At 64.1% G+C, this 57,671-nt stretch carries 45 protein-coding genes and 1 tRNA gene (1 of these 46 running past the window's edge); 17 read left to right on the forward strand and 29 right to left on the reverse strand.

Annotation, left to right across the window (positions count from 1 at the left end):
* Positions 1-114 precede the first annotated feature (114 nt).
* From ACVOMF_RS02595 to ACVOMF_RS02610, 4 genes are all read right to left on the reverse strand, one after another.
* The gene (locus ACVOMF_RS02595) at positions 115-870 is read right to left on the reverse strand and encodes a tetratricopeptide repeat protein (RefSeq protein ID WP_481507880.1); all 756 of its coding nucleotides are present in this window, start codon (positions 868-870) and stop codon (positions 115-117) included.
* Positions 871-896: 26 nt separating this feature from the next.
* Entirely contained in the window at positions 897-1,856 is a 960-nt protein-coding gene (locus ACVOMF_RS02600) for an acetyl-CoA carboxylase carboxyltransferase subunit alpha (RefSeq protein ID WP_481507881.1), read from the reverse strand.
* A 76-nt stretch (positions 1,857-1,932) separates the two neighbouring features.
* Complete coding sequence (dnaE, locus tag ACVOMF_RS02605; RefSeq protein ID WP_481507882.1) at positions 1,933-5,523, reverse strand: DNA polymerase III subunit alpha; 3,591 nt, start codon at positions 5,521-5,523, stop codon at positions 1,933-1,935.
* Positions 5,524-5,735: 212 nt separating this feature from the next.
* Entirely contained in the window at positions 5,736-6,380 is a 645-nt protein-coding gene (locus tag ACVOMF_RS02610) for a YkvA family protein (protein WP_481507883.1), read from the reverse strand.
* Between the two features lie 144 nt (positions 6,381-6,524).
* On the opposite strand from ACVOMF_RS02610, the gene ACVOMF_RS02615 reads away from it, so the two are divergent.
* Together ACVOMF_RS02615 and ACVOMF_RS02620 are read left to right on the forward strand one after the other, a co-directional pair.
* A complete protein-coding gene (locus tag ACVOMF_RS02615) occupies positions 6,525-8,747 on the forward strand; it encodes a winged helix-turn-helix domain-containing tetratricopeptide repeat protein (RefSeq protein WP_481507884.1) in 2,223 nt (740 codons plus the stop codon).
* Positions 8,748-8,797: 50 nt separating this feature from the next.
* Positions 8,798-9,262: a hypothetical protein gene (locus ACVOMF_RS02620; RefSeq protein WP_481507885.1), complete on the forward strand. Its 465-nt coding sequence runs from the start codon at positions 8,798-8,800 to the stop codon at positions 9,260-9,262.
* 17 nt (positions 9,263-9,279) lie between these two features.
* On the opposite strand, the gene ACVOMF_RS02625 is transcribed toward ACVOMF_RS02620, so the two are convergent.
* The 19 genes from ACVOMF_RS02625 to ACVOMF_RS02715 all read right to left on the reverse strand — a co-directional run bounded on the left by ACVOMF_RS02625 (position 9,280) and on the right by ACVOMF_RS02715 (position 30,436).
* Positions 9,280-9,897: a ribonuclease HII gene (locus ACVOMF_RS02625; RefSeq protein ID WP_481507926.1), complete on the reverse strand. Its 618-nt coding sequence runs from the start codon at positions 9,895-9,897 to the stop codon at positions 9,280-9,282.
* 35 nt (positions 9,898-9,932) lie between these two features.
* Positions 9,933-11,141: a lipid-A-disaccharide synthase gene (gene lpxB, locus ACVOMF_RS02630; RefSeq protein ID WP_481507886.1), complete on the reverse strand. Its 1,209-nt coding sequence runs from the start codon at positions 11,139-11,141 to the stop codon at positions 9,933-9,935.
* Positions 11,138-11,929 carry an acyl-ACP--UDP-N-acetylglucosamine O-acyltransferase gene (lpxA, locus tag ACVOMF_RS02635; protein ID WP_062166472.1) on the reverse strand — a complete coding sequence of 264 codons (792 nt, stop codon included), beginning with the start codon at positions 11,927-11,929 and terminating at the stop codon, positions 11,138-11,140. The genes lpxB and lpxA overlap by 4 nt, the downstream gene beginning before the upstream one ends.
* A gap of 17 nt (positions 11,930-11,946) precedes the next feature.
* Positions 11,947-12,405, reverse strand: coding sequence for a 3-hydroxyacyl-ACP dehydratase FabZ (fabZ, locus tag ACVOMF_RS02640; protein ID WP_481507887.1), 459 nt, complete (start codon positions 12,403-12,405; stop codon positions 11,947-11,949).
* Positions 12,402-13,424 (reverse strand): UDP-3-O-(3-hydroxymyristoyl)glucosamine N-acyltransferase, encoded by a 1,023-nt coding sequence (gene lpxD / locus ACVOMF_RS02645; RefSeq protein ID WP_303746953.1) that lies wholly within the window; start codon positions 13,422-13,424, stop codon positions 12,402-12,404. Before lpxD ends, fabZ begins: the two co-directional genes overlap by 4 nt.
* Before the next feature lie 366 nt (positions 13,425-13,790).
* On the reverse strand, positions 13,791-16,274 hold the full coding sequence (bamA, locus tag ACVOMF_RS02650) for an outer membrane protein assembly factor BamA (RefSeq protein ID WP_481507888.1): 2,484 nt from the start codon (positions 16,272-16,274) through the stop codon (positions 13,791-13,793).
* Positions 16,275-16,345: 71 nt separating this feature from the next.
* Entirely contained in the window at positions 16,346-17,704 is a 1,359-nt protein-coding gene (gene rseP / locus ACVOMF_RS02655) for an RIP metalloprotease RseP (RefSeq protein WP_481507889.1), read from the reverse strand.
* A 26-nt stretch (positions 17,705-17,730) separates the two neighbouring features.
* Complete coding sequence (locus ACVOMF_RS02660) at positions 17,731-18,924, reverse strand: 1-deoxy-D-xylulose-5-phosphate reductoisomerase (RefSeq protein WP_481507890.1); 1,194 nt, start codon at positions 18,922-18,924, stop codon at positions 17,731-17,733.
* A gap of 2 nt (positions 18,925-18,926) precedes the next feature.
* Positions 18,927-19,745 (reverse strand): phosphatidate cytidylyltransferase, encoded by an 819-nt coding sequence (locus ACVOMF_RS02665; protein ID WP_481507891.1) that lies wholly within the window; start codon positions 19,743-19,745, stop codon positions 18,927-18,929.
* The gene (uppS, locus tag ACVOMF_RS02670; protein ID WP_481507892.1) at positions 19,742-20,515 is read right to left on the reverse strand and encodes a polyprenyl diphosphate synthase; all 774 of its coding nucleotides are present in this window, start codon (positions 20,513-20,515) and stop codon (positions 19,742-19,744) included. Before uppS ends, ACVOMF_RS02665 begins: the two co-directional genes overlap by 4 nt.
* 3 nt (positions 20,516-20,518) lie before the next feature.
* On the reverse strand, positions 20,519-21,076 hold the full coding sequence (frr, locus tag ACVOMF_RS02675) for a ribosome recycling factor (RefSeq protein WP_481507893.1): 558 nt from the start codon (positions 21,074-21,076) through the stop codon (positions 20,519-20,521).
* A 75-nt stretch (positions 21,077-21,151) separates the two neighbouring features.
* Positions 21,152-21,880, reverse strand: coding sequence for a UMP kinase (pyrH, locus tag ACVOMF_RS02680; protein ID WP_481507894.1), 729 nt, complete (start codon positions 21,878-21,880; stop codon positions 21,152-21,154).
* Between the two features lie 110 nt (positions 21,881-21,990).
* Complete coding sequence (locus ACVOMF_RS02685) at positions 21,991-23,496, reverse strand: HDOD domain-containing protein (RefSeq protein WP_481507895.1); 1,506 nt, start codon at positions 23,494-23,496, stop codon at positions 21,991-21,993.
* A gap of 160 nt (positions 23,497-23,656) precedes the next feature.
* Positions 23,657-24,535 (reverse strand): translation elongation factor Ts, encoded by an 879-nt coding sequence (tsf, locus tag ACVOMF_RS02690; protein WP_481507896.1) that lies wholly within the window; start codon positions 24,533-24,535, stop codon positions 23,657-23,659.
* A 134-nt stretch (positions 24,536-24,669) separates the two neighbouring features.
* Entirely contained in the window at positions 24,670-25,479 is an 810-nt protein-coding gene (gene rpsB, locus ACVOMF_RS02695; protein WP_282267380.1) for a 30S ribosomal protein S2, read from the reverse strand.
* A gap of 302 nt (positions 25,480-25,781) precedes the next feature.
* Positions 25,782-26,720, reverse strand: coding sequence for a Csu type fimbrial protein (locus tag ACVOMF_RS02700; protein ID WP_481507927.1), 939 nt, complete (start codon positions 26,718-26,720; stop codon positions 25,782-25,784).
* A gap of 62 nt (positions 26,721-26,782) precedes the next feature.
* Entirely contained in the window at positions 26,783-29,113 is a 2,331-nt protein-coding gene (locus tag ACVOMF_RS02705; protein WP_481507897.1) for a fimbria/pilus outer membrane usher protein, read from the reverse strand.
* Positions 29,114-29,126: 13 nt separating this feature from the next.
* On the reverse strand, positions 29,127-29,912 hold the full coding sequence (locus tag ACVOMF_RS02710) for a fimbrial biogenesis chaperone (protein WP_481507898.1): 786 nt from the start codon (positions 29,910-29,912) through the stop codon (positions 29,127-29,129).
* A gap of 11 nt (positions 29,913-29,923) precedes the next feature.
* Positions 29,924-30,436: a Csu type fimbrial protein gene (locus ACVOMF_RS02715; RefSeq protein WP_481507899.1), complete on the reverse strand. Its 513-nt coding sequence runs from the start codon at positions 30,434-30,436 to the stop codon at positions 29,924-29,926.
* Positions 30,437-30,809: 373 nt separating this feature from the next.
* Between ACVOMF_RS02715 and map the strand changes: the two genes are divergently transcribed.
* The 6 genes from map (at position 30,810) to ACVOMF_RS02745 (ending at position 39,930) form a co-directional block, all read left to right on the forward strand.
* Positions 30,810-31,586, forward strand: coding sequence for a type I methionyl aminopeptidase (gene map / locus ACVOMF_RS02720; RefSeq protein WP_481507900.1), 777 nt, complete (start codon positions 30,810-30,812; stop codon positions 31,584-31,586).
* A gap of 20 nt (positions 31,587-31,606) precedes the next feature.
* On the forward strand, positions 31,607-34,222 hold the full coding sequence (locus tag ACVOMF_RS02725) for a [protein-PII] uridylyltransferase (protein ID WP_481507928.1): 2,616 nt from the start codon (positions 31,607-31,609) through the stop codon (positions 34,220-34,222).
* Positions 34,222-35,292: a 2,3,4,5-tetrahydropyridine-2,6-dicarboxylate N-succinyltransferase gene (gene dapD, locus ACVOMF_RS02730; RefSeq protein ID WP_481507901.1), complete on the forward strand. Its 1,071-nt coding sequence runs from the start codon at positions 34,222-34,224 to the stop codon at positions 35,290-35,292. The genes ACVOMF_RS02725 and dapD overlap by 1 nt, the downstream gene beginning before the upstream one ends.
* A gap of 157 nt (positions 35,293-35,449) precedes the next feature.
* Complete coding sequence (locus ACVOMF_RS02735) at positions 35,450-35,806, forward strand: Spx/MgsR family RNA polymerase-binding regulatory protein (protein ID WP_481507902.1); 357 nt, start codon at positions 35,450-35,452, stop codon at positions 35,804-35,806.
* Between the two features lie 62 nt (positions 35,807-35,868).
* A complete protein-coding gene (gene dapE, locus ACVOMF_RS02740) occupies positions 35,869-36,996 on the forward strand; it encodes a succinyl-diaminopimelate desuccinylase (protein WP_481507903.1) in 1,128 nt (375 codons plus the stop codon).
* Positions 36,997-37,053: 57 nt separating this feature from the next.
* Positions 37,054-39,930: a GGDEF domain-containing protein gene (locus ACVOMF_RS02745; protein ID WP_481507904.1), complete on the forward strand. Its 2,877-nt coding sequence runs from the start codon at positions 37,054-37,056 to the stop codon at positions 39,928-39,930.
* A 66-nt stretch (positions 39,931-39,996) separates the two neighbouring features.
* On the opposite strand, the gene ACVOMF_RS02750 is transcribed toward ACVOMF_RS02745, so the two are convergent.
* Positions 39,997-40,683 carry a pentapeptide repeat-containing protein gene (locus ACVOMF_RS02750; RefSeq protein ID WP_481507905.1) on the reverse strand — a complete coding sequence of 229 codons (687 nt, stop codon included), beginning with the start codon at positions 40,681-40,683 and terminating at the stop codon, positions 39,997-39,999.
* A 97-nt stretch (positions 40,684-40,780) separates the two neighbouring features.
* Complete coding sequence (locus tag ACVOMF_RS02755; protein WP_481507906.1) at positions 40,781-41,677, reverse strand: tetratricopeptide repeat protein; 897 nt, start codon at positions 41,675-41,677, stop codon at positions 40,781-40,783.
* A 356-nt stretch (positions 41,678-42,033) separates the two neighbouring features.
* Here ACVOMF_RS02755 and asnB point away from each other — a divergent pair, with 356 nt between their 5' ends.
* The 3 genes from asnB to ACVOMF_RS02770 all read left to right on the forward strand — a co-directional run bounded on the left by asnB (position 42,034) and on the right by ACVOMF_RS02770 (position 45,689).
* Positions 42,034-43,719: an asparagine synthase B gene (gene asnB / locus ACVOMF_RS02760; protein WP_481507907.1), complete on the forward strand. Its 1,686-nt coding sequence runs from the start codon at positions 42,034-42,036 to the stop codon at positions 43,717-43,719.
* Between the two features lie 98 nt (positions 43,720-43,817).
* Positions 43,818-45,203: a cation:proton antiporter gene (locus ACVOMF_RS02765; protein WP_481507908.1), complete on the forward strand. Its 1,386-nt coding sequence runs from the start codon at positions 43,818-43,820 to the stop codon at positions 45,201-45,203.
* A gap of 57 nt (positions 45,204-45,260) precedes the next feature.
* Positions 45,261-45,689, forward strand: a complete 429-nt coding sequence (locus ACVOMF_RS02770; protein WP_481507909.1) for a Rid family hydrolase — start codon at positions 45,261-45,263, stop codon at positions 45,687-45,689.
* 175 nt (positions 45,690-45,864) lie between these two features.
* Here the strand turns inward: ACVOMF_RS02770 and ACVOMF_RS02775 are convergent, their stop codons facing one another.
* On the reverse strand, positions 45,865-48,186 hold the full coding sequence (locus ACVOMF_RS02775) for a penicillin acylase family protein (protein WP_481507910.1): 2,322 nt from the start codon (positions 48,184-48,186) through the stop codon (positions 45,865-45,867).
* A 149-nt stretch (positions 48,187-48,335) separates the two neighbouring features.
* On the opposite strand from ACVOMF_RS02775, the gene ACVOMF_RS02780 reads away from it, so the two are divergent.
* Positions 48,336-48,824 carry a bacterioferritin gene (locus tag ACVOMF_RS02780; RefSeq protein ID WP_481507911.1) on the forward strand — a complete coding sequence of 163 codons (489 nt, stop codon included), beginning with the start codon at positions 48,336-48,338 and terminating at the stop codon, positions 48,822-48,824.
* Positions 48,825-48,892: 68 nt separating this feature from the next.
* Here the strand turns inward: ACVOMF_RS02780 and ACVOMF_RS02785 are convergent, their stop codons facing one another.
* On the reverse strand, positions 48,893-49,549 hold the full coding sequence (locus tag ACVOMF_RS02785; protein WP_481507912.1) for a thiopurine S-methyltransferase: 657 nt from the start codon (positions 49,547-49,549) through the stop codon (positions 48,893-48,895).
* Positions 49,550-49,669: 120 nt separating this feature from the next.
* The gene (gene parC / locus ACVOMF_RS02790) at positions 49,670-51,913 is read right to left on the reverse strand and encodes a DNA topoisomerase IV subunit A (protein ID WP_481507913.1); all 2,244 of its coding nucleotides are present in this window, start codon (positions 51,911-51,913) and stop codon (positions 49,670-49,672) included.
* A 214-nt stretch (positions 51,914-52,127) separates the two neighbouring features.
* Here parC and ACVOMF_RS02795 point away from each other — a divergent pair, with 214 nt between their 5' ends.
* The 4 genes from ACVOMF_RS02795 to ACVOMF_RS02810 are packed head-to-tail and all read left to right on the forward strand — an operon-like array spanning position 52,128 to position 56,805.
* Entirely contained in the window at positions 52,128-52,571 is a 444-nt protein-coding gene (locus ACVOMF_RS02795; protein WP_481507914.1) for a MarR family winged helix-turn-helix transcriptional regulator, read from the forward strand.
* Positions 52,568-54,040 carry an efflux transporter outer membrane subunit gene (locus ACVOMF_RS02800; RefSeq protein WP_481507915.1) on the forward strand — a complete coding sequence of 491 codons (1,473 nt, stop codon included), beginning with the start codon at positions 52,568-52,570 and terminating at the stop codon, positions 54,038-54,040. Before ACVOMF_RS02795 ends, ACVOMF_RS02800 begins: the two co-directional genes overlap by 4 nt.
* Before the next feature lie 13 nt (positions 54,041-54,053).
* The gene (locus ACVOMF_RS02805; RefSeq protein WP_481507916.1) at positions 54,054-55,235 is read left to right on the forward strand and encodes a multidrug transporter; all 1,182 of its coding nucleotides are present in this window, start codon (positions 54,054-54,056) and stop codon (positions 55,233-55,235) included.
* A gap of 7 nt (positions 55,236-55,242) precedes the next feature.
* Positions 55,243-56,805 (forward strand): DHA2 family efflux MFS transporter permease subunit, encoded by a 1,563-nt coding sequence (locus ACVOMF_RS02810; RefSeq protein WP_481507917.1) that lies wholly within the window; start codon positions 55,243-55,245, stop codon positions 56,803-56,805.
* A gap of 267 nt (positions 56,806-57,072) precedes the next feature.
* On the opposite strand, the gene ACVOMF_RS02815 is transcribed toward ACVOMF_RS02810, so the two are convergent.
* A tRNA-Leu gene (locus tag ACVOMF_RS02815) sits at positions 57,073-57,159 on the reverse strand.
* A gap of 115 nt (positions 57,160-57,274) precedes the next feature.
* On the opposite strand from ACVOMF_RS02815, the gene rnr reads away from it, so the two are divergent.
* Positions 57,275-57,671, forward strand: partial view of a ribonuclease R gene (rnr, locus tag ACVOMF_RS02820; RefSeq protein WP_481507918.1) — the 5' portion only. Its footprint extends 2,141 nt past the window's final position; only the first 397 of its 2,538 coding nucleotides appear in the window; the start codon lies at positions 57,275-57,277; the stop codon falls past the right edge of the window.

The following is a 57,671-nucleotide window of genomic DNA, read 5'->3' on the forward strand; positions in this document are numbered from 1 at the left end:
GCGGGGCGCCCCACGCCCCTCCCGCCCAACCTACATAAATCATAGCCGCTCCGGGGTGGTGTGGTGTGGCCGGCCCGCCGCCGCCCCCCGCTCCCACAAAAAAAACAGGCGAACTCAGCCTGCCGGCGTCAGCTGCCGCAGTTCCTTGCGTGCGGCATCGATCCACGCACGCTGTGCCTGCTGGTAGTAGCGCGGTGATGTCTCGGCGCGGTCGAGGATGTTCTGCAGTTGCCTGGCAGCATCGTCCTCGCGCCCCGCACGTTTGAGCAGCAAGGCATAGCGCAGCCGTGCTTCCTCGCCCGGGTAGCCGCCGATCATCGCCTCGTACTCGTGCAGGGCGGCAGGGATGTCCGCGCTGTCCTCCACGGTACGGGCATACAGCAGGTGGCCGTCATGCGAGCGGAAGTTGGGGTTGGCCGCGATCAAGGCTTCCAGCGTCTTGCGCGCCTGTGCCGGCTGCTGCAGGCCGTACTGGGCCTTGGCCAGGCCCAGCATCAGGTCCGGGTCCTCGCTGTGCAGTCCGCGCAGCGCACCTTCGTACAGCGTCGCCGCTTCGGCATATTCGCCGCGGTCCAGGTGTTCCTGGGCCAGGCGTCTGCGGTTGTCGGCGGTGTCGGAAACCCGCAGGCGCTGGTCGGCTTGGCGCTTGCCGCGCTGCGGGTCGATCTGGTCGCGGACCTGACGCAGGCCGCGGCGCGCGGACGGGCTGTTGCGCAGGTCCGGCAGTACTTCGGCGATCACGTAGATCAACACTGCCAGGTAGGAGAAGAACAGCAGGATGAAGATCCAGTACAGCGGTCGCCCGGTGCGCACCACGTGTACGCAGCAGGCGACCTGCAGGATCAGCGAAAGCAGAATGATCGGACTCATCCGTGTGTCCCTGTGGCGGAAGCGGCTCAGGCCGCTTCGTAGGCACCGTAGCTGCGCAGGCGCTTGTAGCGACGATCAAGCAACTCATCGAGCGGCAGTTTTTCAAGCGCGTCCAACTCATTGAGCAGCACGGCCTTCAGGCGCTTGCCCATCTGCGTGGGATTGCGGTGGGCGCCGCCGATCGGCTCGCGGATCATCTTGTCGATCAGGCCCAGGCTCTTCAGACGCGGGGCGGTCATGCCCAACTGCTCGGCGGCGTCCTTGGCCTTGCCGGCGTCCTTCCACAGGATGGAGGCGCAGCCTTCTGGGCTGATGGTTGAGTAGACGCTGTATTCCAGCATCAGGGTGCGGTCGCCCACGCCCAGTGCCAGCGCGCCGCCGGAGCCGCCTTCGCCGATCACGGTGCAGATCACCGGCACCTTGAGCTCGGCCATTTCCATCAGGTTGCGGGCGATGGCTTCGGACTGACCGCGTTCTTCAGCATCGATGCCCGGCCAAGCGCCAGCGGTGTCGATCAGGGTCAGCACCGGCAGGCCGAAACGCTCGGCCATCTTCATCAGGCGCAGGGCCTTGCGATAGCCCTCGGGCTTGGGCATGCCGAAGTTGCGGCGCACCTTTTCCTTGGTGTCGCGGCCCTTCTGGTGGCCGATCAGCATCACCGAGCGGCCGCCGATGCGGGCCAGGCCGCCAACGATGGCCTTGTCGTCGGCAAAGGCGCGGTCGCCGGCCAGTTCCTGGAACTCATCGCAGAAGATGCGGATGTAGTCGAGCGGGTACGGGCGCGACGGGTGGCGGGCCACCTGCAGCACCTGCCACGAGGACAGGTTGCGGAAGATCTGGGCAGTACGCAGGCGCAGCTTGTCTTCCAGCGCCTTGACCTCAGCATCGACATTGACCGCCGGCCCGGCGCTGGCATTGCGCAGGTCCTTGATCTTGGATTCCAGATCGGCGATGGGTTGCTCGAAATCGAGGTAGTTCGGATTCATCGGAAACCGTCAGCAATGAAAGGGGGGAAGTGTAGCCGAACGCGCCGTATCAACCCGTACGCGTCCGTCCGGACAATCAATTGGCCCAGGGCGGGCTGTACTTGACCTTGACCCGGCGCACGGCGGGGTCCTCGCGCAGGGCATCGAGCAGCTTGGGCGTGACCCGCACCGAGCCGCTGCTGCCGAGGTCGAGCATGCCGGCAATGCTGCCGGGCTTGCCGTTGAGCAGCAGGTCCAGGCGCAGGGGGGTACGGCCCGGGCGGGCGGTGGCAAGCAGGGCATCGATGCGCTGCCAGATCGGGCCGCCACGGCCATCCACGCGCATCGATACGCGCAGGGCGTGGTCGGCGCAGAGCTGCTCGTAGTCCCAGCACTGGCGGATGCGCAGCGCATAGCCGCCGTTGAACTCGTCTTCGCGCAGGCCGCCCTTGACCACCAAGATGCGGTCCTTGGTCATGAGATGACCGAACTCGGCCAGGCCATCGGAGAATGCGCTGCATTCGACCCGGCCTTTGCCGTCTTCCAGGGTCACGAAGACCTGGCTGTCGCCCTTGCGGCGTACACCAATGACCATACCGGCCAGGATCACCGGGGATTCCTGGCGCCAGGCGCGCTTCTCGCCGTCCTTGGAGGGGAAGGCCGGTGCAATCAGTTTGTCGAGTCCGCCAAGGTCGGTGCCGACCAGTTCCTTGACGTCATCGGCATACGGGTCGAACGGATGGCCGCTGAGGAAGAAGCCCAGCGTCTCGCGCTCGCCATTGAGCAGCTGTGCCAGCGGCCATTCCTTGCTCTCGGGCAGGTCGAGCTGGCTGGCGGTGCTGACCGGGTCGGGTGCACCGAACAGCGAGTTCTGCCCGGAGGCCTTCTCGCGCGCCATCTGCTCGGTGGCCTTGATCACCTCCGGCAGCTGCAGGGCCAGGGTCGCGCGGTTCTTGCCGATGCCGTCGAAGGCACCGCAGTTGATCATTGCTTCCAGCGTGCGGCGGTTGAGCTTGCCCGATTCCACGCGTGCGCAGAAATCCAGCAGCGAGGCGTATTCGCCGCCGCGTTCGCGTTGTTCGACTACCGCTTCGCAGGCACCTTGGCCGACGCCCTTGATCGCACCGAGGCCATAACGGATGGTGTCGGCGTTGGCCGCCTCGAACATATAAGCCGAATCGTTGACGCGCGGTGGCAGCACGGTCAGGCCAAGGTTCTTCACCTCGGCCAGGAAGCCGACCACCTTGTCGGTGTTGTCCATGTCAGAGGACAGCGTCGCGGCCATGAACTCGGCCGGGTAGTGACGCTTGAGCCAAGCGGTCTGGTAACTGACCAATGCGTACGCAGCAGCGTGCGATTTATTGAAGCCGTAGCCGGCGAACTTCTCCATCAAGTCGAAGATTTCGTCGGCCTTGGGGCCGTCAACGCCGCCGGTGGCTGCACCTTCGCGGAAGATCTCGCGGTGCTTGGCCATTTCCGCCGGCACCTTCTTGCCCATCGCACGGCGCAACAGATCGGCGCCGCCCAGCGAGTAATTGCCGACGATCTGCGCCATCTGCATCACCTGCTCCTGGTACACCATGATGCCGTAGGTGTCTTTCAGGATGACTTCGGTACGCGGATCGGGATAGATGATTTCTTCCTGGCCGTGCTTACGCGCGTTGAAGGAGGGAATCAGGTCCATCGGGCCGGGGCGGTACAGCGACACCAGTGCGATCAGGTCTTCGAACCGGTCGGGGCGCGCGTCCTTCAGCAGGCGGCGCATGCCTGAGGATTCGAACTGGAACACCGCGCCGGTATTGCCGTTGGCGAAGATGTCCTTGTAGGTCGGTGCGTCGTCGAGCGGGATATGGGCGATATCGACCGGCGGAATGCCGGCGCGCTCGTGGCGCTTGTTGATCGCCTTCACCGCCCAATCAATGATGGTCAGCGTGCGCAGGCCGAGGAAGTCGAACTTCACCAGGCCGACTTCTTCAACGTCGTTCTTGTCGAACTGGGTGACCGGGTTCTTGCCGATGCCGCCATCGTCATGTTCGGCGTACAGCGGGCAGAACTCGCTCAGCGGCTCCGGTCCGATCACCACGCCGCCGGCATGCTTGCCGGCGTTGCGGGTCAGGTCTTCCAGCTGCAAGGCCAGATCGATCAGGTCGCGGACGTCGTCTTCGGATTCGTAGCGTTGGATCAGCTCGGCCGAGGCCATTTCCGAACTCGTGCCTTCCTTGCCCTTGCCCAGCGCATCCTTCAGGTGGATGCCGAGGATGTTGGGGATCAGCTTGGAAACGCCGTCGACCAGACCATACGGGAAGCCGAGCACGCGGCCGGTATCACGCACCACCGCCTTGGCCGCCATGGTGCCGTAGGTGATGATCTGGCTGACGCGCTCGCGGCCGTACTTGCGTGCAACGTAGTCGATCACCTCGTCGCGGCGATCCATGCAGAAGTCGATGTCGAAGTCGGGCATCGACACGCGTTCCGGGTTGAGGAAGCGCTCGAACAGCAGGTTGTAGGGCAGCGGATCCAGATCGGTGATCTTCAACGCCCAGGCCACCAGCGAACCGGCACCGGAACCACGGCCCGGACCGATCGGAATGCCCTGGTTCTTACCCCACTGGATGAAGTCGGCCACGATCAGGAAGTAGCCGGGGAAGCCCATCTTGATGATGGTGTTGAGCTCGAACTCCAGCCGCGCGTCATAGTCCTCGCGGGTCATGCCGGCAGCAATTGGATGCACCTGCAGGCGCTCTTCCAGGCCGTCGCGCGAGATCTTCTGGATCCAGCTGTCCAGGGTCTGGTCGTCGGGCACCGGATAGTTGGGCAGGAAGTAGGTGCCCAGCCGCATTTCGACGTTGCAGCGCTCGGCCAGTGCCAGGGTATTGTCGATCGCGTCGGGGATGTCGGCGAACAGCTCGCACATCTGTTCCGGCGTTTTCAGGTACTGCTCCGCGCTGTACTCACGCGGACGCTTGGGGTCGTCGAGCACGCGGCCGGTGGAAATACAGACGCGCGCTTCATGCGCGTAGAAATCATCCGGCGACAGGAAGCGCACATCGTTGGTCGCCACCACCGGCAGGCCGCGTTGGCCGGCAGCCTGCAGTGCGAACTGGTTGAAGGCTTCCTCGCCATCGCGACCGGTGCGGGTCAGTTCCAGGTGCAGGCCGTCGCCAAACACGCGCTGCCAGTCGGCGAGCTGCTGCTCGGCCAGATCGTGGCGGCCATCATTGGCCAGACGCCCGGCCAGGCTGTGGCGGCCGGCCAGCGCGAACAGATTCTTGCAGCCGTCCTTCAGCCACTGTGGATGCACGGCGACGCCGCCCTCGTTGCGATGGCCTTCCATCCACGCACGGGTCAGCAGCCTTGACAGGCTCAGGTAGCCCTCGCGGTCGCGGCACAGCAAGGTCATGCGCCAGGGGTCCTGGCCGTCCTCGGTGATCAGCAGGTCGGCGCCGGCGATGGGCTTGATGCCCACGCCTTCGGCAGCCTTGTAGAACTTCACCAGCGCGAACATGTTGTTCAGGTCGGTGACGGCCAATGCCGGCGCTTTCATTTCGACCGAGCGGCTCAGCAGGTTGGCCTGCTTGGCCTTCTTGGGGTCGGCCTGATCGGGTTTGGCGGGTACGCGAATGGTGGAGTCCACCATCGAGAATTCGGTGTGGACGTGGAGATGGACGAAGCGGGAAGAAGTAGACATGCGGAGCCAGAAGTATGCCGGTGCAGGGTAGCGACGGGGGCGGGGTGGGGCAAGGCTTGACATGCCTGCCACCCGCGCCGGCCCGGGCCATTGGCCCGCACGTGCACACTATCAGGACGGGCGCAGGCCTGACGGCAATGCTCGTCAGGCCCGGTCCGCTGGGCTCCAGCAGAATCTGGGTGGTTCTGGCTGGCGCCCTGTTGGTGTCGCTGTCAGTGGATACGGAAGTAGCTGAGCGGTTCAGGTGCGTAGCTGCTTTCACGCACCCGCCGCTGGTGTTCATGCAGGCGGGCTTCGATCTCACGCAGTTCCAGCCAGCTGCGGCGGTTGAAGGCGATGTCATGGTAGCCACGGCCCTGGCGCTCGGCTTCCAGCTGGCGCAGACGCTGGTAGTCGAGGAAGTTGGCGACTTCGCCGGCCAGTTTCGGCCAGGCGGTGTCGATCACGATGGCCTGATCCAGCTGGCCGACGCCGGGGATCGAGTCAGGGATCAGCTGGTGGCTGGCGTGCAGATAGGCAATGACCATATGCAGCTCGCAGCTCACCTCGGCAGCGGGCTCCCAGTCGCTCTCCTGCAGTAGCTGTTCCAGCAGGTGGGCGTGGCGCATCCGTTGCTCGATACAGGGCGAGGCGCTGTCGTCTCGGGCGGCGTTGTTCAGGTTACGGGCCGCGGTGGCCAACTGGTCGGTCTGCAGCGGCGGCTGGGTGCGGCCAAGACGGACCAGCAGGCCGTTGAAATGTTCAACTTCACGCGGAACCAACAGATAGTCATTCACGTGGCTGCGACGGTGCGGGGTGCTGCTCGAGTACTGGTCCAGAACCTGCGGCAGCGGAAGACGGGGGTCGATGGCGTACATGGTGGTGCTCCTGCGGGTGGGGGGCGTCCGGGAGGGGAGAACGCAGCGCCAGCATCCGCTTGGGCGTAGCATTGGTCATGATGGCGGGCGGAGCCTTCAGACAGTCATTGCGCTGGTTTCTGAGGAATTCATGAGGGCTTGCCGATGGGTGCGGTCGAAGACCCTGGTGACACAGGTCAAGCGGTCGAACGCTACCGTTTCGACGGCATCGTGGTGGACGCGCTGGCGCATACGCTCAGCCGTGACGGCCAGTATCAATCGCTGGAGCCAAAAGCATTCGCCGTGCTGTTGATGCTGCTCCGGCATGCCGATGAATTGCTGGTGCGCGACCAGTTGCTGGATGCTGTCTGGGGCCATCGGCATGTGACGCCGGGGGTGCTGACCCGTGCCATCGCGCAGTTACGTTCGGTGCTGGACGACCATTCGCATGAGCCGCGTTACATCCAGACCCAGCACGGCCTTGGTTACCGCTTCATTGGCAAGTTGTTGCCGCCAGAGGCCACTGCTTCATCCGCTTCGGTCGTTGAACCGATTATCACTTCTACGACGGCGGAGTTGCCTGTTGCAGTTGCTGAACCCGCTGAGCACATGGCTGCGGATAGTGATCCGCATGCCGAGCCACCGTCACCGCCAGAGCGGCGATTGTCGCGCTGGTGGCGGGAGGCACCGAAGATGTCGCTACCAGCGTGGATGCGTTCACGCGCGTTCCTGATCGGCTGCGCGCTGTTGTTGCTGCTGTTGGCTGCCGGTTACTGGTGGTGGAGCCGCACGCCGGTTGTAGCTGGTGCTTCGATCGCGGTGATGCCATTCAGCAGCCTCAGCGACGATGCTGCCGATCGTTACTTTGCCGATGGTCTGGCGGTGGAGATGCACGATGCCCTGACCAATGTTCCTGGCCTGAAAGTGGCCGCGCGACAACTCGCGGTTCCCGCCAGCAGCGATGCCGACGATGACGATGTGCGCCGGATCGGGCGCCGTCTGGGAGTGGCCACGTTGCTGGATGCCAGTGTGCGTCGCGAGGGCGGGCGGGTGCGCATCAGTGCGCGGCTGTCCGATACCAATACCGGTTTCACTTTGTGGGCGGAAACCTATGATCGTGAGATCAGTGATGTGTTCGCATTGCAGGGCGAGATAGCCAGCAAGGTCGTGCATGCCTTGCTCGGTCATCTGCCCGGAAAGACATCCGGAGTTGCGCAGCGCTTGAGCCCGACCAGCGACGTCAACGCCTATGATGCCTATCTGCGCGGTCTGGCGCTGCTGCAACGGCCAATCGGCGAGGCCGGGAATGAGCGCGCGATGGCGGCGTTTGCACAGGCGCTGGCGATTGATCCGCACTTCGCGCGGGCCCAGGCCGGCATCTGCCGCGCGCAGATCGCGCGGCTGGAGGGCGTGAGTGACGCAGGCGCGTTTGAGCGCGCCCGCCAGGCCTGTGCACGCGCGCAGGCGATGGACCCCGGCTTGCGCGAAGTAAGTCTGGCAATGGCGGAGATCGCCCGCGTCAGTGGCCAGAACGAACAAGCGCTGAAGCTGTACCAGCAGGTCATCGATGATCCGGCGCTGCGCGCCGACGGTCTGGTTGGGCAGGCACGCACTTATGCTGCGCTCGGCAAGGAGGAGCAGGCACTGCAGTCATTCCAGCAGGCCATCGCGGCGCGGCCCAGTGATGCGCAGATCTATCGACTGCTGGGCTACCATCATTGGCTGCGCGGCGATGTGCCCAAGGCGATCGATGCGTTTGTGACCGCCACCGTTTTGCAACCGGAAGATAGTCGCCTATGGGGCAGCCTGGGCGGCCTGTATCTGGCCCAGGGCGACACGGCACAGGCCGGGCATGCGTTCAACATGTCCTTGTCGATCGAGCCCAATGCCGGTGCATTGACCAATCTGGGCACGATGAAATTCGATCATGGCGAATACGCGCTTGCTGCGGAATTGTTCCAACAGGCGACGGTGCTGGAGCCGGAGGACTATCTGCACTGGGGCAATCTGGCTGATGCCCTGGCCGCGGCGCCCGCAACCGCAGCACAGGCGCAGGGGCCGTATCTGCGCGCGGCGCATCTGGCACAGCAATACGTCGATGTGCGGCGCGATGATGCCTACGCCTTGGCTTTGCTGTCCTGGTACCGCGCCAACCTGGGCGAGCGTGCCCGCGCGTTGCAGGATCTACAGGCGGCACGCGCGCTGGGCACGCAGGCGGCCGAGGTCGCGCTGTGGTGCGCGCAGACCTTGACCCTGCTAGGTGACAAGGCGGGTGCGCACAACTGCGTTGAAAGCGCATTGAAGCAGGGCATTCCGCAGCAGCGCATCGATGCCTTGCTGTCGCTGCAGCGTTACACGCTGGTCGGCAACGGCGTGCGTAGGGAGTAAGTACCGGCTTTTCCGTCCGTGGCGGCGGACCTCAGCGAGGAGTGGTCGTCATGAACCATAGCGTGTGGCTCTATCTTGTCGTCTCCACCGGAACGGTTGCAGGCATTGCTGCCTGCGCCACCCAACCACCGCTTCCGGGTGAAGTGTTGCAATGCACGGAGAACCTACCGCCGCGTATCGTCAAACTGGTCTACGTCGATGTGGCGTCTGGTCCAGATGGGCCGGTAATCACTCCGGATGTGTGCACGGTGCGTAGTGGTACGCAGGTGCTCTGGCGCACCGCAGAAGATGTACAGGACCCGTTCGCATTGGCGTTTGCCGAATCCCCCGGTGCGGCCGCGTACTACCGCAGTGCGGGCAGCACAGGGCAGAAGGACTTCAATTCGCAGCGCATGGGCAGGCGGCAGGAAGTGCTGATCGTTGCAAAAATCGTGAGCAGCGAGAACAACATCAAGTACGACGTGCGCATCGGCTCAACCCACCTCGACCCTGGGATCAAGATCATGCCGCGCTGACGCGCGCGGCGCGTGGCTCAGGATGCATCCAGGCTCGCACGCACCGGTGCAAAGCTGCGCCGGTGCTGCGAGCAGGGGCCATGTGCGCGCAGCGCGGCCATATGGAAGGGTGTGCCATAACCCTTGTGCTGATCGAAGCCGTACTCGGGGTGCTGTTGGTGCAGCTCCAGCATGAAGCGGTCGCGGCTGACCTTGGCCAGGATTGAGGCGGCCATGATGCTGCGGTCGATCGCGTCACCACCGATCAGCGCTTCGGCCGGGCAGGGCAGACCCTTGGGAATCTTGTTACCGTCGATGCGGGCGAACTGGGCCACATGTGCCACGCCTTCCACCGCCAGGCGCATGCCCTGCATGGTGGCCTGGAAGATATTGAGGCTGTCGATCTCGGCTACGTCGACCATCACGATCTTGTAAGCCAACGCACGTTCGATGATGCGGTCGTAGAGTTGATCGCGGCGGAGTGCGGTCAATGCCTTGGAGTCATCCAGGCCGTTGATGCGGGGGCGTTCGGGATCGAATACGACGGCCGCTACCGCGACCGGGCCGGCCAGCGGGCCGCGCCCGGCCTCGTCGACGCCAGCAACCAGGCGCGGGGCCTGCCGTGCCAGCAAGGCGGCATCGTCAAACAAGGACAGCGAGACATCCGCTGCCTTGGGAGTGCGCTTGGCGGTCACGGCTGGCCTTGCTTGCGTGGCGCCTGCAGCAGCCCGGCGACAGCGTCGGCGGCGCTTGCCGAGGCATCCTGGCGCAGTTGCTGGTGCAACTGCTGGTAGTCGTCCTGCAGGCCGCTGACGCAGTCGGGGTGCTCAAACCAATTGCGTACTGCGGTGGCCAGATTGTCGGGCGTGCATTCGTGCTGGATCAGCTCCGGTGCCAGGTCCTTGCCGGCCAGTACATTGGGCAGGGCAAAGCGATTTACCTTGATCAGACCCAGTGCCTTGACGATGCGATACGTGAGTTCGGCCACGCGGTAGCCCACCACCATCGGCCGTTTGACCAGCATGGTTTCCAGGGTGGCGGTGCCGGAGGCCAGCATCACCACGTCGGCGGCGGTCATTGCTTCACGTGCCTTGCCATCGAGCAGGTGCAGGCGCGCGCTGGGAAGCGCTGCGCTGCGGATCTGCTCGGTGATCATCGCCTTGCACTTGGCGTTGGCCGCCGGTACGACAATATGCAGGCTGCGGTCTTGTTCGCACAGCTGCCAGGCGGCGGCAAAGAAGGGCGGGCCGAGCCGGCTCACTTCGCCCAGACGGCTGCCAGGCAGCACCGCAAGCAGCTTTGCATGCTCGGGAATACCCAGTGCTTCTCGTGCGGCTACGCGATCACCGTGCAGCGGAATTTCATCAGCCATCGGGTGGCCGACGAAGCGCGCGTCAATGCCGTGGCGGGCATAGATCGGCGGTTCCATCGGAAACAGGCACAGCACTAGGTCAGCGCTGGCACCAATTTTCTCCGCGCGCTTCTCACGCCAGGCCCAGACCGAGGGGCTGACGTAGTGCACGGTGCGCAGGCCACGTTGCTTGAGCCACTTTTCCACGCCCAGATTGAAATCCGGTGCGTCGATGCCGATGAATACATCCGGCCGCCAGTCGAGCACGCGCTGGCGGAATTCCTTGCGCAGCTTCAGCAGCCGCGGCAAATGGCGCAGGATTTCTGCCAGCCCCATCAACGCAAGCTCGCTGGCATCAAACCAGGTCTCGCAGTCGGCGTGGCGCATTGCATCTCCGCCGATGCCGGCAAATTCGGCATCGGGGTAACGGACGCGCAGGGCATTGATCAGGCCGGCGCCGAGCAGATCGCCCGACGCCTCACCGGCAACCAGCGCGATGCGCGGCTTGTGGCCAAGCGCCAATCGGGAGTCCTGGATTACAGCGCTCATCGCTGTAGCGGACGCTCGCCGTGCTCGATGAAGTCCAGCATCTGCTTGACGTCATCACTGCTCTGCGCCTGCTCGGCCAGCGCCAGCTTGGCCTCGGCCAACGGCACACCGGCCACGTAGATGGTGCGGTAAGCGCGCTTGATCGCACTGATGCGCTCTGCGTCGAAGCCACGCCGCTTCAGGCCTTCGCTGTTGATGCCGCGCGGACGGCCATGACCATCGATGCCGACCATGGTGAACGGCGGGATGTCGCCGGTGACCAGTGCACCCATGCCGAGGAAGGCGTGGTCGCCGATGCGACAGAACTGGTGGGCACCAGCGAAGCCGCTGATGATCACCCAGTTGCCGACCGAGACATGACCGGCCAGCGTGGTGTTGTTGGAGAACACGCAGTGGTCGGCGACATGGCAGTCATGGGCGACATGCACGTAGGCCAGCATCCAGTTGTCGTTGCCGATGCTGGTCACGCCACCGCCGCCGGCGGTGCCGCGGCTGAGGGTGACGAACTCGCGGAACACATTGCGGTCGCCGATCACCAGCTCGGTGCGCTCTCCGGCGAACTTCTTGTCCTGCGGTTCGCCGCCGACCGCGACGTGGCCGATGAAGCGATTGTCGCGACCGATCCGGGTCGGACCGTGGATGCTGCAATGCGGCCCCACTTCGGTGCCATCGCCAATCTCGACGTCGGCACCGATCAGGGTGAACGCACCCACGCGCACACCCTGGCCGAGCTTGGCCGAAGGATCAATGACCGCGGTCGGGTGAATCAGGGGGGCGCTATCGCTCATCGTTTACTCCGGGCAGATTATTCGCGGGTGCCGGCGCACAGCACTTCGGCGTGTGCGACCACTTCACCATCCACCTTGGCTTCGCCGTAGTAGACCGCCATGTTGCGGATCATGCGCTTGACCTGGACATGCAGTTCCAGCACATCACCTGGCACTACCTGCTTCATGAAACGCACATTGTCGACCTTGACCAGGTAGAACAGCTTGGACTGCGCGTCACGGCCAAGGCTGAGCTGGGTCAGCACGCCACCGGCCTGGGCCAGTGCTTCGATGATCAGCACGCCGGGCATGATCGGCTGGCCCGGGAAGTGACCCTGGAAGTAGGGCTCGTTGATGGTTACGTTCTTGTGCGCGACGATGCGCTTGGCTTCCACATCCAGTTCGACAACCTTGTCGACCAGCAGGAACGGGTAGCGGTGCGGGATCAACGTCTGGATCGTGTTGACGTCGATGGGCATCTGCAGTGGTGCGTTCATTCTTTCTCCTTGCTCACAGCCAGGATGCGCCGTGCCAGCGTATCGAGCTGCTTGAAGCGCGCGGCGTTTTTGCGCCACGTGCGGTTGTCGGTCAAAGGGGTACCCGACGAGTATTCGCCAGGTTCGGTAATCGAGTTGCGCACCACCGACTTGCCGGTGATGACGACGTGGTCGCAGATTTCCAGGTGGCCAACCACGCCGACGGCGCCGCCGAGCAGGCAGTAGCGGCCGATCTTGGCGCTGCCGGCAATGCCGGTGGAGCCTGCGATGGCGCTGTGCGCGCCGATCTGTACGTTGTGGGCGATCTGCACCAGGTTGTCCACGCGCACGTCTTCGTCCAGCGTGGTGTCTTCCAGTGCGCCGCGGTCGATGCAGGTGTTGGCGCCGATCTCGCAATCGTCGCCGATGCGCACACCCCCCAGTTGCGGGACCTTGATCCAGTGGCCGTTGTCCATTGCCAGGCCGAAGCCCTCGGCACCGAGCACGGCGCCCGGATGGATGCGCACGCGCTTGCCCAGCTTGACCCGCGCAACCAGGGTGACGCGGGCCAGCAGTTCCGTGCCGGCCTCGACCACGCAGTCGTCACCGATGATGCTGCCGACGCCGATGATGCAGCTCTCGCCGATCACGCTGCGTGCGCCGATGCAGACGTGCGGACCGATATGGGCGCTGGCGGCCACCGTCGCGCTGGGGTCGATGACCGCGCTGGGGTGGATGCCGGGCTCGCGCACCGGTACGGTCTCGAACAGCGCACCGATCTTGGCGAAGGTGGTGTACGGGTCCTTGGCGACCAGTGCTGCACCAGGTGCTGCCTCGGCGTCATCGGCGCGCAGCAGCACGATCGACGCCTTGCTGTCAGCCAGTTGAGCCCGGTAGCGCGGATTGGCCAGGAAGGTCAGCTGTCCGGGGCCGGCATGCGCCAATGTGGCAACACCATGGATGGCAACCGACGGGTCACCGTGCACCTGCAGGCCGAAACGGTCGGCAAGTTCCTGAGCGGTATAGGTAGGAGTATTCACGCAGCAAGTTTACCGTGTGCGCCGATGGCGGTCATGCGAACGGACGTTATCACCCTTGCAGGGCAAGGGCAGCGGAAGGGCGGGTCATCCGCAAGTACGGATGTTTTGGCCGGGGGCGAAGTGTGGCCGCCGTGGCTGGGAGGCCGTTCCACAACCTGCACGTGCAAAGCCCTTAAAAGCAAACCCCGGGACTGTATCGCTTCCCGGGGCAGCTTGAGGTAGTAATTCTGGTGTGGAGCCCCCTTTGGTAAAGGGGGCGCGCCGACAGGCGCGGGGAATCGGAAGACCAGAGCGCGCCCGAAGATTGCGCCATTGCGCAATCTTCGGTACCCGGGGCTACGCCCCGGGTCAGCGGGTCAGTTCTATTTAGAACTGACCACCAAAGGTGAACTGCAGGCGCTCGATCTCGTCACCATCTTCCTTCTTCAACGGGAAGGCGTAGCTGATCGAGATCGGGCCGACCGGGGCGCGCCACAACAGGGCGACACCGGCCGAAGCACGCAGTTCGTTGGCCTTGAAGTTGCTGGTGCCGTTGTAGACGTTACCGAAGTCGAAGAACGCCGAGACGCGCGCCGACGGGCTGTCAAACAGCTTCGGGAAGTAGGCCTCGATCGAGCCGACCGTCTTCACCGAGCCACCCAGCGGCTGGCCGTTGTAGTAGCCGCCGATGATTTCCGAGCGCGGGCCCAGGGTGTTGTCTTCGAAGCCACGCACCGAGTTGGTGCCGCCGGCGTAGAAGTTCTCGAAGAATGGCAGGCCGCTGGCCTTGACCTGACGGTGGTTCGCAGTCGGGTTGCTGCCGCAGTCCACCACCTGTGTGGTGCCCGCGGTGCCGGGGACGGCCGGAATCGCCGGAGTAGTCGGGGTGGCTGGGGTGCCTGGGGTGCCTGGAGTGCCCGGGATATCGTTCCAGCAGATATCACGGACCTTGTCCTTGCCGTAGGAGTCGCCGTAGCCCAGTTCCAGACGGGTGTTGATCACCAGTGACGGGATGATCGGCCAGTACTTGGAGAACTGGTAGCTGAGCTTGTAGTACTCCACGGTCGAACCCGGCAGCGTGGTCTCCAGGCCGAGGCGCTGGTAGGTGCCGCGGGTCGGCATGAAGTAATCGTTTCGGGTGTCGCGTGCCCAGCCCAGCTCCGAACGCCAGGAATGGAAGGTGCGCGTACCAACCGCATCGATGTAATCGATGATCGCCTTCGGGGTGTAACCCTGGTAGGTGGTGATCTGGTTGCTATCGATGCCGAACATCAGCGAGAACGCATCGTTTTCGGTGATCGGAATGCCGAACACCACCTGCGCCGAACCGTTGGTGCTGTTGTACTGGGCGGTGTTGAAGTCGGAGTAGTCGAGCTCGCGCCAGGACAGGTTGTAGCCCAGCGAGACGCCGTCGTCGGTGAAGTAGGGGTTGGTGTAGCTGAAGCCGTAGCGCTGCAGGTAGCTGCTGCGCGATGCTTCAACGGACACGCGGTTGCCGCCACCGAGGAAGTTGTTCTGCGACAGCTGCACGGAGGTGGTCATGCCGTAGGACTGCGAATAGCCCAGGCCGAACACGAAGCTGCCCGACGTGGTTTCCTTGACGTTGTAGACCACGTCGACCTGGTCGTTGCTGCCGGTGACCGGCTGCGTCTCGACGTCGACCGACTCGAAGTAGCCCAGGCGCTGCAGGCGGATTTTGGAACGGTCGATCGCCGCCTGCGAGTACCAGCTGTTCTCGAACTGGCGCATTTCACGGCGCAAGACTTCGTCGCTGGTACGCGAGTTGCCCTTGAACACGATGCGGCGCACGGCGACGCGCGGGCCCGGCACTACCTGCATGTTCACCGCCACGGTACGGTCGGCGCGGTTGCTGGTCGGGATCGGGTTGACCTTGGCGAAGGCATAGCCAACGTTGGACAGGCTGTTGGTGATGCCGTCGGCGCTGAACTCCAGCAGGGCGCGCGAGAAAGTATCGCCACTCTTCTGGATGACCATCTTCTCCACATCTTCCTGCGGCAGGATGGTGTCGCCGGTGACCTTGATGTCGGAAATCTTGTACTGCTCACCCTCGGTCACGCCGGCGGTGATGAACATGTCGCGCTTGTCCGGGCTGATCGAGACCTGGGTGGAGTCGATGCTGAAGTCGACATAGCCACGGTCAAGGTACCAGGAGTTGAGCTTTTCCAGGTCGCCGGACAGCTTTTCCTTGGAGTACTGGTCATCGCGGCGGTACCACGAGGCCCAGTTGTGCTCCTTGGACTCCCAGATGTCCATGATGTCTTCGGCCGGGAACTTCTCGGTACCGATCAGGTTGACGTGGCGGATCTTGGCCGCCTTGCCTTCCTTGACGGCAATGGCAACGTCGACGCGGTTACGGTCCAGCGGGCTCACCGTCGGGGTGATTTCCACGTTGTATTTGCCGCGGTCGTTGTACTGCCGGCGCAGTTCCTGGGTCACCCGGTCCAGGCTCAGGCGGTCAAAGGTGCCGCCTTCGCTCAGGCCGATGTCGCTCAGGCCCTTGAGCAGCTGCTCGCTCTTGATGTCCTTGTTGCCGGTGACGGTCAACTTGTTGATCGCCGGGCGTTCCTTGACGGTGACAACCAGGATGTCGCCCTGGCGGTCCAGTTGCACGTCTTCGAAGAAGCCGGTCTTGTACAGGGCGCGGATGGTGTCGCCGATCTTGGCGTCATCCACCGTGTCGCCGCGTTCCACCGGCAGGTAGGTGAACACGGTGCCGGAGGAAATGCGCTGCAGGCCGTCCACGCGGATGTCGCTGGCGGTAAAGGGCTCGGCTGCCTGTGCGAGCACAGGCAGGGCCAGACCAGCAGCTAGTGCGAGGGCCAGCAAGCGGCGATTGGGAAGTCGCGTCATATCACGTCCGGTTGGAGTCGATTTCGATAATGCGTGAGTGCCGGCGTAAGACGACGACAACGGGAAAAAGTTCATCGCGGGACCAGGCTGAGGATGTCGTTGTAGAACGCCAGTCCCATCAACCCCGCCAACAGCGCCAGACCGATGTATTGGCCGGCAGCCATGGCGCGCTCGCTAAGCGGGCTGCCCTTGACCAACTCAATAAGGTAATACAGCAGGTGGCCGCCGTCCAAGATGGGGATGGGCAGCAGGTTGATGATGCACAAGCTCAGCGACAGCAAAGCCAGGAAATACAGGAACCAATCCAGCCCGCGTTCAGCCGAGGCATTGGCCACGCGGGCGATGGTGATCGGGCCGGAAATGTTCTTTACCGAGGCATGGCCGGTCAGCATGCGCCGCATCATGCCCAGCGAGTCTGTTGCCAATTTGCCGGTTTCGCGCACGGCAGCAGGCAGTGCGGCGAGCACGCCGTACTGCTGGCGGGCGTCGTAGGCGGGGGCTTGGTTGGTGGCAAAACCAACCCCGATCAGCCAGCGCGGCTTGCCGTCCGGGCCTTGACCAGCCTGCGGGGTCAGTTCCAGTGCCAGTCGTTCTCCGTTGCGCTCGACCTCGACCATGCCGGGGCCGCCGCGCTGGCCGAGTTGCTGGATCAGTGGGGTGACCTGGTCGGCGCTGTCCACGCGCTGGCCGTCCACGGCCAGGATCAGATCGCCGGTCTGCAGCAGCCCAGTGGCGGCCGAATCGGCAGAAACCGAGTCGACCCGCGCTGGCTGCAACCAGAATTGCCAGGTGAAGCCCGCCTGTACCGGGACCTGCCGTTCATCGAAACCCGCTGGCAACTGCGACAGCGGCAGTACCCGGGTGCGCTCGTTGTCGAGTACGTCGCGCACGCGAACATGCGCATCCTGGCGGTCCATTGCAGCGGTGGTGAAGGCCATGCTGGCCTCGGCCCAGGTATCGACGCTGCGGTCTTCCACTGCAAGGATACGGTCGCCGGTGACAAAGCCGGCCTGTGCGGCCATGCCAGAGGTGCGGCCGATGGTGGCCGAATAGTCCTGGCGGCCGATCACGAACATCGCCCACAGCAGGGCGATGCACAGGATCAGGTTGGCGGCAGGGCCGGCGGCGACGATGGCGATGCGTTGCCAGACGGTTTTGTTGTTGAAGGCGACAGCGCGTTCACCGGCCGGGACCTCGACCTCGCGTTCGTCAAGCATCTTGACGTAGCCGCCGAGCGGAATCGCGGCGATGGCGAACTCGGTGCCGTTGCGGTTGCGACGGCTCCACAGTGGTTTGCCGAAGCCCACCGAGAAGCGCAGTACCTTTACCCCGCAGCGGCGGGCTACCCAGTAGTGGCCGAATTCATGAAAGGTCACCAGCACGCCAAGGCTGACGATCATCCACCACACAGACCCCAGGAAATCAGCCATGGGCACAGCTCGGTTGTAAGGTCGAATCAGACATTCGGCAGGCGGGCAATGGCGGTTTCGGTGATATGGCGGGCCTGGGTATCAGCTGCCAACAGGAGGTCCAGTGTATCGGCCGCCACGTAAGGCAGGGTAGAGAGCGTGTGCTCCACCAGTGCCGGGATCGACAGGAAGCCTATGCGCTCCTGAAGAAACGCTGAAACGGCGACTTCGTTGGCTGCGTTCAGGATCGCCGGGGCGGTGCCGCCGGCTTCCATCGCCTGCCAAGCCAGGCGCAGGCAGGGGAAGGCGTCCATGTCCGGCGCCTCGAAATCCAGCCGGCCGTGGGTCAGTAAATCCAGACCGCTGACGCCCGACTCGATGCGCTGCGGCCAGCCCAGCCCGACGGCGAGGGTAGTGCGCATGTCTGGCAGGCCAAGCTGGGCCAGAGTCGAGCCGTCGATGAATTCGACCAGCGAATGCACCAGGCTCTGCGGATGCACCAGCACGTCGATGCGCGAGCCGGGCACGTTGAACAGATGGTGGGCCTCGATGACTTCGAGCCCTTTATTCATCAACGTCGCCGAATCGACCGAGATCTTCGGGCCCATCGACCACTTCGGGTGGGCAACGGCCTGTGCCACGGTCACCTTTTCCAGCTCGGCGCGGCTGCGCCCCCGGAACGGGCCGCCGGACGCGGTCAGGATGATGCGGCGGACGCCGGCTTCCAGCCGCGCATCGCGCGAGCGCAGGCATTGGAAGATGGCGTTGTGCTCGCTGTCGATCGGGATGATCTCGGCGCAGGCGTTGGCGGCCTCGCGGGTCAGCAGCTCACCGGCCAGGACCAGCGATTCCTTGTTTGCCAACAGCAGGCGCTTGCCGGCGCGGGCTGCGGCGAGCGTGGACGACAGGCCGGCGGCACCAACGATGGCGGCAACGACGGTGTCGCAGCAGTCGCTGGCGGCCAGTGCATCGATGGCTTGATGACCGGCATGTGCCTCGGTTGCCAGTCCGGCGTCTTTCAGGCCGTCACGCAGGCGCGTGAACAACGCCGGGTCGGCAATCGCGGCGTGATCCGGGCGGTGCTGTCGGCACAGTGTGATCAGCGTATCCACGCTGCTGCCCGCAGCCAGCACGCTGGCGCGCATCTGCTGCGGGTGGCGGGCCATCACATCCAGCGCCGAGGTGCCGATGGAGCCGGTGGCGCCAAGGATGGCGACCTGACGTATAGAAGAGGTGGACATGCTTAGAAGCCGAAGATTTCCTTGCCCAGCGCAAACACCGGCAGCGCGGCGAGGACGCCGTCGATGCGGTCCAGTACGCCGCCATGGCCGGGAATGATATGCCCCGAATCCTTGGCGCCGGCATGGCGCTTGAGCAGGCTTTCAAACAGATCGCCGAGCACCGATGCCAGCACCGCCACCGCAGTAACCAGCATCAGCCAGCCGAACTGTGAGGTCTGCACGCCGGCAAACCAGCCAAATACGCCTGCGATAACCAGGCCAGCGACCAGTCCGCCAAGCAGGCCTTCAATGGTCTTGTTGGGGCTGATACGCGGGGCCAACTTGTGTTTGCCGAAGGCGCGGCCAGCGAAATAGGCGCCGGAGTCGGCCGCCCAGACCAGCGAAAGCGCGGTCAACAGCCACAGGTGGCCGTTGCTTCCGGCATGAATCAATACCAGCGAGGCCCAGGCCGGGATGATGGCCAGGCTGCTGGCGGCGAGCTTCAGCATGCGCGCGCTGCTTTCGTCGTGCGCGCCAAAATCGAAGAAACGCAGCCACAGCAAGGCCAGCAGCCAGAAGCCGACGCCGACCAGCGCCGCCAGCTGGAACAGCACCATGCTACCGTCCGAGGCCCAGACCAGCAGCACCATCAGCAGCAGGTTCAGCACCACCAGCACGGTGCGTGGCAGGCCAATAACACCGGTGAGCTTGAGCCACTCCCACAGGCCGATCAGGAACACCAGCGCGGCAGCGGCAGCCAGCCATTGGCTGGGCAGGAACAGGATTGCGCAGATCGCCACCGGGGCCATGATCAGCGCTGCAATCACACGTGTTTTGGTCATGAATGTGCGCTCGTTGCCGCAGTGGCGGCGATCTGGGCGCTGGTCAGACCAAAGCGGCGCTCGCGCCTAGCGTAGTCATCCAGTGCCAGTTGAAGGACGGCCGCATCGACATCCGGCCACAGCACGTCAGTGAACCACAGCTCGCTATAGGCCAGCTGCCACAGCAGGAAGTTGCTGATGCGGGTATCGCCGCCGGTGCGGATGAACAGGTCTGGTGGTGGCATGTCGGCCAACGCCACGTACCGACCCAGGGTCTGCTCGTCGATCTGCTCGGGGCGCAGGGTGCCGGCGGCGACCTGTTCGGCCAGGGCGCGGGCAGCCATGGCGATATCCTGGCGGCCACCATAGCTGGCGGCAATGCTCAGGGTCATCGCAGTATTGCCGATGGTCCGCTGTTCGGCCTTGTCCATGCGCTGGACGATGCTGCCGGCAAATCGGCTGCGGTCACCGATGAAGCGCACGCGCACGCCACGGCGGTGGAGTTCATCCACTTCGCGGTCCAATGCGCCGAGGAACAGCTTCATCAGTGAATCGACTTCTTCCTGTGGACGCCCCCAGTTTTCACTGGAAAACGCGAACAGGGTCAGTGCGCCGATGCCGCGTTCAAGGCAGAAGTCGATGCTGCGGTTGACCGCGCGCGCACCGGCACGGTGGCCGATCATGCGCGGCCGCCGGCGTTGCTGCGCCCAACGGCCATTGCCATCCATGATGATGGCAATGTGCCCCGGCAATGCCGGGGCAGCGGTGTCGTCGTGCAGGACGGAGGACACGCCTCAGACCGCCATCAGTTCCTGTTCTTTGAGCTTGACCACTTCGTCGACGTCCTTGATCGCCTTGTCGGTCAGCTTCTGGATGTCTTCCTGGCTGCGACGGTCGTCATCCTCGGTGATCGCCTTGTCCTTGAGCAGCTTGGCCACTTCCTGGTTGGCGTCACGGCGGATGTTGCGGATGGCGATCTTGGTTTCTTCGCCTTCCTTGCTCACCGACTTGGCCAGTTCCTTGCGGCGCTCTTCGGTGAGCGGCGGCAGGTTCAGGCGGATCACGGTGCCCATGGTGGTGGGGGTGATGCCGATGTCGGAGGCGTAAATGGCTTTTTCCACTTCCTTGATCATGTTCTTGTCGAACAGGGTGATGACCAGCGAGCGCCCTTCGGACACGCTGATGCTGGCCACCTGATTCAAGGGGGTGTCGGTGCCGTAGGCCTTGACCTTGATGCCGTCCAGCAGGGCCGGCGAAGCGCGACCGGTGCGGATGGTGGTAAGGGTATGGCGCAGAGCGTCAATGCTCTTGGTCATGCGCGCCTGCGCATCTTGCTTGATATCGTTGATCATCGGCCGAATCCTGGATGTTTCTAGAACCGGCCGATTATAGGCGATTACCCCTGCCCACCGCGCCGGCGGCGTGGGTTAGTGTGCGTCGCGGCCGTGGACCAGGGTGCCGATGTGCTCGCCGTGCAGGATTTTCAGCAGTTCGCCGGGCTGGCTCATGTCGAAAACGCGCAGCGGCAGGTCGCTGTCACGGGCCAGCGCAAAGGCGGCCGTGTCCATGACTTCCAGGCCCTGGCTGATGACCTGATCGTAGCTCAGGCTCTCATAGCGGACCGCATCGGCGTGCTTGTTCGGGTCCTTGTCGTAGACGCCGTCGACCTTGGTGGCCTTGAGCAGCAGATCGGCACCGATCTCGATCGCGCGCAGTGCAGCGCCCGAATCGGTGGTGAAGAACGGGTTGCCGGTGCCGGCGGCGAAGATCACCAGGCGGCCCTTTTCCAGATGACGGATGGCGCGGCGACGGATGTAGTCCTCGCACACGTCGTTGATCTTGATCGCGCTCATCACGCGGGCCTTGCCGCCGGCTTTCTCAAGCGCGTCCTGCATGGCGAGGGCGTTGATGACGGTCGCCAGCATGCCCATGTGGTCGCCGGTGACGCGGTCCATGCCGCCTGCGGCCAGGCCGGCACCGCGGAAGATGTTGCCGCCGCCAACCACCAGCGCGATCTCAACGCCCGCGTTCTGGGCCTCGATGACTTCGTGGGCCAGGCGATTGATGACCTTGGGGTCGATGCCGTAGTCCTCATCCCCCATCAGCGCCTCCCCGGAAAGTTTCAACAGGATGCGACGGTAGGCGAGCTTGGACATGGTGACCTCAGATGGCTGGAAAACGCGGGGGATTCTAACGGATGCCGCAGTTTCAGGTGACATCTATTGTTGCAATGCAGCGACAAAACGTCGGTCAATCGCAATCTGGTTCAGCAGGCGGTGGGGTGGGGGTCCGGTGCGCGGGCAATGACCCGGTTGCGGCCAAGGTTCTTGGAGCGGTACAGCACGTCGTCGGCGGCCTTGAGCAGGTCGCGCATATCGGTGAAACGCTCATATGCGCCATGGGTGGCGACGCCGGCCGAGAAGGTCACATGCAGCGGCATGTCGGCCACGGTGACGATCGGGGTCTGGGTGATGGCGCCAAGCACGCGGCGGATCACTTCCAATGCGGTCTGCTCGTTGGTGCCGGGGAACAGCACCACGAATTCCTCGCCGCCGAAGCGGGCAACGGTATCGCTGCCGCGCAGCTGGCCCTGCAACTGGCTGGCGAACGCCTGCAGGACCTGGTCGCCGACCAGATGGCCATGCTGGTCGTTGATTTTCTTGAAGTCGTCCAGGTCGATGAAGGCTACCGACAATGGTCGATCAGCGCGGCCGGCGCGGTCGAATTCCTGTGCCAGCACCACTTCCAGCTGGCGTCGGTTCAACAGGCCGGTGAGTGCGTCCAGGTGCGCCTGCTCGGTCAGCCGGCGTGCTTGTTGTTCGAAGTCATCGGCGCGTCGTTTGGCGGCGCCAGCGTCCTGCAGCTCGCGCAGGTTGCGCAGGGCCATCAATTCGGCGGCGTGATCGAGCAGGTAGGTGATGCGCGCGGGTGACGGTACCGGCACGTCGAACAATGCGCTGATCTCCGGCAGCATCTGGCTGACCTGTTGTAGCACCAGTTCGAACTGGCTGCTGTCCATTTCCAGCTGTGCATGCACCAGACGCAGGGCGGTGTCGCGGGCCTGGTCGGTGTCCTTGCTCAGCCAGATCTCCGCAATGCTGCCTGACAGGGCAACGCAGCGGCCGAACAGGTCGGCCGGTTCGGCCGGCGCTTCGCTGTGCCTGATGGCGTCGACCAGGTAGGACGGCAGGCCCCATTGCTCGCACAGCTCGGCGCCGACGTCGGCATGGCTGCACTCCAGAATGGTGCGTTCATGGGCCAGGAGTTCTTCATTGCTGTTGGCGCCGGCAAGCAGGGCCGGGTAGTTGTCGCTACGCAGCTGCAACAGGGCAAGGATGCCGATGTCCTGCAGCAGGCCGGCCAGCATCAACTCTTCCACCCGGCGCACATTGCGCGCCAGGCCCAGGTAGCGGGCGGCCAGGGCGCTGAGGATGCTGCGGCGCCAGACCGCTTGCAGTAGTTGAGCGTGGTCCTCGTCCTCGCGCAGGGCGCGCGACAGGCTGAAACCCAGCGCCAGCTGCAAGGTGGCGTTGAGGCCGAGCATGGTCAATGCCTGGCCGAGGTTTTCAATGCGGCGTCGGCTGGCGTATAGCGGCGAATTGGCGATGCGCATCATGCGTGCGCTCAAGCCCATATCCAGTGCTATCACGTCAGCGGCGCTGGCGATGTCGGTTTCCGGATCCTGCGCAAGCTCGATCAAACGGACAGCGATGGCCGGTGGCGAGGGCAGGTTGCGGCAGAGGGACAGGGCTGCAGTAAGCTCGGGGGACATGTCGAAGAAGCAGGCGGCAGTGGTTCAAGCATACAGGATGGCTTAAGCAAAGACGGGGTATTGCGGTCCAGTGCCGGGAGTGTGGTGTCGCAGGTACTTTGCGGCAAAGAAAAAGCCGCGGAAATTCGCGGCTTTTTCAGATGTTGCGGGCAGCGGGTGCTTAGACCTGCATCGCCTTGGCAACTTCGGCGGCGTAGTCTTCCACCACCTTCTCGATGCCTTCGCCAACAGCCAGGCGCTGGAAGCCGACGACGTCGCCGCCAGCGGCCTTGACGGCCTGCTCGACGGTCTTGTCGCTGTCCAGCACGTAGCTCTGGCCGTACAGGGTCACTTCGCTGATGATCTTGTTGATCTTGCCGCTGATGATCTTTTCCAGGATGTCGGCCGGCTTGGCCTTGTCCTTGTCGGTCATCTTGGCCAGCTCGATTTCCTTTTCCTTTGCAACGAAGTCGGCCGGAACGTCGGCTGCCTTGTTGTGCGGCGGGTTCATCGCGGCAACGTGCATTGCCAGGCCCGAGGCCAGCTCGGCGTTGCCACCGGCCAGTTCGACCAGTACGCCGATCTTGCCGTTGCTGTGCACGTAGGTGCCAACGGTGTTGTCGCCGCTGATCTTGACCAGACGACGGATCTGGATGTTTTCACCCAGCTTCTGGATCGCGATGGCGCGGGTTTCTTCGACGGTTTCGCCGCTGGCCAGCTTGACCGACTTCAGGGCTTCAACGTCGGCGACGCCGGATGCCAGGGCGGCAGCGGCAACGGCATCAACGAAAGCCTTGAAGTTGACGTCGTTGGCAACGAAGTCGGTTTCCGAGTTCACTTCGACCAGGACGGCGTTGCCGCCGTTGCTGGCAACGCCCACGCGGCCTTCGGCGGTGACGCGATCAGCCTTCTTGTCGGCCTTGGCAGCGCCGGACTTGCGCAGGGCTTCCGCCGCTGCGTCGATGTCGCCGTTGGTCTCGGACAGAGCCTTCTTGCACTCCATCATGCCGGCGCCGGTGCGCTCGCGCAGTTCCTTGACCAGGGAAGCAGTGATTTCCATGGAATTACCTCATCAATAGAAAGGGGTAGGCCGGCCATGATGGCCGGCCGTTGTTACGCAGCCCTGTCAGTGCTCGGTACCATTGGTGCCGGCACAGGGGAAGCGGGCGCAATGGCTGCGCCCGCCGGTGGGGATCAGGCCGAAGCCTCGTCACCCTTCTTGGCCGGAGCCTTCTTGGCCGGAGCGCGGCGGGCCGGCTTGGCTTCTTCGCCAGCAGCGGCTTCGCTGAACTCTTCTTCGCGCACGGTGGCGGCGTTCGGAGCAGCAGCCTTGCCTTCCAGCACGGCGTCAGCGGCGGCGCGAGCGTACAGCTGCACGGCACGGATGGCGTCGTCGTTGCCCGGGATGGCGTAATCGACCAGTTCCGGGTTGTAGTTGGTGTCAACCACGGCGATCACCGGGATGCCGAGCTTCTTGGCTTCCTTGATGGCGATGTCTTCGTGACCGATGTCGATGACGAAGATGGCGTCGGGCAGGCGGTTCATTTCCTTGATGCCGCCCAGCGAGGCTTCCAGCTTGTCGCGCTCACGGCGCAGGCCCAGCACTTCGTGCTTGACCAGCTTGTCGAAGCTGCCGTCGGTTTCACCGGCTTCCAGTTCCTTCAGGCGGGCAACCGACTTCTTCACTGTGGCGAAGTTGGTCAGGGTGCCGCCCAGCCAGCGCTGGTTCATGAACGGCATGCCGCAACGCTCTGCTTCTTCCTTGATGGATTCGCGTGCGCTGCGCTTGGTGCCCAGGAACAGGATGGTGCCGCGCTTCTGGGCAACCGAGGAGATGAAGTTCATCGCATCGTTGAACAGCGGGACGGTCTTTTCCAGGTTGATGATGTGGATCTTGCCGCGGGCGCCAAAGATGTACTGGCCCATCTTCGGGTTCCAGTAACGGGTCTGGTGGCCGAAGTGGACGCCGGCTTCCAACATCTGACGCATGGTGATCTGGGGCATTGCAAAACTCCTGATGGTGGAACTGACACCGCGCGCGACCGGTTTGTTGGAGTCGTGCTGCGATGCGCGGCTCGTTATATGGAGCGCGCAAACAGTTCCGGGGTTGGGCTTCCCTGGCGCCTCCGTGGCCGAACCCTGAAGGACAGGGCACCCCGGCACGGATGGGGGCGACAGGTGAGGATTCACCGGTTGACGCCCGGTGTCAGCGCGCTCCAGCGGGTATGTGCCCGAAAAAGCCGGCGAAGTATAGCCCTTGGCTGGGCTGGGCGCAATTTTCGGGTCGGCGGGCGATTCTGGCCGGCCTAATAGGTAAGCGTCACCGTGATCGTGTCGCTGTAGCTGCCTGGCATGGGAGCCGACTGTGGGAATACCCTGCCATAGACGGGGTAAAAGACGTCTTCGTTTTCACCGACATCACTGGCGCCGGTGGCCTCTGAGTTGCCCCAGGGGATGAGCAGCGCCGGGTCGAGGTACAGCTCGTAGGGCAGGAAGTTGCCGTTTGACGCCATCCGGCGCTGCCCATTGGCAGGGTTGCTGCCGTTGCTCAGGGTCATGGTCCATACCGTGCCGGTGGCGCAGCGCAGACGGATCAGCGAGCTCTGGTCGCGGGGGGCGTCGAGGCGGCTGGCGCTGCCGAAGTCCAGGTCGGTGGCGATGCTGATCAGGCAGGCGCTGGGCACTTGTGCGGTGACCGTGCCGAAAAGGAACTGCGATTGACCGGCACCGCCGAGCAGAGGGAAGGTGCCGTCGCGACAGTTCTCCGCGGTTGGGGGCGCGAGTAGTGGTGGGCCATAGCTGTAACGGAGGATGGAGGTGCCTGGGTTGCCCTGATATCGGTAGGCTGCTGGCAATGTCTGCCCGCCCGGGACGCGGGCATAGATGTTGAACGGGATCTGTTGTGGGCTCAGGGCTCCTGCCTGGATCGAGATCGCGTAAACGGGCTGGCTGCCGCCAAATGCGCCGAGCAGCTGTGTCTGCGCCGGGTTCGCATAGAGGTCGTAGTTCATCAGGGCGCCTGCGTCATTTGTCATGCGGCGTGGCGCCACCCCCCCGGGAACGCCTTCGCCAGGGAAGATGCAGGCGGTGATCTGGTTGCCGAATGGTGCAAGGCCCTGGCAGCTCACGACGACGGTGGTCGCTGTGTCGGTGCTGGTGCCACGGATTTCGCCGAAATCGATGTTCGGGCTGCGGATCACCTGACAGCTTTGTGCCGAAGCGGAGAACGGGGGCCATGCCAGCACCAGCAGCAAGCTGAGCTGTACTGCATGGGCCCGGCTTCGCAGCGGTGGCCTGGCAGTGTCGCTCATGGTGGGCACTGCAGTGTTGTGATGTCGGCTGGGTCGGCGCCTTGCACGGTGATGGGCAGGGGGATAACGCAGTCGTGGCTGTCGTTGCCAGGGATGCGCAGCGCCGCGTCGGCAGGCAGGTCCTGCAAATACACCTCACCGTCATGGCCGGTGACGGTGGTTGCGACGGTCTGGCCTGCCAGTTCCACGGCGATCGTGCTGCCGATGCCCAGCCATTGGCCATCCGCAGCGCGAACCCTCAGGCGCAGCGGGCGGCTTGGTTGCAGTTTGAAAACCACGCTTGCGACGCTGCCCGATGCGGGCACCACCAGTTGCTGTGGGGCATCCAGCAACAAGTCCATTGGCAAGCCCAGGGTATCGATGCTGATCAGGTTGCGCTGCCAGGCACGCAGCGGTGCAACCAGCAGCTGTCCATGCGCATCGGTGCTGCCGATCAAACGGTTTTCCAGTCGCACCGGGACCTGCGCCACGCCATTGGTCGAGACCATGGCAAACGCGTCGTCAACCTGGCGCAGCGCACGGATGCTGCGGCCGAACCATACGATGCTGCCGTTGGCATCGGCGTACCCGGTGGTGCCTGTAGCGGTGTCGTAGTCCATGCCGATACGCCACTGGCCGGCGTCGTCCAGGTGGCTCAGTTCGGCGTTGGCGCTGCGGCGTGTGCCGAGGTTCGCCTGCGCGCGCCAGCCCCAGCCGCCTGCATCCATCGGCGCACTGCGGCTTGCCTGCAGGGCAAGCGCGTTGCCGTCGCTGCCGTGGCGTACCGAGCTGCTGAGCTGGGTAAGCCGCCCCAGTGGTAGTGAGAGATACAGGTTGGCGCTGTCCGTGCGCCGGTTGTCCAGGTCGTGCTGGAGCTGCACGCTGAGCCACGCATTGCCGCGCAGGTTGCGTGACCAGCCCAGTCCGGTCAGGCGGGTGGGGGGGCTGTCTGGGTAGTGCTGGGACACATAGCTGAGGCTGAACTGACCACTGTGGACATTACCCAGGCCCACAAAGAACTGGTCAGTACGGCGGGGCAGGCGTGCATTGGCAAGAAACGCCGGGGCATCACGGAAGTCGCTGCTGCTGCGCTGGGTGCGGGCCGAGACGCTGAAGCCGTGCGTGCTCCATTGATAACCAAGCGTGTGTTGATGTCCGGGCAAGTTGCCGGCACGACTTCTGCTGAAGGAACCACTCAGTACCCCGCCGCGTCTTCCCAGCAGGGCCACTGCGCCCATGCCAGCCAGCTGCAGGTCCGTGCTGAGCTCGGTATGCGCTTCGATGGTCAGTCGTTGGTGCGCGCCGTAGCGCAGGCTGGCGCTGGCCATTGGCCTGTCACCGTAGGCAAAGGAGCGCAGCCCGTAGTCCTCACGCAACACGCCTATATCCAGTGACCAGTCGCTCAGGCCGGCCTGCAGCAGGGTGGGCGTGCCGTACAACGCAAACTCCAGCACCCGCTGCTGCCCAGTGATGTCGGTCACCAGCAGCTGCGCCTGGCCACTGCCGTTGAGCGTGGGGACGGCATCCATTTGGAATCGCCCAGGTTGCACGGTGCGGCTGGCCTGGCGAATGCCATTGATGTACAGGTCGACCGTGGACGGCAGCAAGGCATCGCCGGTGAAAGAAGCCAGTGGCGTGGTCACCCGATACGGTTGCAGGGCGAAATCGCGCGACAGGTGTATGCCGGCGATGCGGGTGGGACGCGACCATTCGAGCGTACCGGTTACGCTGTCGCCAATGCCCAGGCTGAGCATCGGGCAGGGCAGGTCCAATTGCCAGCGACTGTCCAGGCGTGTGTACCGGCTCTGCCAACGGCCTCGGCTACTGTTCAGGCTGGTGTTCTGGGTTGTGGACCAGATGCCTGCTCCTACGCCGAACAGGCGTAGCTCGCTGAAGGCGCTGGCGCTGCGGAATCGGCGTTGCTGTTGTGCATGCAGGTCGTAGTTGAGCAGGAGGCCGGGGCTGCTGTCGCTTGCCGCGAGTACTGTGGGGGGCGTTTCCAGACTCAGTTGAGTGGGTGGGCGATCCAGTCCAGTCAGCGGCAGCTGCAGTGCGAGGCGTTGGTTGCGGGCGTCGTAACTGATCCTGATATCCGGCAACTGGGCAAGATCAACCGATTGCTGGTTGGGCTCGACACCCACAGGCAGGCGCAGGCCCAGTTCCTGCAATGTTGCCGCACTGGCGGACAGCTGTTGTCCGGTAACGATGAAGCGCGCCAACTGGGTGCTGCTGCCCTGGTTGATCCTGACGTCCAGATAGAGCTCCTGTGGCAGCTGTTCGCCTAGACCGGCGAGTGACGTATCCGGGCGGGCAGGTGGCGCGGCAGGCAGGGGGGAGCTACTGGCCATGAGCAATGCCAGATCAATGGTCAGCAGAGCGCAGCGGCTGCGGGATGGCGGCATCGTTCAGCCTGGCCTGCAAAGTGCCGGTGAGGGGGAAGGGGCTTGGTAGCGGCAGCGTCCACTGCATGTGTTGGCCCGCCAGTACATAGCCGAGCAGGCCGGGTGTCAGTTCGATCGGTGGGCCGTTCTCGGGCAGCCAGCGCAACTGGCTCAGGCGCACGTGCTGTGCGCCCGTGTTGTGTACGGTCAGGGTCAGCAGGCCTGGGTCTACCTGCCAGCTGGCGTGCAGTCCGGTTGTGTCGGCAGGAGCTTTGCCTCCCAGCTCGCGTGGGCTCGCACCAGCAGGTAGTACGAACGCCGGGATCGAGTAGCGCAGCAGAAAATTCAAGCCCTGGTTGGGGTGGGCGTGGATGGCGGGCAGCTCATCCACCAGCAGGCGATAGGCTTGCTCCTGCATGCCAGCTGCTGGCAAAGGAGCAGGCCGCAGCACGCGTACCAATTGCCGTTGGCCGGGGCCGATCTGGACGATGGCAGGGCGTGCCAACAGCATCTGCGATGGCTCAAGCACGTCTGCTGCGTTGCTCTGGGTCCAGCGTTGTATGCGCACCTGTGCATGCAGTGGCTGATCGCCGTTGTTCTCCAGCCACAATGCCTGCGCCGGCACGCCATCGCTGAATTCCAGCAGGATCGGTGCAACCTGCAGATTGCCGGCGCTCGCCAATGGGGCCATCAATAGCAGGCCCGATTGCGCGCGCAGCAGGGCGCGTAGAGCGGTGTTGCGGACGCGTGAGCTGGGTGGCTGCATCTGGCCTGGACTCAATAGGTGATCGTGGCAATCACCGTGTCGCCGTAGCTGCCGGCTGGCGCATCGGTGGAAGGCACGCGGCCATAGACCGGAATGGTCTGCGCGGTGGCGGTGCCGGTGCCAGCCAGGGTATCGGTGCCGATCACCTCGCCCCAGAAATTCTGTCGGCCGGCATCACGGTAAAGCCCATAGGCGACGAAGTTGCTGGCGCCATCGCTCATGCGCCGGTTGGCGGCGGCGGCGGTGGTGCTGGTGGCATTGGCACCGGGATTCATGCCGATGGTGTAGGGGGTGCCGTTGGTGCAGTTCACCTCCAGCGTGCCTTGCGCGTCGAGCGGAGTGCCGGTGGCGCGGGCTACGCTGCCAAAGTCGATGTCACTTGCGGCGACGGCCTGGATATCGCAGGACTCGGTGATGACGATGCGGACCTGGAACTGTGCGGTCTGGGTTGCTGCCTGAGTGAGGTCTGCAATTCCAGTCAATGCGATGCTGGCTGTGGTGATCAAGAGCGTGCGCGTGAGCATGTCGATTCTCCCGGCGGTTGGCGGCAGCGACGAGACCATGGGGCATGGTGTCGGGGTGCGCGCAGAGCAAAACACGGCAGCGCAGCGCTGACACGTGTTCACGCAGGCAGTTTCGCCTGAACGGGGGATCTTGCTAAGTTCGGTCAATCGGGACGTCGCGCTGACCGGTTGCGGTTTCCTGCTGGCTCGGAACACTCGCGCGAACGCTGCGACCAGGTGCTTGTTTGGGGTGATTCGCATGGCGCGGAAGGGTGGCCGCCAGTCGGGCCGTCCGGTCGCAAAGCTGGTGGTCGGATCGGGGGGTGATGCCTGACTCCGCGTTCATTAATGTGAAATACTTAGCGAAAAAGCCCAAATGGGGGATAATCGGCGCATGGCAATCCAACTGAAAACCCCCGAAGAAATCGAGAAGATGCGCATCGCCGGCCGTCTGGCGGCTGAGGTGCTCGACATCATTACCCCGCACGTCAAGCCCGGTGTCACCACCGAAGAGCTGGATCGCATCTGCAACGACCACATCATCAATGTGCAGGGCACCATCCCGGCCAATGTGGGCTACCGCGGGTTCCCCAAGACGGTATGCACCTCGGTCAACAACGTCATCTGCCATGGCATTCCCAGCGAAGCCAAGGTGCTCAAGGATGGTGACATCATCAATATCGATGTGACCGTCATCAAGGATGGCTGGCACGGTGATACCAGCCGCATGTACTACGTCGGCACGCCGTCGGTGATGGCCAAGCGCCTGGTGGAAACCACCAAGGAAGCGATGTGGCGCGGTATCCGTGCGGTCAAGCCGGGCGCGACCCTGGGCGATGTGGGCCACGCGATCCAGGAGTTCGCCGAAGGCGAGCGCTTCAGCGTGGTGCGTGAGTACTGCGGCCATGGCATCGGCAAGGTCTACCACGACGAGCCGCAGGTGCTGCACTACGGTCGTCCGGGGCAGGGCCTGGTACTCAAGGCTGGCATGACCTTCACCATCGAGCCGATGATCAATGAAGGCACCCGTTACACCAAGGTGCTGCCGGATGGTTGGACCGTGGTCACCAAAGACCGCAAGCTCTCGGCACAGTGGGAACACACCATTGTGGTGACCGAGGATGGCGTTGAGGTATTGACGCTGTCGCCGGCGGAAACCGCGCAGGCATGACCTCACTGCCGGCGGGCCCGATTCTGGACACGCCGGCAGATACTGCCGGTGACGTGCAATGGGCTGCAGATGCACGGCAGTCGCTTGCCCACACCGATGCCCGCCTGGGCAAACGCTTCGAGCAGACCGACAATGTCGAACGTCTGCCCGGCCTGCGCGCGCGCGCGGTCGATCAACTGATCATCGAAGCTTGGCAGCGCTGCATTCCGGCGACTGCAGGTTTGGCCCTGTTCGCGGTTGGCGGCTACGGTCGTGGCGAGCTGTTCCCGCGCTCTGACATCGACCTGCTGGTATTGGCCGAGACCGACGTGCAGCAACGCCACGAAGCCGCACTGGCACGCTTGTTCGCCTTGCTGTGGGATGCCGGCTTGCCGGCCAGCCACGCGGTGCGCTCGGCAACGCAATGTGTACACGCCGCCGCTGACCAGACGGTGTTGACCGCCTTGATCGAGGCGCGCCCGCTGGTCGCTGATGCAACCGCCCAGCACGGTCTGGCGCGGGCGATAGCGCCGAGCCTGGTATGGCCACCGCGTGAGTACTTCCTGGCCAAACGCGAAGAGCTGCTTGCACGTCACCAGCGTTTTGGTGACACCGCCGACAACCTCGAGCCGGACATCAAGGATGGCCCTGGCGGTCTGCGCGATCTCAATACACTGGGCTGGATGGCACTGCGCGCCTTCGGCGTCAGCAATATCGATGCGCTGGTCGGTCTGGGCCATCTGGGCCTGGACGAGGCCGCCGCGCTGAAGCGCGAACGCCAGGTGTTGGCGCGGCTGCGTTTCGGCCTGCACCTGGTCGCACAGCGGCCGGAAGAGCGCCTGCGTTTCGATTACCAGAAGACCTTGGCCGCGTGCATGGGGTTTGGCGATGACGCCGAAAGCCTGGGCGTGGAAAAAATGATGCAGGGCTTCTATCGCAGTGCGACGGTGATCCGTCGCATCAGCGACCGCCTGCTGCAACGTTTTGAAGAACAGTTTGACGGCGAGGCGACACCGCAGCCGGTAGACGAGGGTTTCTCGCTGCGCCGCGGTTATCTGTCCGCCGACGATCCGTTCTGGCCACATGGCGACATCCGCAGCATATTTGCGCTGTTTGCCTGCTGGGCTCGCACCGCCGATGTGCGTGGCCTGCACTCGATGACCGCACGCGGTCTGGCCGAAATGCTGGACGAAATCCCTGCCTATACCGCTGTGGACGAGGCCATCCGCGAGCAGTTCATGGCCTTGCTGCGCGGACCGCGCGCGGTCGATACGCTGACGCGGATGGCGCGTCTTGGCGTGCTCGGCCAGTGGATTCCCGCATTCGCGGCGGTGTCCGGGCGCATGCAGTTCGATCTGTTCCATGTCTATACGGTGGACCAGCACACCTTGATGGTGCTACGGAACATGGCCTTGTTTGCCAGCGGCCGCGCCGATGAGCGCTTCTCCATCGCGCATGAAGTCTGGCCGCGTCTGCGCAAGCCGGAATTGCTGCTGCTGGCCGGCCTGTTCCACGACATCGCCAAGGGCCGTGGTGGCGATCACTCCGAACTGGGCGCGGTGGATGCGTGCGAATTCTGCAGCGCACATGGTTTGAGCAGCTCTGATACAGAGCTGGTGGCGTGGCTGGTCGAGCAGCACCTGCGCATGTCGGTGACCGCGCAGAAGCAGGACATCACCGACCCGGAAGTGATCCACCGTTTTGCCGGCCTGGTCGGCGACCGTGATCGCCTCGATTACCTGTACCTGCTTACCTGCGCCGATATCGCTGGTACCAGTCCCAAGATGTGGAATGCATGGAAGGACAGGCTGCTGGCCGACCTGTATTTCGCCACCCGTCGCGCGCTGCGTGAGGGTTTGGAGCATCCCCTGCCGGAGGCCGAGCGGGTGCAGGAAGCCCGCGATAGCGTGCGCGAGCAGATGCGTCTGCTTGGGCATGAAGATGCGGTGATCGATCGCCAGTTCGCTGCCATGCCGGATGAGAGTTTTGTGCGTTTCCGTCCCGAGCAATTGGTCTGGCAGGCCGCGTCCCTGGTGGAAATCCACAAGGGTGGCACCTTGGTCAAGGTGCGGCGGATCACGCCTGAGAGTGATGCGCTGGAAGTGTTCGTGCACTCGCCCGATCGCGACGGCATGTTTGCCGCCATTGTCATGACTTTGGACCGTGCCGGCTACGGTATCCACCGCGCGCGCGTGCTCGACGGCCCCGACGACACCATCTTCGATACCTTTGAAGTGACGCCAGCAGGTAGCTTCGCCGACGGCGACGCCGCGCGTCTGGAATCCGTGCTGCGCAAGGCGCTGGCCGGGAATATCCTGACCCTGCGCCCCTCGCGGCGGGTAATGCCGCGCCAGCTCAAGCACTTCCGCTTCGCCCCGCGCATCGAGTTTCTCGACGCCAGTCATGAAGGCCGGACTGTCTTGAATCTGGTCGCACCGGATCGCCCCGGCCTGCTCGCCGACGTCGCACATGTGCTGCGTGACCAGCGCCTGCGTGTGCAGGATGCGCGTATTGCCACCTTTGGCGAACGCGCCGAGGATCAGTTCCAACTTACCGATCGTCACGATCACCCCCTTACCGAAACCTCCATGCAGGCCTTGCGTGATGCATTGCTTGCCTGCCTGGATCCCGACAACAAGCCAGGAGACCCCCACTGATGGCAAGCAAGCCCGCAACCAAGAAGACCGCCAACAAGGCTGCGCCTGCAAAGGCCGCGCCGAGCAAGGCCGCTGCGCCTAAGAAAAAGGCCGCAGCAACGACCAAACCGGTCGCCAAGCCTGTTGCGAAGACGGTCAAGGCACCGGTCAAGAAGGTTGCTGCTGCCAAGCCGAAGTCGACCAAGCCGGTGACGCCGTCGGTAGGTCCGCGCAGCCTGCGCAAGCCGCCGGCACCGGGCGTGGCCGAGTTGAAGTTCAGCATTGAAAGCGCATTCGAGCGCCGCAGCATGCTGACCATGGACGAGATTGAAGGATCGACCCGAGCGCTGGTCAACCGCGTGATCGACGGCTTGGAGTCCGGCGAATTCCGCGTTGCCGAACCCGATGGCAACGGCGGCTGGAAGGTCAACGAGTGGTTGAAGAAGGCTGTGCTGCTGTACTTCCGCGTCAACGACATGGCAGTGATGGACGGCGCCCCGGCGCCGTTCTGGGACAAGGTCGAGTCGCGCTTTGAAGGCTACGACGAAGCTGCCTTCCGCCAGGCCGGTGTGCGCGTGGTGCCGGGCGCGATTGCCCGCCGCGGCACGCACTTCGGCAAGGACGTGGTGCTGATGCCGAGCTTCACCAATATCGGTGCCCATGTGGGCGAGGGCACCATGGTCGATACCTGGGCCACAGTGGGTTCCTGCGCGCAGATCGGCAAGCATTGCCACCTGTCCGGTGGTGCCGGCATCGGTGGTGTACTGGAGCCGTTGCAGGCCAGCCCGACCATCATCGAAGACCATTGCTTCATCGGCGCGCGCTCGGAAGTGGTGGAAGGCGTGGTTGTTGGCCATCACAGCGTGATCGGCATGGGCGTGTTCCTGAGCCAGAGCACCCGCATCTACAACCGTGCCACAGGCGAAGTGACGTATGGCTATGTACCGCCGTACAGCGTGGTGGTCAGCGGCTCGCTGCCGTCCAAGGACGGTACCCATTCGCTGTACTGCGCAGTGATCGTCAAGCAGGTGGACGCCAAGACCCGCAGCAAGACCAGCGTCAATGACCTGCTGCGTGGGTTGGCGGATTGACCTCATCCTTCTCCCTTCGGGAGAAGGTGCCCCGAAGGGGCGGATGAGGGTTGGCGCGAGGCGCTGCAGTGCCCAGCCTGCGCGAGGCTTCGCCCTTACCCTCACCCCAACCCCTCTCCCGAAGGGAGAGGGGCTACACCACCGCGAGCTTTGAACCATGACCACGATCTACGGACTCAAGAACTGCGACACCTGCAAGAAGGCCACCAAGTGGCTTGACCGCTTCAACGTCGCCTACACCTTCGTCGATTACCGCGACAGCAAGCCCAGCCCGGAAACCCTGCTCGAATGGGCCGGCAAGGCCGGTGGATTCGCAGCGATGATCAACAAATCCTCGACCACCTGGCGCCAGCTGCCGGACAACCGCAAGTCGCCCGAGTCCGATGCCGAGTGGAAGCTGCTGCTGCGCGAATACCCGCAGCTGATCAAGCGCCCGCTGGTGATCACCGACGACGGCAGCCTGAGCCAGGGCTTCAGCGACAACGGATTCAAGGCCCGCTTCAACATCGCCTGATCCGCCCTCCAATAACTGTGGGAGCGGCGTAAGCCGCGAAGCCACTGATCCAAAAGGCCGCCATGAACGACGTACTAGCCCTGACCTGCGAGCTGATCGCCCGCCCGTCGGTAACTCCGGAGGACGCCGGCTGCCAGCAATTGATCGCAGGCCGTCTCGACGCTGCGGGCTTCAACTGCGAGCACCTGCGCCTGGGCGAAGTCGACAACCTCTGGGCGACCCATGGCAGCGGCGCACCGGTGTTGGTGCTGCTCGGCCACACCGACGTGGTGCCGACCGGGCCGGTCGAGGCCTGGAGCAGCGACCCGTTCAAGCCGGAGGTGCGCGATGGCGTGCTGTACGGGCGCGGCACTGCCGACATGAAGGGCAGCGTTGCCGCCTTCGTGGTGGCCGCTGAGCAGTTTGTTGCCGCGCATCCGAACCATCCCGGTACGCTGGCGGTGCTGCTGACCAGTGACGAGGAAGGGGATGCCATTGATGGCGTGCGCCACGTTGCCAAACTTTTTGTCGAGCGCGGGCAGGGCATCGACTGGTGCATTACCGGCGAGCCCTCGTCCACCGCCAAGCTAGGTGACCTGCTGCGCGTTGGTCGCCGCGGCAGTCTTTCGGCCAAGCTGCGTATCAAGGGCGTGCAGGGCCATGTCGCCTATCCGGACAAGGCACGCAACCCCATCCATCTGGCCGCAGCGGCGTTGGCTGAGCTGACTGCCCGTCATTGGGACGATGGCTACGAAAGCTTCCCGTCCACCAGCCTGCAGATCTCGAACATCAACGCCGGCACCGGCGCCAACAACGTGATCCCGGGCGAGCTGCAGGTGATGTTCAACCTGCGCTACAACCCACATTGGAATGCGGACAAGCTGGAAACCGAGATTGGTGCGCTGCTGGACCGTCATGGCCTGGACTACGACCTGTACTGGCACCGCAGCGGCGAGCCGTTCTACACGCCCGAAGGCCGCCTACGCAGCGTTGCCCGTGAAGTACTGGCCGAGTTCGCCGGTGCCGCGCCCGAAGAAAGCACTGGCGGTGGTACCTCCGATGCCCGCTTCATCGCGCCGTTGGGCGCACAATGCATCGAGGTGGGACCGGTGAATGCCAGCATCCACCAGGTCGATGAGAACGTGCGCGTCGCCGATCTGGAAGCGCTGCCTGACCTGTACCGGAAGCTGATCGAAAGACTGCTGGACTGAACTGTTACGGTGCACGTGCACAATCTTGCCGGGGGGGGCGAGATGGACAGTGTTCAAATGCGGTTCCGTAAAGGGCTGATGGCCTTTGTGCTGGTTTGCGTGCTGCCATTCGCGCACGCCAGCGCCACGATGCATGGCCTGCCATTGCTGAGGCAGTTCGCCGCAAGCCAGCTGCCTGCGTCGCCAACCTATCCCGGCGTGGTTGTTGACCACGCAGGCAACCTGTACGCCGCCAGTGGCGAAGGGGTGATGATCTTCCGCAGCGGCGTGTGGGAGCTGTTGGAGGTGTCTGGCGAAGCACCGGTGTACTCGATCATGCTGGTGCGCGATGGCAGCATCCATGTCGCCGGCGCGGGGGTTTTCGGACGCTTGCTGCGGCAGCCTGATGGCACCCACAAATTCGTTGACCTGCTGCCACGCTTGGCCAGTGCGGGTCTGGTGCTAGGGCCGGTCGAGGTCTTCTCGTTGGGGGAAACCTCGCGTGGCGTGCACGCGGTAAGCGCTGGCGCCTTGTTCGTGCTTGAAAAGGACGGCAGCACCACACGCATGCAGCTTCCCGCTGGCGCACGTACGCGTCCGCTGGTGGCCGGTGACGAGGTCTTCTTCCGGGTTCCGGGGCAGGGGCTTTACCGTGTCGACAAGACGGCGATGGTGCTGGTCGAAGGCATGGGGTCGCTCGCCAAGCTGCGTGTTCCCGCGGCATGGCCGTACCGGGGCGGCTTGCTGTTTGCCGCGGCCGATGGCTTCCATTTCAGCGACGGCACGCGCGTGCGCAAGCTCGACACGGAGGCCGATGCGGCCTTCCGTCTGCACGAGCCGTACACCGGCATTGCCCTTGCCGACGGTGGCTTTGCGATTGGCAGCTTCGACGGCACGATCATGCGTTTCTCCCCCGATCTGCACATGCTCGACAGCTTTGCGGCGTGTGCGGGTGAGATGCAAGACCTGGTGGAGGATCGCGAGGGCGCGGTTTGGATCTCGGGCGAGAACGGCATCGCGCGCCTGCGTTGGTCGCTGCCATGGACGCGCTATGGGCGCCTGCATGGCCTCAAGGGGCGCATCTTCGACAGCACCTGGTATGACGGCCGTCTGTGGGTGGCAAGCATGGGCGTTTGGAGCGCGCAGCCCGCTGCGGCGGGCACGCCAATGTTCTCGCTCTCGCAATGGCCGCGACGTGATCTGGAGACCTTTGCGTTGGAGGGAACAAACGCCGGTCTCCTGATCGGAGATCGCTATGGACTGGCGGTGCTCGATCCCGGGCAAACGCAACCACGACGGCTGCTGCCGCCGGCGCTGGGTGACAGTGTCAGCAGGCTTATGCCCTCGGCGTTCGACGCCAGGCGCATGTTCGCGTTGACCAACACCAAGATCATCGTGCTCGGTCAACACGACGGGCGCTGGCAGCTGCAGGCGCAGTGGCCGATCGGCAGCGCTGCGGTTGGGGTGTATGAAGGTGTCGCAGGCGAGTTGTGGGCCGGCGATGCAGGCGGTGGCGCGAGGCGCTGGCGCTTCGCTACGGATACTGGCCAATTGCTCGCTGAGCAGCGTTTTGGGTCGAAGCAGGGCTTGCCTGTGGCAGCAGGGAAGGGCACTCGTTTGTTCCGGAGTGATCGCGTGCTGTACGCGATATCCGGGCAGCAGGTACATCGTTTGCAGGGTGAACGGTTTGTTGCCGCGGTTTTGCCCGTGCTGCCGGGGCTGCAGGCTCCCATGGAGCTGGAAGGCGAGGACAACGCCAAGGGCAGCTTCGCCTGGACGGCACGGCAGCTGTGGTGGCGCAAGCCAGGTGCGACCATGTTCCAACTGCAGCAGGTCAGTGATAGCCGCGTGCCGGGCTTCATGACGGTGGGGCTGCACGGTGATGGACAACTGCGCGTGGCTACCCGTGACAGCGTGTTGCAGTTGGATCCCGCTGCGGTCGAATCCATCGCGACACCGCCGCAGGCGCGACTGGATCGCATCGAGCTGCAAGGTCCGAATCATCCGCCCGTACTGTTGCCGCTGTTGCCAAAAACAACGCCGCACTTGCCAGCCGGGGCGGGCTTGGCCCTGCGCTTCGGCGTGCAGAGCATGGAGCCGGAAGTCGAGTTCCGTTACCGGATGCCGGGCTATCACGACGAATGGTCGCCATGGACGGCTGGGCGCGAACTGACCTACCAGCGCTTGCCGGCGGGTGCCTACACCTTTCAGCTGCAGGCGAGGGTGCTGGGCGGCGCACCCACCGAAATGATGAGCTACCCGCTGCAGGTTGCACCGTTCTGGTACCAGCGGCCCTGGGTTCGGGTGGGCTTTGGCGTGGCGGGTCTATTGTTCGTGGTCGCGGTGGTGCGGCTACGAACGCGTGCCATCAATGCTCAAAACCGCCTGCTTGAGCAGAAGATCAACGAGCGCACGGCCGAGCTGCGAGGCGCCAATTCCAGGCTCTCTGCGCTGGCGGTGACCGACGGACTCACTGGCATCGCCAACCGCCACGCGATGGAGAAGGCCTTGCCACGGGCATGGCAGCGCTGCGTCGAACAACAGGAGCCACTGGCGGTGATGATGATCGACGTAGACCACTTCAAACAGTTCAACGACACCCACGGGCATCACATTGGTGACCTGCAGTTGCGCCGCGTTGCGCAGACCCTGGACGCGCAAGTCACCGGTGCCGAAGAGCTGGTCGCACGCTATGGCGGCGAGGAATTCGTGCTGATCCTGCCGGGTTGCGGCGCGCAGATGGCGATGGCGCTTGGGGAGCGTCTGCGCAGTGCGGTGGAACTGGTGACCGGTGCGGCAGGTCAGCGGGTGACCATCAGTGTCGGGGTGGCGGTTTGCACTCCGGTGCCTGGGGAAGACCCAATGGCGCTCGTACGCTGTGCCGACCTGGCGCTCTATCGCGGCAAGCACGAGGGGCGGAACCGGGTTGAGATCGCAACGCTCGATGCGGAGTGACCGGGAGGGGCATGACCTGGGCCAGCGGGAAGCCCGTATTGGCGCATATCCGAAGCACCTGTTTTCCTAGGCGACGATCAACCCAAATGCCGCCAGCGCCGCCGCTGCCTGCCGCTGCGAAATCACTGCTTTCTTGAAGTGCTTGGCATCCATCAGGTTGAGCCCGCTGATATCGGTATCGCGCAGGTCGGCACCTTCGAAGCGGGTCAGGCGGGTCTGTGTGTTGCGCAGGCTGCCGCCACTGAAAACGGCATCGCGGAAATCGCAGCCTGAGAGGTCGGCATCGGAGAAGTCCATGCCTTCCAGCTGCGCTTTGCGGAATGACATGCCGCGCAGGTCGGCGCTGACCAGCAGGCAGTCGCGGAACTCCAGTGCCCAGCCGCTGACTTCTTGCAGGTGGGCACCGGTCAGCTTGCAGTCCTTGAACTGTACCGACGAGAGCGTGGCGCGTCGCCAGAAGCTGTTGTTGAGGTCGCAGTGATCGAAGCGCGAATCACTTAGCTGCGCGGAACTGAAGTCGCAGTGGCTGCCGCGGCATTTCTGCCACTGGCTTTCCTCCAGTGATGCGGCCAGCCAATTTGTTTTGGTGAGGGAGCACTGCTTGAACTGGTAGCCATCCATGTCCAGGCGCGAGAAATCGCCCTCGTCCAGCGTGCAGGATTCGAACACCGCTGCACGCGGGTGCGCGCGGATGATCTGCTGCATGCGCGCGCGGTCGATGGTTTCTTCGTGGAAAACCGGAGTGTTCGTCATGTCCAACTCTGCAGGTGCTTGCGCGTCATTCTGCGCGACATCGCTCTGCTGATGCAGTCTTGTTGCGGCGGACGTTGTGTGTACAGACCTGCTCGATCTATTCGAAGATGAAGAACGGCGGCGCGATGGCCCGGCGCCAGTACGACTCCTCGGCCAGATAGAACTCCTGCGCCTGGGCGCGCGCGAACCATGCCGCCGCTGCAGTCTCATCTTTCGGCAGGCCTTTGCTGCCGCGACCGAGCGCCAAGCCGCTGAAGTACTGGCCGTAGACATTGCCCTGTTCGCCGGCGCGCTGATACCAGCGCAGTGCCTCGCGCATGTCCGTTGGCATGCCGATGCCCGCTTCGTGCAAGGCGCCAAGATCGACCTGGGCCTCGGCATCGCCGCGTGCGGCACGCCGCTGGATGCGGGCGATGGTCGCATTGGTGGAGGGCTGGTCGGGGGCAAGGCGCGCAGCTTCGGTTGAGGCATGGGTTGCCTTGCGCAGTGCGTCCAGCTTGTACAACTCACGCATGTACACCGCCGAGCGCAGGCGCCAGCGCAGTGCGCCTGCCATGTCGCCCTCGCGTTCGTACCAACGTGCCAGATCGGACATGGCATACGGCGAGCCGTGGTAGGCGGCACTCTGGTACCAGCGCAATGCCTTGCGTGGCGATGGCTTGAAGCGCACATCCTCCGGCTTCTGCGGTTCGTCACTGCTGTCCAGGCGGCCGCGCTCAAGGATCCTGCCCAATTGCTCCTCGGCGCCGGTGCTGCGGTGGGTGCGCGGTGTTGTCGCTGCTGCGCGCGCGTACCAATCCAGTGCACGTGGGTCGTTCCAGGCCTGGTACATCCTGGCGACCCGCAGGGCCGAATCGAACTGGCCATCAGCGGCTGCGGAGAGCGCATTGCGCTCGGTGTCGCTGGCAGGGCGGGTGCTGGGCCTTGTCGCGCAACCGAGCAGGATGAACAGGGGCAGGGCGTACAGCAGCACGCGGGGAGTGGGACGGGGCATCCAGCAGGTCCAGGCAACGGGGCGGGGATTATCGCGGAGCGCGCCGACCCGGCCGCTGAATCGGTTGCCAAAGCAACAGTTGCGCGGGCGCCGAAAGCGGGATACGGTCAGCGCCATGTCCTCGTTCCTGGCCACCGCCGTCAACAATAACAACCGCAATAATCTGCGCGCGAATAATCGTGCGCGGCCACTGCGGGACTGCGACCAGAGCTAGAACAGGCAACACGCTCAGGACACCAGAAAACCCGCATCGGCCGATGCGGGTTTTTTTGTGGCCGGGCGGGAACACCGAGCGGCTGCAGGTCTTCAAGCCGTTGCTTCCAATGTTTGTCCCCACACAACCCAGGAGCTTTCCCATGTGTTCCATCTTCGGCATTTTTGGCCTGCAATCCGGTGACGACCTGCAGGCGCTGCGTCGGCAGGCGCTTGAACAATCCCAGCGCCAGCGGCATCGCGGCCCGGACTGGAGCGGCGTCTACGTGGACGACGGCGCCATCCTGGTGCACGAGAGGCTGGCCATCGTCGACCCCGCCGGTGGCTCGCAGCCGCTGTTGTCCGACGACGGTCAACTGGCGCTGGCAGTGAACGGTGAGATCTACAACCACCAGGAGCTGAAGAAGGAACTGACCCAGCCTTACGCCTTCCAGACCGGCTCGGATTGCGAAGTAATCAACGCGCTGTACCGTGAGGACGCGCCAGCGTCCTACTTGAACAGGCTCAACGGCATCTTCGCCTTCGCGCTGTGGGACCGTGCCAAGCAGCGCGTGATCATCGCCCGCGATCCTATCGGTGTGGTGCCGCTGTACTGGGGTCACGACAAGCAGGGCCGACTCTGCGTTGCCTCGGAAATGAAGTCGCTGGCGGATACCTGCGCCGACGTGGCCCAGTTCCCGCCCGGCCACTGGTATGACAGCAGCACCGATACGCTGAGCAAGTACTACGAACGTCCGTGGCGCGAGTACGAGGCGGTGGAAGGTGTGGATGTATCGCTGACCGAACTGCGCGAGGCCTTCGAGCGCGCCGTGCACCGCCAACTGATGACCGACGTGCCGTATGGCGTGCTGCTGTCCGGTGGCCTGGATTCTTCGCTGGTCGCCGCGGTTGCGGCGCGCTATGCGCGCAATCGCATCGAAGACGGCGGTCAGAGCGAGGCCTGGTGGCCGCGCCTGCACAGCTTCGCCATTGGCCTGAAGGGTTCGCCCGACCTGGCCGCGGCCAAGGTGGCGGCGGAAATGCTGGGCACCGTGCACCACGGCTTCGAGTACACCTTCGAAGAAGGCCTCGATGCAGTGCCGGAGGTGATCCGTCACGTCGAGACTTACGACGTCACCACCATCCGTGCATCCACGCCGATGTTCCTGCTGGCGCGACGGATCAAGGCAATGGGCGTGAAGATGGTGCTGTCCGGCGAAGGCAGTGACGAGATCTTTGGCGGCTACCTGTACTTCCACAAGGCACCGAACGCGCGTGAGTTCCACGAGGAGCTGGTGCGCAAGCTCGATGCGCTGAACAACTACGACTGCCTGCGCGCGAACAAGTCGATGATGGCCTGGGGCGTGGAGCCGCGCGTGCCGTTCCTGGACCGCGAGTTCCTTGATGTGGCGATGAAGATGGATGCGCGCCACAAGATGGTCGACAAGGCCGCCGGCCGCATCGAGAAGGCGGTGTTGCGAGAGGCCTTTGAGGGTTACCTGCCCAAGGAAATCCTGTGGCGGCAGAAGGAGCAGTTCAGTGACGGCGTCGGCTACGGTTGGATCGACGGTCTGAAGGCGCATGCCGAAGCACAGGTCAGCGACCGCGTGCTGGCCGCCGCCGACAAGCGCTTCCCGCACAACCCGCCGCAGACCAAGGAGGCGTACTACTATCGCCACGTCTTCGAGCAGTTCTTCCCCAGCCATGCGGCATCGGAAACCGTGCCGGGCGGCAAGTCGATTGCCTGTTCGTCACCAGCGGCGATTGCCTGGGATGCCAGCTTCGCCAGCATGGCCGATCCGTCCGGCCGCGCCGTGGCTGGTGTGCATGAGCAGGCGCTGGCTGGCTGAGTGATGACGCACGGCCCGTAGTCTTACGGGCCGTGCGTTTGCAGCTGCCGCAGTGCAGCCGTGGGCCGTATCATCGCCGGCTTACGCAAGGGAAGATCATGGACGCAGGAACGCATCACCCCGGCTCGCGGGTGCATTGGGGCTGGCTCTACCTGCTTTGGGCCGCATTGCCGCTGGTGGCCGCGCTGCTATTGGCCCGTTACGTCGGAATGGACGTGCCGGCACCAGTGCAACAGGCCGTCAAGGTCGGCTCGGCGGCGCTGCATTCGAGCTCACCCTTGGGTCTGTTCCTGCTGCAGTTGCTGGTATTGCTGCTGGTGGCCAAGGGCGCCGGACGGCTGTTGCGCTGGTTTGGCCAGCCGGCTGTGATCGGTGAGATGGCCGCCGGCTTGATGATGGGGCCGCTGCTGTTTGGCAGCGTTTTTCCGCAACTGCAGGCCACGCTGTTTCCGGCAAGTTCGCTGGGCCCGCTTGGTCTGGTCAGCCAGCTGGGCGTGTTGATGTTCCTGCTGGTCGCCGGCGCGGAGCTGGATCTGGGGCGGCTGCAAGGGCGCCGGCGCTTTGCGATTGCAGTGAGTCACGCCGGTATCGCAGTGCCCTTCTTGTGTGGCGTGTTGCTGGCGATCTGGTTGTATCCGGCGCACGGCCCGGCCGGCGTCGGCTTCACCTCGTTTGCGCTATTCATCGGTATCTCGCTTAGCATCACCGCCTTCCCGGTGCTGCTGCGCATTCTTGCTGATCGCGGCATGACCAACAGTCCTTTGGGGCAGACGGCGATTGCCTGTGCGGCACTGGGCGACGCTACGGCCTGGTGCATGCTCGCACTGATTGTTGCGGCCACGCAGGCAGCAGGATGGGGGGCTGCGGGCTTCAGTCTGGCCTGTGTGACGGTTTTCATCGGGCTGATGTTGGGCGTGGTGCGGCCATGGTTTGCGCGGCAGCAGATTGCCGCCGGACGCGAAGGGGCATGGTTGCTGGGAATGCTGTTGCTGACCCTTGCCAGCGCCTTGTTGACCGAGTCCTTGGGCATCCACGCACTGTTCGGTGCGTTTGCCGCCGGTGTCGCCGCAAATTCCAATACGCAGCTGCGCGAGATGATCATCAACAAGGTCGAGCCGCTGGCGGTGACTTTGTTGTTGCCGCTGTTCTTCGCGATGACCGGATTGCGCCTGCGTGCTGATGCCTTGCAGGTCAGTGATCTTTGGCTGTGTCTGCTGGTGATAGCGGTGGCGAGCATCGGCAAGTTGCTTGGCACGTTTGCCGCTGCGCGTACCGCGGGCATGCCGGTTCAAGACTCGTTGCGCCTGGGGGTGTTGATGAACACCCGCGGCTTGATGGAGCTGATCGTGCTGAATCTTGGTTATGAACTTGGCTTGCTGGGCGACCGCCTGTTCGCGGTATTGGTGATCATGGCCTTGGTGACCACCGCGATGACCGGCCCCTTGCTGAGCTGGAGTGCGCGCGGCAAGGGCAGGGCGGGCTGAGTGCTTTCGTAGACATGCTTCGTTGGTGTTGTTCCTCTCAATTCAAAAGGATTTCCGATGCGCGTATTGCCGTTGTTGATGCTGGGGTTGTTGAGTAGTCCAATTGTCGCGACCGCGAGCGAGGTGCCGCTGGAACGGCATCAACTGGGAGGCTGGGAGGCAGATATCGGCTACACCGGCGTGGTCCGCGATGGCGATACCTTGCATGTTTCAGGCGTGCCTTGCAGGGGCGCGGACATGCAGGCCGCAGTGCGTGATTGTTACGGCAAGCTGACGAAGATCCTGCAGCAGTTCGATGCCGACAGCAGCCAGGTGGTGAAAGAAACCGTGTTCACCACCGACATTGACGGCTTGATCAAGGCGATTCCCGATCGCAAGACCTTCTTCGCCGACGGCAAGTATCCGGCCGCGAGCTGGGTGCAGATCAGCCGTCTGTTCGACGCCGAGGCCAAGCTCGAGGTGGAGTGGACGGTGCGGCTGAAGTAGGGTTTGGCTGGGCGGTAGTGACCACACGCAGGCCCGCCGTTTGTGGGAGCGGCGCAAGCCGCGAAGCAGGGACACCATCAGATTGCATATGCGTCGATGGTTTCGGTGAATCCAGCCTCGCGGCTGACGCCGCTCCCACACTCAGATGTCAGCCGGGCTAAGCGCGGCGCTGTTTTTATCTTGGGGTCAAGCTCAGGCTGTGCGTCGGCTTGCCTGGCAGAAACGGAGTTGGTCGGCCTTCCACCCAGTCGTCGTGGCCTGCGCCCCAGAACGGTGATAGCGGATGGCCGCTCTGGCCGCCGGGCATGTGCACGATGCCGTCGGCTTCGTGGCCGGGTGACACCACCATGCGCTCGGAGGCACCGAACTTGGGGCCGACCACGCGCGGCATGTTGTCGTCACCAGCCAATGGCTGGGCCGGCATGCATAGCCAACGCTTGAACAGGCCCGGCAACGCCGCCGAAACGGGGTGGCAGATCGCGGCGGTGTTGCGCTCGCCCCAACTGCGTTGCGCCAGATCCGGACCCTGTGCGGCCAGATCCTTCTCAAGTTGGCGGGCGCTGTCGGCGAGCAAGGCATCCCAGCTTTCATAAGGCGGTGGCAGCAGATGCGGTGGACGTTCCTTGAGCAAGGGCCATAGCACGCCTTCGAACTGCGCAAGTTTTGGCGCTATGTAGCGCTCCCCTAGTTGTTGCTTGGCGGGGGCCAACAGCGCACCTTCCATGTTGTCCATCAGGATGCCGCGGAACCCGCGTGCCATCCGATAGCTGACCGAGTCCGGGGATGCGCGGCCCTGCCATTGGCGGCTGGCGGCTTCCAGTCGCTTGAGCGCAGGATCATTGTTGTGTTCGATGGTCTGCCGCAGCAGCTTCCACCAGCGTTCCATCAGCAGGGCACGGTCATCCAGCTGGATCGCCAGCAGGCCGCTTTCATTGAAGCTTTCGTGGGCAAACAGACCGTCGCGGATCTGCTTGGCGCGCGCACCGAAGTCATAACCGCCGTCGCCAGCTTCGGCCAGGGCGGCGCCATCTAGCACGCGGCCATTGGCCGTCCACAGACGGTGATCGGGCGGGTCAATCAGCGACGGTGCCTGGTCGGTGCGGATAGGCCAAGGCGGGCAGCTGGCCTGTGTCGCTGCATCGGCATGGCAGGCCGGGTCGCGCGCAGGTCTGGCGCCGATCAGGCGCCAGGCGATGCGGCCGCTGCGGTCGGCGACCAGCAGGTTCTGTGCAGGGATGCCTGAGCGATCGGCCACTGCAAAGGCAGAATCCAGATCGGCGGCCTTGGCCATGTCAGCGAAATCCAGACGGACCGCGCCAGCTTGCTGGCCCACCCAGCGCAGAGCGAGCAGCTGCCCGTCGGGTTCCTCGTGCAGGATCGGGCCCCAATTGCTTTCGCGCACCAGCAGCATTTCCGGGCTGGCGCCGGCGACGGCGATTGCCTCGTTGAAGGTGCGCAGCGGCGCATTGGCGGGCAGGGTGGTGTAATCGGCGGTGTCGATATAGCTGTTGGTGAAGGCCCACGCCACCCGCGTATTGCTGCCGACGATGACTGCGGGCAGGCCGGGCAGGGTAAATCCGGCGACATCGACCTTGCCTTCCGGCGCGGTCGGGTCGGCATAGCGCAGGCGTGCGCGGAACCAGATATTCGGCGCACGCAGGCCCAGGTGCATGTCGTCGGCGATGATGGCGCGGCCGTCGGCGGTCAAGGCGCCTGCTACCGCGAAGTTATTGCTTCCTAAGACCTCAGACTCTGCGGCGACCGGCGCAGGTGGCGCGGTGCCGGCAACGCGCAGGTCCAAGGTTGCGGCGTTCGGCAGGCCGGCATCGCCACGGGGCGGTCCGAACAAGGGGGCATCCCAACTGCTGCCGTCGTGTGCAAGCAGTGCGTACAGGGCAGGCGGTACGACGCTGCGGATGCGCGCCATCGCCAGTTCGCGGGAGTTGGTCGGGTCCTGCAGGTCGGCATACATCGCCAGCCCGGTCAGTACCGAGTCCTCCAGCTCCCACGGTCGCGGCTGCTGGCGCAGCAGCAGATAAGGCCATGGCCGCACCGGCAGCGCGGCCAGGCCGGCATTGACGCCGTCGCGGTAGGCTTCGATGACGCCGCGCTTGTCGCCCAGGGCGGCACCCAGGTTCTGCTGGGTGTGGGCGCGCAAGCGGTGCACACGCATGCGCTTGTCCAGCGGCAAGGCCTTGGCGCCGAACAGCTCGGACAGTTCCCCCGCGGCCGAGCGCCGCATCAGATCCATCTCGAAGAAGCGTTCCTGCGCGTGCACATAGCCCAGGGCGCGGGCCATGTCGGTCTCGTTGGCGGCCTCGACGGTGAGCACCCCCAGCGCATCGCGCTGGATGCTGACCGGCGCCGACAGCCCCGGCAGGGCCAGTTCCCCGTCAAGCTGCGGCAAGCTGCCACGCAGTAGCCCCCAGATGACCAGCAGCAGTACCAGCAACAGCCCCAATACAACCCAAAGCGAACGCAGCAGCCAACGCAGCACAGGCCTACCCCCGGTAGCGGTTCTGCCGCGATTGTAGACAGCTTGTGAAGCCGAAAGAGAGGGAATCGCAACTGAAAGTGATTCCGATTAGATCATTGGGTTTTCAGATGGGGCACCCTATGCACCATCGAATCATCAGGAGCACCCCCATGCAGGGCAAACCCGAAGTCATTGAGTGCCTGAAGGAACTGCTGCGCGGCGAACTGGCTGCACGCGACCAGTACTTCATCCATTCCCGTCGTTACGAGGATCAGGGCCTGCTGGCGCTGTACGAGCGCATCGGTCACGAGATGGAAGAAGAGACCGAACATGCCGATGCATTGCTGCGTCGCATCCTGTTCCTTGGCGGCAACCCGGACATGCGTCCGCACGCCTTCGAGCCGGGCGTGACCGTGATGGAGATGCTGGAGAAGGATCTGCAGGTGGAATACCAGGTGCGCGCCAATCTGGCCGCCGGTGTGAAGCTGTGCGAAGCGCAGGGTGACTACGTCAGCCGCGACATCCTGCTGGCGCAGCTGCGTGACACCGAGGAAGACCATGCCTGGTGGCTGGAGAAGCAGCTGGGCCTGATCAAGCGCATTGGCCTTGAGCTGTACCAGCTGAGCAAGATGGACGCCAAGGGCACCCCGGCGCATTGATCCGTAGTGCCGACCCCTGGTCGGCATTTGAATTAATCGGTAACGCCCCTGCCGACCATGGGTCGGCACTACAGGCGTTGCAGCCTGTATACGGCGGTGGAGAGCGTGCTCACGCCGTCGGCACGGAAGTCCGGCTGCTGATCGAGGATGTCGCGGCGTTCCAACAGGCCGGCCTGCCACGGGCTGGCGAACAAGCGCTGCACTTCGGCTTCCTCCACCGAGAACGGAGGGCCCTGCTTCTCATCCTGCGGGTATTCAAGGGTGATCAGCACACCTTGGCAGCCGACCGGCAACTGCCCGTACAAGGTGTCGCGGTAATGCTGGCGCAGGTGCGGCGGCAGGGCGATCAGGGCGGCGCGGTCGTAGACGCCGGCTATGTCTGCCAGCAACTCTGCATCGAGCGCGAAAGCGTCGCCACAGATGATCTCAATCGGTCCGGCGCTGTAATGCTCGCCGTACTGGCTGCTGTGGCGCTGCGGGGTGATGTCGGCTTCGGCGAAGAACTGCTCGATGGCCATCGGTGATAGTTCAATCCCAAGGACGCAGTGACCTTGCGCGGCCAGCCAGTGCATGTCCAGGGTCTTGCCGCACAGCGGCACCAATATGCGGCTGCCTGCCGGGAGTTGCAGTTCGGGCCAGTGCTTCTGCAGCAGTGGCATCACCTCGTTGCGATGGAAGCCGATTTGACCGTTCTGCCAACGTTGCAGCCAGAAGTCGGGTTGCATGGGGGTCTCCAATTGCGAGTGTGTTGCCGGTTGGTTCGCTGTTTTTGGGGGGCGGCGTACCCCCCCCCCCCAAAAAAAAAAAAAATAAAACTGTGTGGCCCTGGGCGCGCCTTTCTCTGTTTACTGGACTTCCAGCCCTTCGACCTTCTGCCAGCCTCTCGGCAGCAGATGCCCGCGCGTCGCCCGCGTTCCCAGGTACGTCTCCAGGTCCTTGAACGACAGGTTCATGGTGCGCTGGCCGCTGCGCACCTGCAGGGTATTGCCCGGACCAACCGCGACCACCGCGACCACGCGCTCGGTGGAGAGCTTGGCCTTGGGGATCTCGATGATCTTGTTGCCCTTGCCCTTGTCCAGTTCCGGCAGCTCGCTGGCCGGGATGGCGAGCATGTTGCCGGCGCTGGTGACCGCGACGATGCGGTCGGTTTCCGGGTTGGTGACCAGGGACGGGGTCAGTACCGCCGAACCGGCGGACAGGTTGAGCATCGCCTTGCCGGCCTTGTTGCGGCCGGTGAGGTTCTCGAAGCGGGTGACGAAGCCATAGCCGTGCGTGGATGCCAGCACGAAGCGGGTGTTGTTGTCACCGCTGGCCACGGTGACGAAGCTGCTGCCCGAGGCCGGCGAGAAACGGCCGGTCAGCGGTTCGCCATTGCCACGCGCCGAGGGCAGGGTATGCACCGGCGTGGAATAGGCGCGGCCCTCGGTATCGAGGAAGGCCACCTGCTGGGTGCTGCGCGTACGTGCCACCGCCAGCAGGCTGTCGCCGTCACGGTAGTTCAGGGTCGAACCGTCGACGTCGTGGCCCTTGGCTGCGCGTACCCAACCCTTCTCCGATAGCACCACGGTCATCGGTTCGCTGGGCACCAGCTCGGTCTCGTCGATGGCCTGGGCGGCACCGCGCTGCACCAGCGGCGAACGGCGTTCATCGCCGAACTTCTTGGCGTCGGCCAGCAGTTCGTCCTTGACCAGTTTCTTCAGCTTGGCGCTGCTCTGCAGGATCGAGAGGATCTTGTCGCGCTCCTTGGCCAGCTCATCCTGCTCGCCGCGGATCTTCATTTCTTCCAGGCGCGCAAGCTGTTTGAGCTTGGTTTCCAGGATGTACTCGGCCTGGTCTTCGCTCAGTGCGAAGCGCGCGATCAGCGCGGCCTTGGCATCGTCCTCGGTGCGGATGATGCGGATCACTTCGTCCAGGTTGAGGAAGGCAACCAGCAAGCCTTCCAACAGGTGCAAGCGACGCTCGACCTTCTGCAGGCGATGGTTGAGGCGGCGGGTGACCGTGTCCTGGCGGAAGCGCAGCCACTCGCTGAGCAGCATCTTCAGGTTCTTGACCTGCGGACGACCGTCCAAGCCGATGACGTTGAGGTTGACGCGGTAGCTGCGCTCAAGGTCGGTGATGGCGAACAGGTGGCCCATCAGCTGCTCGGCGTCGACGCGGTTGGAACGCGGCATCAAGACCACGCGCACCGGGTTGGCGTGGTCGGATTCGTCGCGGATGTCTTCCAGCCACGGCAGCTTCTTGGCGCGCATCTGTGCGGCGATCTGCTCGATCACCTTGGACGGCGAGACCTGGTGCGGCAATGCATCGATGACGATGTTGCTGCCTTCCTTCTTGAAGGTGGCGCGCGCACGCACGCTGCCGTTACCGGTTTCGTAGATGTTCCGCAGGTCCGACGGCGAAGTGATGATCTCGGCGGTGGTCGGGTAATCCGGGCCCTTCACGTGCTCGCAGAGCTCGGCGACGGTGGCATCCGGCTCGTCGATCAGGCGCACCAGCGCGCTGACGATCTCATTGAGATTGTGCGGCGGGACGTCGGTGGCCATGCCCACGGCGATGCCGGTGGTGCCGTTGAGCAGCAGGTGCGGCAGGCGTGCCGGTAGCCAGCTCGGCTCTTCCAGGGTGCCGTCGAAATTCGGCGACCAGTCGGTGGTGCCCTGGCCCAGTTCGCCCAGCAGCACCTCGGCGATCGGGGTCAGCTTTGATTCGGTGTAACGCATGGCCGCGAACGACTTGGGGTCGTCGCTGGAGCCGAAGTTGCCTTGGCCGTCGATCAGCGGGTAGCGGAACGAGAACGGCTGGGCCATCAGCACCAGTGCCTCGTAACAGGCGCTGTCGCCGTGCGGGTGGTACTTACCGATGACGTCACCGACGGTGCGGGCGGACTTCTTGGGCTTGGATGCGGCACCCAGGCCCAGTTCGCTCATCGAATAGATGATGCGGCGCTGCACCGGCTTGAGCCCGTCGCCGATGAACGGCAGGGCGCGGTCCAGTACCACGTACATGGAGTAATCAAGATAGGCGCGTTCAGCGTATTCGCGCAGTGGCTGCTGTTCGAAGCCATGGTAAGCGGGGCGTGCAGACTCAGTCATTGCGGGTGGGTGCTACCTGTTGTGCGGAGCCAAGGCGGGGACCGCCGGCTGCCTGATCCGACGATTATCCGGATGGCGGCGGCGATGCCAAGGGCGGCGGCAGTCCGGGTGAGGTAAGTGTCATCGATTCACTACATATGTGTAACGGTGAATTCATTTCTTGGTGGAAATATTCCATGGAATATATTTCCATCTGGAAATAAAATGCCGCCCCATGACTGAACCCTCTTCTGTACCCCCAAGCTTCGGCCTGCTGTTGCGCCAGGTGGGTGACGGGCTGGTGCGCCAGCTCGACGCGACCATGGCCGAGGAAGGCCTGGGCATTGGCTTCACCCATTACGTGGGGCTGAAAGTGCTCTCGCAGATGGCGCCATGTACCGGGGCCGAGCTCGGCCAGGCCATCAACCAGGTGCCCAGCGCGGTGACCCGGCTGCTGGATCGGCTGGAGGCGCTGGGTGCGGTGCGGCGCGAGCCGCATGCGGTGGACAGAAGAGCCTTGCAGATCGTAGTGACCGACGAAGGCCACGCACTATGGCAACAGCTCAAGGTACGCGGTGACCGGATCATTGATCTGGCCCTGGGTGACCTGAGTGATGCCGAACGTGACCAATTGTTTTCCCTGTTGGCCCGGGTACGGGACACCCTTTCTCCCCCATGAACACTTCTCCATTGAACTACGCGCGCCCGCTGTTGCTCGGCGCTTTGGTGTTGGCACTTGGTGCCTGTGCCAGCAGCCGTGGCCTGCAGCCGCAGGGCCATCTGCTGGACGTCGATAGTCTGAAGACCGGGCGCAGTCTGGCCACAGCGCCGCTCAGTGCCGCCGGTTTTCCGGCCGCTGATTGGTGGCGGGCGCTCGGCGACCCGCAGTTGGATGTGCTGGTGGCTGAAGGCTTGCGCAGCAATCCTTCCCTGGAAGCGGCCGATGCGCGCCTCCGGCAGGCACAGGCACAGGCGTCCGGTGCCAATGCCGAGCGCAAGCCCAACGTGTCGCTGGCGCCCGGCTATACCGGGCTGACCTTGCCGGAATCGATGGCCGGAGATCTCGGCGGCGATTACATGGGCAGCGTGCAGGCGGTAGCCAACTTCAGCTACGGCGTCGACCTGTGGGGCGGCAAGCGCGCGAGCTGGGAAGCAGCAGTGGACAGCGTCCATGCCTCGACGGTGGACGCACAGGCGGCGCGGCTGGATCTGTCGGCCGCCATCGTCCAGACCTATGTGCAGCTGGCCCATGCCGGACAGCTACAGCGGGTTGCCAATGACGAACTGGCGCGCGCCGAAAAGACGCTTGAGCTCACCAACCAGCGCCGTCGCGCCGGTATCGACGGCAACCTGCAGGTAACCCAGGCGCAGGCACGACTGCCGTTGGCGCGCCAGCAACAGCTGGCCGCGCAACAGCAGATCGATTCCGCCCGCAACGCCTTGGCGGCGCTGCTGGGGCAGGGCCCGGATCGCGGACTGGATATTGTTGTCCCCGCCGAATTGAATCCGCTGGCCCTGCAGCTGCCAAGCGTGCTGCCCAGCGAACTGCTGGGGCGTCGTCCGGACGTCGTCGCTGCGCGCTGGCGGGTGGAAGCGGCAGACAAGCAGATCAAGGCCGCCAAAACCCGCTTCTATCCCAGCCTCAACCTGACCGCACTGGGCGGCGTGGTGTCGAAGAACCTGGACAGCCTGCTGCAGGGCGGCTCCACCTTCGGTGTGTTGGCACCGGCACTCAGCCTGCCGATCTTCGATGGTGGTCGCCTGCGTGCCGGCTTGGCCGGCAGCGATGCCGATTACGACCTCGCGGTGGCCAACTACAACCACTCCGTGGTCGAGTCGCTGCGTGATGTGGCCGACCAGGTCGTCGCGCTGCGTTCGCTGACCGAGCAGGTGCAGGCCCAGCAGCAGGCGCAGACCACCGCGCAGGCGGCCCATGACCTGGCCCAACAACGCTACCGCGCCGGCATCGGCAATTACCTGGACGTGCTCAGTACGCAGGACCAGTTGCTGCGCAGCCAGCAGCAGCTGAGCAATCTGCAGTCGCAACGGCTGCTGTCCTCGGTGCGCCTGAGTGTGGCATTGGGAGGGGGCTTCCAGCCCGATACCAGTGCGGAACCTGCCGCCGTTACCGCCAACTCGAATTCCTGAGACGCCTCCCCCCATGAACCAGACCTCCTCCCCCGAAGCGGCAGTCGCCGCTCCCAGCCGTCGCGGCAAGCTGCTGCGCGGCCTGTTGTTCGTCATCCTGATCCTGCTGGCGGCGTTTGCCGCGTGGTACTACTTCCTGGGCCGCTGGGCCGAGGAAACCGACGACGCTTATGTCGGCGGCAACCAGGTGCAGATCACCCCGCAGATTGCCGGTACCGTCGTGTCCATCGCCGCCGATGACGGCATGAAGGTGGAGCAGGGTCAGCTGCTGGTGCAGCTGGATCCGGCCGATACCGAAGTGGCGATGCAGCAGGCGCAGGCCAACCTGGCCACCACCGTGCGCCAGGTGCGCGGCCTGTACCGCAGCGCCGAAGGTGCGCAGGCAGAATTGAACGCGCGGATGGTGTCGGTGAAGCGTGCTCGCGAAGACTTCGCCCGTCGTCGTGACCTTGCAGCCAGCGGTGCCATTTCCAATGAAGAACTGGCCCACGCCCGTGACGAGCTGGCCGCTGCCGAAGCCGCAGTTGCCGGTTCGCGTGAAACCGTCGAGCGCAGCCGCGCGCTGATCGACGACACCGTCATCGCTACCCAGCCGGACGTGCAGGCGGCCGCGGCGCAGCTGCGGCAGGCCTATCTCAACAACGCCCGCGCCGGCATCGTTGCGCCGGTCACCGGTTATGTCGCGCGTCGTTCGGTGCAGGTTGGCCAGCGCGTGCAGCCGGGTGCGGCCTTGATGGCGGTGGTGCCGGCCGAGCAGATGTGGGTGGATGCCAACTTCAAGGAAACCCAGCTGCGGCATATGCGCCTGGGCCAGGAAGTGGAACTGCGCTCGGACCTGTACGGTGGTGACGTGACCTACAGGGGCCATATCACCAATCTCGGCCTGGGCACCGGCTCGGTGTTCTCGCTGCTGCCGGCGCAGAACGCCAGCGGCAACTGGATCAAGATCGTGCAGCGTGTGCCGGTGCGCGTGGCCATCGATGCCAAGCAGTTGGCCGAGCATCCGCTGCGCCTGGGTCTGTCGATGAAGGCCGAGGTCAACCTGCACGACCAGAAGGGCGCGGTGCTACCGGCAGAAGCGGCCAAGGGCATGGTGTACGGCACGCAGATCTACGCCAAGCAGCTGCACGATGCCGACGAACTGATCCACCGCATCATCCAGGACAACCTGCCGTCGTCCGCGCGCGCCAGCTGAGGTCGCCATGTCCGCTCAAGCTCCTGCCGCACCCGCCGCGCCTGCGGCCGGTGCAGCGCCCGTCAATGTAGCCCTGTGCACGGCGGGCCTGGCCCTGGCTTCGTTCATGCAGGTGCTGGATACCACCATCGCCAACGTTTCGTTGCCGACGATTGCCGGCAACCTCGGCGCCAGTTCACAGCAGGCAACCTGGGTCATCACCTCGTTCGCGGTCAGCACTGCGATTGCCTTGCCGCTGACCGGTTGGTTGAGCCGCCGTTTCGGTGAGGTCAAGTTGTTCATGTGGGCGACGATCGCGTTCTCGATCGCCTCGCTTTTGTGCGGCATCGCCCAGAGCATGGGCATGCTGGTGGTGTCGCGCGCGCTGCAGGGCTTCGTGGCCGGGCCGATGTACCCGATCACCCAGTCGTTGCTGGTGTCGATCTATCCGCGCGAGAAACGCGGGCAGGCGCTGGCCTTGCTGGCAATGATCACCGTGGTGGCGCCTATTGCTGGTCCCATCCTCGGTGGCTGGATCACCGACAACTACAGCTGGGAATGGATCTTCCTGATCAACGTGCCACTGGGTGTCATCGCTGCGGCGGTTGTCGGTAGCCAGCTACGTCATCGCGTTGAAACCACCGAACGGCCGAAGATGGATTACGTCGGTCTGGTCACCCTGGTGATCGGTGTCGGCTGTTTGCAGGTGATGCTGGACCTGGGCAACGAGGAAGACTGGTTCAGTTCGACCAAGATCGTGGTGCTCACCTGCATCGCTGCGGTGATGTTGGCGGTGTTCGTGATCTGGGAGCTGACCGACAAGGACCCCATCGTCGACCTGAAGCTGCTGCGGCATCGCAACTTCCGTGCTGGCACCTTGGCGATGATCGTCGGCTATGCCGCGTTCTTCTCGGTCGCCTTGATGATCCCGCAGTGGTTGCAGCGCGACATGGGCTATACCGCGATCTGGGCGGGTCTGGCCACAGCACCATTGGGCATCCTGCCTATCCTGGTGGCGCCGTTGTTGGGTAAGTTCGGCCACAAGGTCGACATGCGCTATCTGGCGACGATTGCGTTCTTCGTGTTGTCGATGACCAGCTTCCTGCGCTCGGGCTTCAACCTGCAGGTCAACTTCGAGCATGTTGCTGGCGTGCAGCTGTTGATGGGTGTTGGTTTGGCATTGTTCTTCATGCCGGTGCTGCAGATCCTGCTGTCCGATCTTGATGGCCGTGAGATCGCTGCCGGCTCAGGCCTGGCGACCTTCCTGCGAACCCTGGGTGGCAGTTTCGCGGCATCGTTGACCACCTGGTTGTGGGCGCGTCGCACCCAGCAGCATCACGCTGACCTGACCGAACATGTGTCCCTGTACGACCCGGGCATGCATCAGCAGGTAACTGCGATGGGGCAGGGCGATCTGCAGCATGGTGCGGCGGTGCTCAACGAGATGATCAACCATCAGGCGTCGCAGATGGGCTTCAACGACATCTTCCTGCTGCTGGGCTGGGTGTTCCTGCTGATCATCGGCCTGGTGTGGCTGGCCAAGCCGCCGTTTGGTGCAGGTGGTGGTGCAGCATCGGCAGGCGGGCATTGATGCAGTTTGTAGGAGCGGCGTAAGCCCCGAAGCCGACAGCAATGACGCTACAGCGAAGCCCGCAATCCGAAAGATTGCGGGCTTCGTTTTGTGCAGTGCCGAGCCATGCTCGGCAATGGGGCATCACCGGCAGAACCTCTGCCGAGCATGGCTCGGCACTACAGGTTGGGATTATCGGTAAGGCCTCTGCCGAGCATGGCTCGGCACTACAGATAAAAACTGCGGGCACAAAAAAACCCGCTTTCGCGGGTTGTTTCGTTTGAGTCATGGTGCCCAGGAGAGGACTCGAACCTCCACGGAGTTGCCCCCGCTAGCACCTGAAGCTAGTGCGTCTACCAATTCCGCCACCTGGGCACTTCAGGCCGCGCAGTTTGCAGAGGATGTGGATCTTTGTCAACGTTTTTTCACAAACATCCGCAGTGATGCTGTGCGCACCCTGTACACCTTGGTCCATGTACCATGGAGGCTGATGAAAAACAAAAAGACCACTGGGGCCGATAAGGCCCGCAAGTCCGCCACCGGCAGCAAGCCGGGCAAGGCGCCGGGCAAAGCCCCCAAAGCAAAAACCGCCAAGCTGCCGCCATGGATGCCGGAGAGTCTGACCGCACCAGCGAAGCCCAGCGGCTCGAAGTCTGCCGGCGCAAAGCCCGGCAAGGCTGGCCCGGCGCGCTCCGGCGCGGCCAAGCCTGGCAAACGCAAATTCAATGACGATGCCGCGCCGCAGAGCTTCGTGCGCGGCCGTCGCAAGTCCGGTCCGCCGGCTGCTGCGTTCGATGATCCGTATGCATCGCGCGAAGCTGAGCGCTACGCGCAACCGATTGCCAGCCGCGAGGCCATCCTGCAGTTGCTGGACCGCTGCGAGGGCC

Source organism: Stenotrophomonas sp. STEN022, assembly GCF_056760155.1.

Bases quoted from the DNA above. Each gene is read 5' to 3' on its own strand.
- ACVOMF_RS02705 (WP_481507897.1), bottom strand. From the start codon at position 29,113: ATGGCCAGTAGCTCCCCCCTGCCTGCCGCGCCACCTGCCCGCCCGGAT.
- ACVOMF_RS02810 (WP_481507917.1), top strand. From the start codon at position 55,243: ATGTCCGCTCAAGCTCCTGCCGCACCCGCCGCGCCTGCGGCCGGTGCA.
- ACVOMF_RS02665 (WP_481507891.1), bottom strand. From the start codon at position 19,745: ATGACCAAAACACGTGTGATTGCAGCGCTGATCATGGCCCCGGTGGCG.
- map (WP_481507900.1), top strand. From the start codon at position 30,810: ATGGCAATCCAACTGAAAACCCCCGAAGAAATCGAGAAGATGCGCATC.
- ACVOMF_RS02780 (WP_481507911.1), top strand. From the start codon at position 48,336: ATGCAGGGCAAACCCGAAGTCATTGAGTGCCTGAAGGAACTGCTGCGC.
- ACVOMF_RS02595 (WP_481507880.1), bottom strand. From the start codon at position 870: ATGAGTCCGATCATTCTGCTTTCGCTGATCCTGCAGGTCGCCTGCTGC.
- ACVOMF_RS02715 (WP_481507899.1), bottom strand. From the start codon at position 30,436: ATGCTCACGCGCACGCTCTTGATCACCACAGCCAGCATCGCATTGACT.
- ACVOMF_RS02710 (WP_481507898.1), bottom strand. From the start codon at position 29,912: ATGCAGCCACCCAGCTCACGCGTCCGCAACACCGCTCTACGCGCCCTG.
- ACVOMF_RS02805 (WP_481507916.1), top strand. From the start codon at position 54,054: ATGAACCAGACCTCCTCCCCCGAAGCGGCAGTCGCCGCTCCCAGCCGT.
- dapD (WP_481507901.1), top strand. From the start codon at position 34,222: ATGGCAAGCAAGCCCGCAACCAAGAAGACCGCCAACAAGGCTGCGCCT.
- ACVOMF_RS02755 (WP_481507906.1), bottom strand. From the start codon at position 41,677: ATGCCCCGTCCCACTCCCCGCGTGCTGCTGTACGCCCTGCCCCTGTTC.
- ACVOMF_RS02770 (WP_481507909.1), top strand. From the start codon at position 45,261: ATGCGCGTATTGCCGTTGTTGATGCTGGGGTTGTTGAGTAGTCCAATT.
- pyrH (WP_481507894.1), bottom strand. From the start codon at position 21,880: ATGTCCAAGCTCGCCTACCGTCGCATCCTGTTGAAACTTTCCGGGGAG.
- lpxA (WP_062166472.1), bottom strand. From the start codon at position 11,929: ATGAGCGATAGCGCCCCCCTGATTCACCCGACCGCGGTCATTGATCCT.
- lpxB (WP_481507886.1), bottom strand. From the start codon at position 11,141: ATGAGCGCTGTAATCCAGGACTCCCGATTGGCGCTTGGCCACAAGCCG.
- dapE (WP_481507903.1), top strand. From the start codon at position 35,869: ATGAACGACGTACTAGCCCTGACCTGCGAGCTGATCGCCCGCCCGTCG.
- fabZ (WP_481507887.1), bottom strand. From the start codon at position 12,405: ATGAACGCACCACTGCAGATGCCCATCGACGTCAACACGATCCAGACG.
- ACVOMF_RS02620 (WP_481507885.1), top strand. From the start codon at position 8,798: ATGAACCATAGCGTGTGGCTCTATCTTGTCGTCTCCACCGGAACGGTT.
- ACVOMF_RS02745 (WP_481507904.1), top strand. From the start codon at position 37,054: ATGCGGTTCCGTAAAGGGCTGATGGCCTTTGTGCTGGTTTGCGTGCTG.
- ACVOMF_RS02610 (WP_481507883.1), bottom strand. From the start codon at position 6,380: ATGTACGCCATCGACCCCCGTCTTCCGCTGCCGCAGGTTCTGGACCAG.
- ACVOMF_RS02785 (WP_481507912.1), bottom strand. From the start codon at position 49,549: ATGCAACCCGACTTCTGGCTGCAACGTTGGCAGAACGGTCAAATCGGC.
- ACVOMF_RS02660 (WP_481507890.1), bottom strand. From the start codon at position 18,924: ATGTCCACCTCTTCTATACGTCAGGTCGCCATCCTTGGCGCCACCGGC.
- dnaE (WP_481507882.1), bottom strand. From the start codon at position 5,523: ATGTCTACTTCTTCCCGCTTCGTCCATCTCCACGTCCACACCGAATTC.
- frr (WP_481507893.1), bottom strand. From the start codon at position 21,076: ATGATCAACGATATCAAGCAAGATGCGCAGGCGCGCATGACCAAGAGC.
- ACVOMF_RS02735 (WP_481507902.1), top strand. From the start codon at position 35,450: ATGACCACGATCTACGGACTCAAGAACTGCGACACCTGCAAGAAGGCC.
- parC (WP_481507913.1), bottom strand. From the start codon at position 51,913: ATGACTGAGTCTGCACGCCCCGCTTACCATGGCTTCGAACAGCAGCCA.
- ACVOMF_RS02800 (WP_481507915.1), top strand. From the start codon at position 52,568: ATGAACACTTCTCCATTGAACTACGCGCGCCCGCTGTTGCTCGGCGCT.
- ACVOMF_RS02795 (WP_481507914.1), top strand. From the start codon at position 52,128: ATGACTGAACCCTCTTCTGTACCCCCAAGCTTCGGCCTGCTGTTGCGC.
- bamA (WP_481507888.1), bottom strand. From the start codon at position 16,274: ATGACGCGACTTCCCAATCGCCGCTTGCTGGCCCTCGCACTAGCTGCT.
- ACVOMF_RS02685 (WP_481507895.1), bottom strand. From the start codon at position 23,496: ATGTCCCCCGAGCTTACTGCAGCCCTGTCCCTCTGCCGCAACCTGCCC.
- rseP (WP_481507889.1), bottom strand. From the start codon at position 17,704: ATGGCTGATTTCCTGGGGTCTGTGTGGTGGATGATCGTCAGCCTTGGC.
- rpsB (WP_282267380.1), bottom strand. From the start codon at position 25,479: ATGCCCCAGATCACCATGCGTCAGATGTTGGAAGCCGGCGTCCACTTC.
- ACVOMF_RS02615 (WP_481507884.1), top strand. From the start codon at position 6,525: ATGGGTGCGGTCGAAGACCCTGGTGACACAGGTCAAGCGGTCGAACGC.
- ACVOMF_RS02750 (WP_481507905.1), bottom strand. From the start codon at position 40,683: ATGACGAACACTCCGGTTTTCCACGAAGAAACCATCGACCGCGCGCGC.
- asnB (WP_481507907.1), top strand. From the start codon at position 42,034: ATGTGTTCCATCTTCGGCATTTTTGGCCTGCAATCCGGTGACGACCTG.
- ACVOMF_RS02600 (WP_481507881.1), bottom strand. From the start codon at position 1,856: ATGAATCCGAACTACCTCGATTTCGAGCAACCCATCGCCGATCTGGAA.
- tsf (WP_481507896.1), bottom strand. From the start codon at position 24,535: ATGGAAATCACTGCTTCCCTGGTCAAGGAACTGCGCGAGCGCACCGGC.
- ACVOMF_RS02765 (WP_481507908.1), top strand. From the start codon at position 43,818: ATGGACGCAGGAACGCATCACCCCGGCTCGCGGGTGCATTGGGGCTGG.